Source organism: Microtetraspora niveoalba, from assembly GCF_001570405.1.
Taxonomy (GTDB): Bacteria; Actinomycetota; Actinomycetes; order Streptosporangiales; family Streptosporangiaceae; genus Microtetraspora; species Microtetraspora niveoalba.
Map to the genome: position 1 here is coordinate 1 of NZ_BBYM01000010.1, position 50,848 is coordinate 50,848.

Here is a 50,848-nt window from a genome sequence, read left to right on the forward strand (position 1 = left end):
CTCAAAACCAGATCTGGGTGGAGATTGTCGCGCTGGCCTGTGAACTCCTCGCCTGGACGCAGATGCTCGCCCTACACGGCACTTCCGCTCGCCGGTATGAGCCCAAACGCCTGAGGCTGCGCCTGTTCGCCGTTGCCGCCCGGCTGGTCCGTGGTGGTCGGCGCCTGCGCCTGCGCATCGCCGCGTCCTGGCCCTGGGCCAGCCAACTGGTCGCAGCCATTACCCGGCTCCAGGCACTCCCGGCCCCGACCTGACCAGCACAAAGCCACCCCGACGATCAGGGAAGGACACCTTGAGGGCCCGTGGAACCCCGCTCACCCGGCGCGATAGCCGGGCCGCCAGGTTGACCACGGCCCCGATTTCAAACTCCAGCCGAACCGCTCAGCCAGCCACCGGATAGACGTGAAAGATCGAGGCTAAGCCAAGTGGACCGGACCACGAGGCCGCCGGGCCCGAGGACCGGAAGCCACGCGGCAGACGCCTTATCTCTCGCCAATACCGGCCACTTTCAATCTCCAGCCCTTGCGTGTACGGTAGTTCGCTCCATTGACGATCCCGAATGAAACGAAAGAGTGTCACATCCGGGCTGCGGAATACATCTCTAGCATCTTTCCGCAGGATCGGCCGTTCTCAGAGAACCAAAGATATGGTGAATAGCGTTTTCTTCATCATCATCTGAAACTTTGTCGGCCACGCGCGGCTGCACCTTCGGCGCTTGTGTCCGATGCATCTCCGCCTGAACAAGCGCTTTCGCAGCCCCGTATCCAGGAAAGACCAGTTCCGGGTCCTGATGCGCCTCTGCGTACTCAATTATTTCTCTCGCATACGCGAGGTCCCAACCTACTGGATCCCCAGTCTCGACGATACGCGGTGAGCGACGCGGCCGCTTCTGGTCCAAGATGATCTGAACCGCGCTGGAGTGTTTTGGTGATCATCCGCGTGCGTATTTGAGACGGTGGTTCCGGTATCGGTTCGAGGGAGAGGACCATCGTGGCGATCACGGCGACAAGTGACGGTTTCAAGCTGTGGTACGAGGCGACGGGCGACGGGCCGGCAATCATCTTCCCGTCGAGGATGCGCATCGAGCACTCCGCTGTCGGTGCCGCGCTGACGGCGAGCGGATACCGGGTGGTCCGCTACAAGCCCCGACAGGTCGTCGGCCTGATGGAAGCCGAAGACGAATCCGGTGACCCGTGGAAGCCGACGAACTGGACCCGGTTCCCCACGGAAGTCGAGATCGCCGACCTGCACGCCGTGGCGGACGCGGCGGGTGTGGGCGACTTCGTGCTGGCCGGCTACTCGGGCATGGCCGCCTTGGCTGGCTTTCTCGTCGTCGCCACCGACCGGGCGGCCGGCCTCATGATCGGCGGGTTCCCCCTGCTGACGGGCAATGACTACTGGCTCGGCTGTGTCGAAGGTGCCCGCACGGCCTTCCTGCAGACCGGGCTACGGGATAAAGCGGACGAGCTTCATATGAGTGTCCTGCTCTACCGGGAGTGGGCCACCCGTGACGACACCGCGGCCTTGGCGGCTCTGAAAGGTCCGAAGATCGTCTGGTACGGCACCGTCGATGGCGAACCGGAATGCCGGATGTACGACTACGTCGGGGGAAGCGCCATCGCCCGCCGCATCATTGGCCACTCCGAGGCATTGCGTCAGGCCGGGTTCGAGGTGATCGAGTTCGAGGGCTTGGACCACATCGCTGGTCTGGCCACGGCGGATGTGATCGCCCCGAGGTTGTCCGCCGCCCTGGCCGCGGCGGGCTGGTAGACGCCTGGCTGACCCGATCTCGGGGCTTGCTCACAAGTACGACATGGTCGATGGCTCGCGGGCTGAAAGCCGGCCGTGGCGGCCGATCACGCCCGGCTCGAAGGACTCGCGGCTCGTGGTGGACGACAATGAGCAAGGGCACGTCCCGTTCTCCGTGGTGGAGCTGGACGGCGGCACGCTGGTCGGCACCGCGACGCTGTGGGGCATCGACACCCACCACCGGTCCGCGCACATCGGGCTGGGGCTGCTGCCGTCCGCCCGCGGCAAGGGCTACGGCACCGACGTGGTCGCGGTGCTGTGCCACGATCCTGGCCGCACAGCGGCGAGAACGCGCCCGCGTCCGGAGTGAGAAAGGCATCCGCTGGGGCGGCCGGCCCCTGTCATCCGCAGCCTGACGACCGCCCAACCCGGTGATCGTTTCCGGTCACAGCACTGGTAACTGATCACGTGTTGCGACGCCCCCTCGAATGCGCCTCGGGACAGCGGGGCGTTCTTCGCGTTTCAGGACCGGATCATGCAGTTGAACTCGGCGGCCCACCACACGAGAACCCGGACCAGGCCGCGTCCTCCCACAGAAGCAAACCTAAGTCCGGAGAAGTCCTTCGGCAGCTACGTCGGGCCTTGTGGCCCGAACCTGCCGTATGCCGGTGGCACTCCTATCACGGGCATGTCGAGTTGCTTTGGGCCTGGATGTGCGCGATTGCCTCATCACCCACCTTGACGTAGAGAGCTGATTTGCCTCTCCGGTCGTATGTGCGAGTGAAGCTTGGAGCCCAAAGCCTGTTGAAGTACACCTTGTAGCACCATCCGGCATCGACCCGGAAGGTGTCCCAGTCCTCCTTGCGCGGCGTGTTGTCGCCCGGGGACAGGTAGCGACTCGTCTGCGCTACGTTGTCGACTTTGCAACTGGGATAGGTCTCCGTCGAGTCGCCGGTGCTGTCGTTGTCCCGGCACCAGTTGCGGTACGCGTACACGCTGTGGGCGCTGTCGTTGACCGTTGTCGAGCACCCCACTAACGAACAGTCCGCACCCGCAGACGCGGGAGGGCTATTAACGAGAAGCGCGCTGACACTGATCACCGTAAGCGCCGCCGCTCGGACTAGCGCCTTAGGCGTGGCGAGATTCCTTCTCCAGACGAGGCGATTGGCCTTTTTCGATTTCACCATTTTGCCCTTCTGTGGCCTGCTGAAAATCTCTCAATACGGAGATTTTGCCAAAGGCCGGTATATTGTCCGTATATTTGCTACGATTCCGCCGCCGCGCCCGTTGCGAGAACCGCATCCACTACGCGAAGGACACCGGTCTGGCCAACCTGCCGCTGCACGACCTCACTCAAAACCAGATCTGGGTGGACATTGTCGCTATGGCTGCGAGTTACTGGCGTGGATGCAGATGCTCGCCCTGCACGGCACTTCCGCTCGCCGCTAGTGGCCTGTCACGCAACCTTGGCCGGGTAACTGGTCCAGCTTCTGATCGGTGAGCTGGCGGCGAAGTTCGTCTTGGGCTGGGCTCGGGCGTTGCGCCAGCGGACGTAGGCACCGATCGCCGCGTTCTGCTCGTCATGGCTGCGGTGGTCGGTGCCGTTCAGCGCGTAATAGCGCAGCGCGGCGAACTCCGACTCGATCCAGTTCAACCAGGAACCGTAGGTCGGCAGGAACACCAGCTCAACATCATTGTCAGCAGCCCAGGCGCGGACCTGGGGATGTTTGTGCGGCGAGTAGTTGTCGGCGATCACATACAGCTTCTCGCCGGGCCAGCGCACGCGGAGCGTCTTAAGGAAGGACAGGTATTCGCGCCAGCGCTTGCGCTTGCGCTTGCGGATCCGGTACTACAGCCTGCCGGTGGCCAAATCGAGCGCGCGGCGATCATGTGCATGACGCCGTTGTAGCGGTTGTAGGTGGCCAGCAGCCGGGCCGGCGACCCCGCCGGGCGCCACCGCTTGCCCTTGCGAGGCATCAGGTTCAACGGCCCGAACTCATCAAGACAGATCACCCGCCCATCGGCGGGCGGGTGATCGTAGAGGTCCAGGACACGCTGCATCTTGGCGATGAAGTGCGGGTCGGTGGAGGACTTCCATGTCGTGGTGGTCTGCCAGGTGACCCCGCCTTTGCGGAGGATCCGCCGCAGGTGCTCACGGCTGATCGCCGCCACCACCCCGCGGGTGATGAGGTGCTCGGCCAGGGTGCGCAGACTCCAGGTGGAGTGTCCGGTGATACCCCATTCGGCGGGGACCGTCTTGGCGATCAGGCAGATGTGCTCACGCACCTGGCTACTGATCGTCGCTGGACGGCCCCCGTTCCATTTTGGGTCCAGAGCGTCGAGCCCCTTCTCGTTGAAGGCGTGGATGACATCGCGCACGTAGTCGTCGCTGACCTGCATCAACGAGGTGATGTCCGGGACGCTTTGGCCCTGGCCGGACATCATCACCACGATCGCCCGTCGCAGCTTGACCGGGTCCTTCGCGCTCCGTGTGATCCGTTGTAGCTTGCGGCCTTCCTCCATGGTTAACGGCCGGACGAACACTTCCGGTCAGCGAGCCATGACCACCTCCAAACACTGGGAAGCAGCCAGCCTGGCGGGTTCACCGCTGGAGATCAATTACCCGTCCAAGATTCGGTGACGGGCCACTAGGAGCCCAAACGCCTGCGGCTGCGCCTGTTCGCCGTCGCCGGACGACTGATTCGTGGTGGCCGACGCCTCCGCCTACGCATCGCCACACGATGGACCATGGGCGGCACAGATCATCACCGCTCTGGCGCGACTGCACACCCCGGCCCGCGCCGACCTGACCAGTACCAAACCGTCCCTACGCCCAGGAAAGGAACCCGCGGGCCCGTGGAACCCGCTCACCCGGCGCGACGGCCGGGCCGCCAGGTTGACCACAGCCCTGCTCCTCAGGGGCGATACCCACCACAGCAGCGCCGAGATCACCGACGGCCGGACAGACGACGCTCTTGCCCCCTGATCATCTCTACGCCCAAGGCCCCGCTCACCGCGGAGCCCCTTCCTTCGTACGCATGACCTGGGCGGAAGCACTCAAGATCATGCCGTGAATATGACGTGGACAGCGGCCGGGGGCTGCTCACGATGGCATCCGGCTCCACACGGCAGAAACGATCAACGGCGCCTGTCCAGAGCAAATCTGCTGGTCAGACGCCGTTTTCGGAGGTGGGAGCGGAGAGCGTGGGATTCGAACCCACGAGGAGCGTCAAGCCCCTAGCGGTTTTCAAGACCGCCGCCATCGTCCACTAGGCGAGCTCTCCTGGCCGGTGCCGGACGCGGGGTCGCGCAAAGGCACCGGAACATCACCATAGTCTCTCACCGCGCTCCGGGTGCCCGTGACAAAAGACGATCTTTAGGCATCACGTCAGATCTGGTCGGGGATCTCCGAGAACCTGCGTTCCGCTGCGGCCTGCGGGCCCGCGAAGCCGTCGCCGACGGCGGCGGCGAGCCGCAGGTACGCCTCGCGGGTCGGCTCCAGCAGCCGGTCCAGGTCGATCTCCGCGCCCTCCTCCAGGTGCGGGTCGTACGGCACGCGGATGACGGAGCGGCAGCGGGCCGCGAAGTGGGACTCCAGCCGGTCGAGGTCGACGGCCGACTTCGAGCGCGGCCGTACGCTGCACAGCACCACGGTGGCGGCTCGGACGAGCTCCGCGTGGTCGTGCGCCTCCAGCCAGTCGAGGGTGGCCGAGGCCGCCCTGGCGCCGTCCACCGAGGGAGAGCTGACCAGCACGAGCTGGTCGGCCAGGCCGAGGACTCCCGACATGGCCGAGTGGAGCAGGCCGGTGCCGCAGTCGGTGATGCAGATCGAGTAGAAGTTCTCCAGCACCTGCGCCACCGCCTGGTAGTCGCCCGCGCTGAACGCCTCCGAGACCGACGGGTCCCGATCGGACGCCAGGATCTCCAGGCGCGACGGCGCCTGTGAGGTGAAGGCCCGGATGTCGACGTACCGCTTGATCTGCGCCCGCTCGTTGAGGAGGTCGCGCACGGTCGCGGAGGTCTCCAGCTCGACCTTGTCCGAGAGCGTCCCGCGGTCGGGGTTGGCGTCCACCGCGATCACCCGGTCGCCGCGGATCTGGGCGAGCGTCGCCCCGAGACCGACGGTCGTGGTCGTCTTGCCCACGCCTCCCTTGAGGCTGAGCACGGCCACCCGGTGATGTCCGGTGGCGACGGGGGTGCGGGCGCGGGCGAGCAGTTCGCGCCGCCGCCGCTCGTCCGGAGCCTCTCCGGGCTTGATCCAGCCGCCGGACGCCTTGTACACGAACCGGCGCCATCCCCGCGACGGAGCGTTCCTGCGGCCCTTGAGCAGGCTGCCCGGGTCGAGGCTGTCCGCGCTCGGCCTGCCCGCCGCCTTCGCCCCCCTCGTACGCCCGGGAGCGTCGAACGACGTGACCTGCGCCGTCTGCCTGCGCCGAGGCTGGTACGGCTCCTCCGGTGTCCGGGCCTCCGGGGAGACGTCCGCCGGGCGGGGCTCGTCTCGTTGTGCGGTGTCGGCGGAGGGCGGCGGGGCCGCGGTCGGCGTGGCCGCCGAGGACGGCTCTTGCGGCGGCCCGCCGAGCGGCTGGGCGCCGGCCTCCTCCCGGTGGGAACCGACGAAGCTCTGTCCGGGCGCCAGGTCCTCGCGTAGGGAGCCCGCGAACGGCCCGGACGGCGTGTCAGCGGTGGGCTCCTCGCGCGTATAGGCGGTGAACGACGCGGTGGAGGCGAGATCCTCGCGCAGCGAACCGCCGAACGGCTGATCCCCCTGCTCCTTGGGCGACGTCTCGTCGGGGAACGTGCCGGCGAAACGCTCGGTCGCCGCGCCGATCAGGCCGCCGGAGAAGAGGGGCCCGCCGTCGGAGCTCAGGGGGTCCGATGGGCCGGGGAACCCCGCGCTGGGAAAGCCCGATCCGAGCCCCGGCGCCGGAGCGTCCGTGGACGAGGAGCCGCCGGTCCCAGAGCCGGACGTCGCGGCGGCGGAAGCGCCGGAGCCGGAGGCGCGGTCGTCGGAAGACCGGGAACCGGAGGATCCGTCCGTCTCGACGGGGACCGCCGGCTCCAGCCACCCGCGAAGGGTCTCCTCCGTCTTGGGCGCCTCCGGCCACGTCTGGGTCGGGCCGCCGAGGGGGTGGTCCTCCTCGGTTCGGAGGTCGTCCAGCCGGTGCTCTCCGGTGGAGAACCGGACCGGCTGCGTGTGGTGCTCCTTGTACGCGGTGGCCTCGCCGAGGACGCCGACGTTGAAGGAGTCGGTGTCGACGGGGGAGTCCTGGAACAGCGGACCTCGCCCGAGGCCGGGGGGCGGCGTGCCCGGAAAGCCGTGTGACACGGGCCCCTCGGCGTCCGGCTCAGCGGTCGAGGAGGGCGAGGGGGTCGAGGAGGGCGAAGAGGGCGAAGAGGGAGAGGCGGAGGAAGACGAGGCGACGGCCACGGTCGCGCCGTACGCGGGATCGGCCGCGGTGCGCAGCAGCGCCTGGGCGGCGGGCTCGGTCGGCACCGAACGCCACGGGTCCTGAGGGTACGGCGAAGGCACCTCGGGCTCAGTCGCGGGAGAGCCGGCCGGGGCGCCCGCCGAAGAGGGGGCCAGGGAGGCCGAGGTCACCGCGCTGACCGCGATGTCCACCTCGTCGGGCATCTCCTTGATCGCGTCTAGCCAGGCGAGCTGATCCTCGAGAGAGTGGGGATCCTCACGATCGTGTCTTGCCACCGTGTTCCCCCTCGGGATGGGCTAAAGGGGCAGCAAACACATTGCAGATTAGCGCCCTCTTATGCAGCGAATGCGGGCAACCGCCGAGTTCGGGGCCCCGCTAGTTTGGTCCCATGCGCGCGATCGTAATTAGGGAACCGGGCGGGCCCGAGGTTTTGGACTGGCAGGAAGTGCCCGATCCGGAGCCGTCGCGGGGCGAGGTGCTCATCGACGTGGCCGCTTCCGCGGTCAACCGGGCGGACGTCCTGCAGCGCCAGGGATTCTACCCGCCGCCGAAAGGCGCGTCGGAGATCCCGGGCCTGGAGTGCGCCGGCACGGTGGTCGCGGTCGGCGCGGACGTCGAGGGCTTCCGGCCGGGCGACCAGGTCTGCGCGCTGCTGGCCGGCGGCGGGTACGCCGAGCGCGTGGCGGTCCCCTGGCAGCAGGTCATGCCCCTCCCCGAGGGGGTTTCGGCGGTGGAGGCCGCGGGGTTGCCCGAGGTCGTCTGCACCGTCTGGTCGAACGTGTTCATGACCGCCCGCCTGCGCAGGGGCGAGACCCTGCTGGTCCACGGCGGCACGAGCGGCATCGGCACGATGGCCGTACAGCTCGCCAAGGCGTTCGGCTCCCGTGTGATCGCGACAGCCGGATCGGCGGAGAAGGTACGGCGGTGCCTGGAGCTCGGCGCCGACGAGGCGCTGAACTACCACGAGGAGGACTTCTCGTCCAAGAAGGCCGACGTGATCCTCGACATCATCGGCGCCGCGTACCTGAAGAAGAACGTGGACGCCCTGGCGGTCGGCGGCCGCCTCGTGGTGATCGGGATGCAGGGCGGCCGGGTCGGCGAGCTGGACCTCGGGAAGCTGCTCGCCAAGCGCGCGTCGGTCTCGGCGGCGGGGCTGCGCGCCCGGCCGGTGGACGAGAAGGGCGCGATCTGCGCGGGAGTCGTGCGTGATGTGTGGCCTCTGATCGGCGCGGGCGCGATCCGGCCGGTGGTCCACGCGAAGGTGCCGATGCGGGACGCGGCCGAGGCGCACCGCCTGCTGGACTCGGGGGAGCACATCGGCAAAATCCTCCTGGTCCGGTGAGTTAGGTTTGAACGCATGAGTACCGACCGAGCCCGACGCGAACGAGGAGTGATGAGCGGCCGATGAACGCAGATGAGAGCACGCCGCAGATCGTGGTCGTGGGGCCCGACGGCTTGTCCGTTTCCGGGGAGAACGGCGAGCGCGAGGAGCGCTCGGTGGCCGACCTCGTGGAGCAGCCGGCGAAGGTCATGCGCATCGGCAGCATGATCCGTCAGCTCCTTGAAGAGGTGCGCGCCGCTCCCCTGGACGAGGCGAGCCGCAAGCGCCTCAAGGAGATCCACGAGAGCTCCATCAAGGAGCTGGAGGACGGTCTCGCGCCCGAGCTCGTGGAAGAGCTCGAACGGTTGTCGCTGCCCTTCACGGACGACAACGGCGCGCCGCCGTCGGACGCGGAGCTCCGGGTGGCGCACGCGCAGCTCGTCGGATGGCTTGAGGGGCTTTTCCACGGCATCCAGACCACGTTGTTCGCCCAGCAGATGGCGGCCCGCGCGCAGCTTGAGCAGATGCGCCGCGCCCTGCCGGGCGGCATGTCCCAGGGGCAGGACGACCAGCAGCACCACCGCGCGTCCGGGCCCTACCTGTAGCCCGCGGGCCGCGGCGGGTGCTCACCCGCCGCGGTAAAGGTCTTCCAGAACGCGGGCGACCCCGTCGTCGTCGTTGGCCGCCGTCACATGATCGACGGCGGCCAGCACTGTGGGGTGGGCGTTGGCCACCGCGTAGGACGTCCCGGCCCAGGCGAGCATGGGCAGGTCGTTCGGCATGTCGCCGAACGCCACGACCTCCTCCGCCTCGATGCCGAGCTCGGCGGCCAGCACGGAGAGGGCGGACGCCTTGGTGACGCCGTGCGCGCTCATCTCGATCAGCGCCCGGCCGCTGGAGTGCGTCGGGGTCACCAGGTCGCCCACGAGCGAGACGGACAGCCGGTAGAGCTCGTCCGGGTCCATCGTCGGGTGCCGGGCGAGCAGTTTGGCGCACGGCCGCGAGCTGAGCCGGTGCGTGGCCACCCGCAGCGCGGTCCGCGGGTCGTCGCCGTCCACGGCGAAGTCGGACTCGTGCGCGTAGCCGCCCTCGTACTCGACGGCGAAGACCAGCTCCGGCAGGTGCTCGCGCAGGCGGCGGACGGACTCGCCGACGACGTCGGGCTCGATCATCCGCGCCTCGACGATCCGCTCGGTGTGCAGGTCGTAGACGAGCGCGCCGTTCGCGCAGATCGACAACCCTCGATGCCGTACGGCTCCCGCCACGCTGTGCATCCAGCGGGGCGGCCGTCCGGTGACGAAGACCAGCGTGCCGCCGGACTCCTCCACGAGGGCGAAAGCGGCGGCCGTACGGGCGGAGACGGTCCCGTCGGCCCGCAGTGCGGTGCCGTCCAGATCCGTGGCGACGAGGCGGGGGCTGCTGCTCATAACAGCCTCCAGTTTGCCCGCTGTTGCACCCGCGCCCGTCCTCGGGGAGGAAGCCGGGGGAAATCTTCCCCCGGACGTGGAACACCCACCGGCGACATAGTGTTAGATGTGATGGCGTTGTATTAGCTGTTCCCGTAGCGAAAGCCAGCTTGACTGTATGAGCCACCCGGGGAGCTGTGCGACACACCGGGGTTCACGAGGTGTGAGCCCCAAGATTCACTTCCTTAGGGAGAGCATTAATGGCTCAGGGAACCGTCAAGTGGTTCAACGCTGAGAAGGGCTTCGGCTTCATCGCACCGGACGGTGGGGAGCCGGACGTCTTCGTCCACTTCTCCGCCATCTCTGGCAGCGGCTACCGCAACCTCGAGGACGGCCAGCGGGTCGAGTTCGAGGTGACCTCTGGTCCGAAGGGTCCGCAGGCGTCCAACGTCCGTGCGCTCTGATCTCTGACACCGTCGAAGGCGGGGTCCGCGTCCTGCGGATCCCGCCTTCGCGTTTTCCGCGCCCGGCAGGCGATACCGATTGGACAAAAGGGGCTTGCCGGGAGCAAGCGCTCTTGTGATCGTGGGAGGGCACCGGCGAATCGGCACTCCCCAGCAGAGAGCGATCATGCGCAGAGTCCTCGCGGCCGCCACGTGCCTCATGGCGGCGTTCCTCGCGTCCCCCGCACCCGCCCATGCCACGGCCGGGTCCGCCCCCGCCCAGGCCGCCTCCAGCGCCGTCCAGAGGCGGCTGCCCAAGGTGAAGGTCACCTATCCCTCGGCGATCAGGAGGGGCAAGCCCGGCCGCATCACGTACAAGGTCAGCCACCCCGACCAGTTCACCGACGAGGCGCTCGTCCTGCAGACCGACCTGCCGCGCGGCATCGTGTCGAAGGTCCGGTTCGTGACCAAGCCGAAGGGCGCCAAATGTGGCGCCCAGAAACGCAACTCCGTCGGCAACTACGCCGTGTACTGCGTGATCCGGTCGCTCAAGCACACCCGGCTGACCATGTCGTTCAACGTGTGGATCAAGCCGAGCTACCGCGGGAAGTTCCGTTCGGGCCACTACTGGCGGGCCGTGACGCTCGACTACAAGGGCAGCACCCGCGACTACCTCGACGAGATCACCAGGAAGGACCTCATCGGCAAGACCTGGATCAAGGTGCGTTAGATCCGTGGTCCCAGGTCACGGCGCAGATACTCCGCGGTGTGCGACCGGCCGTCGGCGGCGAGGCCGGCGGGCGTGCCTTCGAAGACCACCCGGCCGCCGTTCCGGCCCGCCCCGGGCCCGAGGTCGATCACCCAGTCGGCGTGCCTGATCACATCGAGGTCGTGCTCGACCACGATCACCGTGTTTCCGCCGTCGACGAGCCGGTCCAGCAGTGCGAGCAGCATGTCGACGTCGGCCATGTGCAGCCCGGTGGTCGGTTCGTCGAAGACGTACACCTGACCGGTGTCCCGCAACTCCCGGGCGAGTTTGAGCCGCTGCCGCTCACCGCCCGACAGGGTGGCGAGCGGCCGGCCGAGGGTGAGGTAGCCGAGCCCCACCTCGCGGAGGGTGGCCAGGCCGCGCGACACCGACGCGTCCTCGAAGAAGCCGAACGCCTCGTCGGCCGTCATGGCCAGCACCTCGACGATGTCGCGGCCGCCGAGCGTGTACCCCAGGACCTCCGGGCGGTAGCGGCGGCCCTCGCACGCCTCGCAGACGGTCGTGACCGGATCCATGAAGGCGAGGTCGGTCTCGATGAGGCCGCGCCCCTGGCAGGCCGGGCAGCCCCCGATGGAGTTGAAGCTGAAGAGCCCGGCCTCGACGCGGTTGGCCGCGGCGAACAGCGCTCGTACGGTGTCCATCACGTCGACGTAGGTCGCGGGGGTGGATCGGCTGGAGCCCCCGACGGCCGACTGGTCGATGACGATCGCGGACGGATGTTGCGCGGTGAAGACCCGGGACATCAGGGTGCTCTTCCCCGAGCCCGCGACGCCGGTGACGGCGGTGAGGACGCCGGTGGGGACGGCGACCGTCAGGTCACGCAGGTTGTGCAGCGTCGCGGCGCGTACGGTGAGGGCTCCGGTGGGGGTGCGTGGCACGGCCTTCACCGCCGGCCTCCTCCGCAGCGTACGGGCGGTCACGGTGTCGGCGTCGCGCAGCGCCGCGAGCGGTCCCTCGAAGACGACCTGGCCGCCGTCCGCCCCGGCGCCCGGCCCCATGTCGATCACGTGGTCGGCGAGGGCGATGATGTCGCGGTCGTGCTCGACCACCAGGACGGTGTTGCCCTTGTCGCGCAGCGCCAGCAGCAGGTCGCCCAGCCGGTGGACGTCCCGCGGGTGCAGGCCGACGCTGGGCTCGTCGAAGATGTAGGTCATGCCGGTGAGGCTGGAGCCGAGGTGGCGGACCGTCTTGAGCCGCTGTCCCTCGCCGCCCGACAGCGTGGAGGTCTCCCGGTCCAGGCTGAGATAGCCCAGCCCGACGGCCTCGATGCGGCGCAGCCCGGCCAGCGCCGCCGCCGCGACCGGCGCGGCCACCGGGTCGTCGAGGCGCTCCAACACGGCGATCAGGTCGCCGATCTCCATCGCGGAGAGGTCGGCGATGGAACGGCCGTCGATGCGGGAGGCGAGCGCGGCCGGGTTGAGCCGGGCGCCGCGGCAGGCCGGGCATGTCCCGGCGCTGGTCATCTCGCGCAACGCCTCGCCGATGCGTCCCTTGCCCGCCCCGGGCTCGCGTTTGAGGTGGAGCCGCTCGATACGCCTGACGACTCCCTCGTACTCGTTCTGGTAGACGCCGCGCCGGCTCGCGCGCTGGACCCTGAAGCCGCCGCCGTGCAGCAGCAGTTCCCGTTCGGACTCCGTGTAGTCGCGTAGCGGCTTGTCCGGGTCGAACAGGCCGGATTCGGCGTAGAGCTGCCAGGTGGCGGTCCCGACGGCGAACGAGGGGAAGCGGATCGCGCCCTCCCTGAGGGACCGTTCCTCGTCGAGCAACCGGCTCATGTCCAGCCGGACGATCCGCCCCAGTCCATCGCATTCGGGACACATGCCCTGCGGGTCGTTGAACGAGTACGCCGTGGAGGGGCCGGCGCTCGGGGTCCCGTGCCGGGAGAACAGCACCCGCAGTATGGGGTGGATCTCGGTCATCGTGCCCACGGTGGAGCGGGAGTTGCCGGTGGGCGGCCGTTGGTCGACGACGACGGCGGCCGAAAGATTGTCGATGACTTCGGCCTGCGGCCGTTCGTGCCCGGGCAAGCGGTTGCGGACGAACGCCGGGAACGTCTCGTTCAGTTGGCGCTGCGCCTCCACGGCGATCGTCGCGAACACCATCGAGGACTTGCCGGACCCGGACACGCCGGTGAACACGGTCAGCCGCTCTTTGGGGATCCGCAGCGAGACGTCCTTGAGGTTGTTCTCGCGCGCCCCGGTCACGACGATGTCCTGCCGGTCGCCGGCCGGCGTCTCCGAAATTTTAGCTAATACCATTAGCCAAAGCTATCACTCATACTAAAATTCTCGGCATGGAGCTCAGGGAAGAGACGGCGGCCGGCGCGGGCGGCACACGGCGCGCTCGACGGCACGCCGAGACGAAGGCGGAGATCCTCCGGATCGCCGTGGAGCTGATGGAGGCCGAGGGGGCGGGCGGCCTCAGCATCTCCGCCATCGCCCGGCACATGGGGATCCAGCCGCCGTCCCTGTACAAGTACTTCCCGTCCCGCCACGCGATCTACGACGCGCTGTTCATGAACGGCCAGGCCGCGTTCCTCTCCGCGATCCGCGACGGGGCCGCGGGCCGGGAGCCCGGGCTGTCCGCGCTGGCCGCGGGCGTCACCGGCGGGCTGCGCTGGGCCGTCGAACATCCCGCGCTCGCCCAGCTCCTGTTCTGGCGTCCGGTCCCCGGATTCGTGCCGTCGCCGGACGCCTATGCGGTCGCCCTGGAGGCCGTCGCGCAGATCGGCGAGCTGGTGGCGGGCGCCGTACGCGCCGGGGCGCTGCACCCGGACGCCGACACCGACACCGGGCGCGAGGTCCTGGGGATCCTGCTGGCCGGGATCGCCACCCAGCAACTGGCCAACGATCCGGACTCCTCGTTCTCCGAGGGACAGTTCAGCCGGCACACCGCCGCGATCCTGCGCGCGTTCGAGCTGAGCTACCCGCCCCGCCGCGAAGGATGACCGAGTCGTCCCCACTCCGGGACCGCTTCGTGACAACCCCGCCCGCGTGGCGCGCATCCGATCACGTGTGACGACGCGAAGCACCGGCCGCGCGCTCGCGTGGCTCGGCCATCCGGCCACCGTGGTGGCCACGGCCGTGCTCCTCCTCAACGATCACGTGTTCAAGGACCTGTGGCCCGGCCCGGTAACCGGAAAGCTCAGCGACGTCGCCGGGCTGGTCGTGGCGCCGCCGCTGGTCGCGCTGCTCGTCCGCTGCCCGGCCCCGGCGGCGATCGTGCTCACCGGCACGCTCTTCACCCTGGTGAAGGTCACCGCCGCCGGCGCGGAGGCCGCGTCGTGGTTGTGGTCGCTCCTCGTCCCGTCGCGGGTCGTGGCCGACCCGACCGACCTGATCGCGCTTCCCGCCCTCGGTCTCGCCTGGCTCTGTCAGCGGCGGGCGGCCTGGCGCCCTCCTGTACGGCTCCCGCGCGCCGTCCTCGTCGTCCCCCTGGCCGTGTTCGCGGTGACCGCGACCTCAGCGGCTCCCGGGCCGCCGTCGGCCGTCTCGGTGGAGATCCGGGGCGCGGCGATCGTCGTCCGCGCCTACGCGGCCCAGAACAGCGCGTCGACCGACGGCGGCGCGACCTGGCACCGCTGGAACGGAGCCACCGCGAACGCGCCCCAGAACGGCGCCTGCGCGCCCGGGGAGCGGTCGCACTGCTACCGGATCGTGCCGGGCCGGCTGGAGGTCGAGGAGACCGTCGACGGCGGGAGGACGTGGTCCACCTCCTGGGCCGTCTCCCCCGGCCGGCGGCACTGGCTGGAGCGGGGATACCGGGAGGCCGCCTCGGAGTCGCTGGAGAGCGGCCCGGCGGCGTCCCGCGCGCTCGCCGTACAGGCCGCGCCGGACGGCTCGGCCGCGCACGTCGTGGTCGTCGCCAACGGCCCGGACGGCGTGGCCGTACGCGACGCGTCCGGGCACTGGCGGCGGCTGGGCTTCGCCTCGGACGGGGGCCTCTCGGCGCGGGCGGCGACGCCCCTGACCGACCCCGGGGCGCTGGTCGGCGGCGAGCAGTGGACGGCGATCCTGGTCGCGGTCGCCGTCCTGCTCGTCGGACTCGCCCGGGACGGCTTCCGGGATCGAGCCCCCGTGCTCTTCCCGCTCATGGGCCTGCTCCTGTGGGTCGGGCTGCTCGCCTTCGCCGCCGGCCCGCTCCTGGGGCTCTTCGGCATGGCGGTCCGGTTCGCGGGCATCCCGCTGGCCCTGGCCGGCGTCGTGGGGACGCTGGCCGTGTGGGGCGTCCACCAGGAGCACACGGAACGGATGGGAGGGCGGAGCCTCCTCGTGGCCCTGCTCACCTACGCCGGGATCTTCCTGCCGTTCCTGGGCTGGACCACCGGCCGGCCCGACGAGTACGGCACGGCCGTCGTGCTGGCGGTGATCCTCGGCACCCTGCCGGTCGCCTTGGTGATCGCGAGGATGGTGTTCCGGAACCACGCCGGAAAAGGGAAGGCCCCGCCGGATGGCGGGGCCTTCCGAGGAAGCCGGACGGCTACTTGACCGGCTCCAGGACGTCGAGCCCGACGAACGGGCGCAGCGCCTTGGGAACCACGACCGAGCCGTCCGCCTGCTGGTGGGTCTCCAGGATCGCGACGATCCAGCGGGTGGTCGCCAGCGTGCCGTTCAGGGTCGCGACGTGCTGCGGCCGGCCGTCCTGGTCGCGGTACCGCACACGCAGCCGCCGCGCCTGGAAGTCGGTGCAGTTCGACGTCGAGGTGACCTCGCGGTAACGGCCCTGGCTCGGGATCCACGCCTCGCAGTCGAACTTCCGCGCGGCCGACATGCCGAGGTCGCCGGCCGCCGTGTCGATCACGCGGTAGGGCAGCTCGACCTTGGCCAGCATCTCCTGCTCCCAGGCGAGCAGGCGCCGGTGCTCCTCGCGCGCCTCCTCCGGCCGGCAGTAGGAGAACATCTCGACCTTGTCGAACTGGTGGACGCGGATGATGCCCCGGGTGTCCTTGCCGTACGAGCCGGCCTCGCGGCGGAAGCACGACGACCAGCCCGCGTACCGGAGGGGCAGCGAGCCGGAGTCGAGGATCTCGTCGCCGTGGTACGCGGCCAGCGGCACCTCGGAGGTGCCGACCAGGTAGAGGTCGTCCTCGGGCAGGCGGTAGATCTCCTTGTCGTGGGCGACGTGGAAGCCGGTGCCCTGCATCGACTCGGGCCTGACCAGCACCGGAGTGATCATCGGGGTGAAACCGGACTCGATCGCCTGCTGCATCGCCATGTTGAGCAGGCCGAGCTGCAGCCGCGCGCCCACGCCCTTCAGGAAGAAGAACCGGGCACCGGAGACCTTGGCTCCGCGCTCCATGTCGATGGCGCCGAGCATCTCGCCCAGCTCCAGATGGTCGCGCGGGGTGAAGTCGAACGAGGGCTTCTCGCCGATCTCCTCCAGCACGACGTAGTCGTCCTCGCCGCCGACCGGGGCGTCCTCGTCCACGAGGTTGGGCACGCCCTCGATCACCGCGTCGAGCTCGGCGGCCGCCTGCTCGGCGTCGGCCTCGGCGGCCTTCACCTGCGCGGCGAGGTCCTTGGCGCGGTCGAGCAGCGCCTGGCGCTCGTCCCCGGAGGCCTTGGACACCGACTTGCCGATGGACTTCTGCTCCGCGCGAAGCGACTCGAAGGTCGAAAGCGCACTTCGACGGCGCTCGTCAAGGGAGAGCAGCGTGTCGACGACCGAGTCGTCCTCACCGCGGGCGCGCTGCGACGCCCGGAGCCGGTCCGGGTCCTCACGAAGGGTACGCAGGTCAATCACGAAACAAAGGCTACCGAGGTACGGCTACCGCGCGCGCCCCGATTGTCCGGCTCGGCGCGGCGCGTGACCGGGTGACCGCCCGGCCGGGACGGGGTCAGACCAGGCCGGATCGGATCCGGCCGAGCCAGCCGGCCGCCTCGCCGAAGTCGGAGTCGGCCGTGCCCGGCCTGATCTGTGTGACGACCTGGTCGGCGCGCGGATAGCTGCCGAGGAAGCGCAGGTCGCCGCAGATCCGGTGCAGCCCGGAGAGCGCCTCGCCCACCCGGGCGTCGGCGACGTGCCCCTCGCAGTCGAAGTGGAAGAAATAGCTGCCGATGCCCCGGCCGGTCGGACGGGACTCGATCCGGCTCAGGTTCACGCCGCGCACGGCGAACTCGTTCAGCATCTCCAGCAGGGCTCCGGCGTGGTCCTCTTTGAGGAAGGCCACCATGGAGGTGCGGTCGGCGCCCGTCGGCTCCGGCACGTTGCCGGGCGGCGCCACCCGCACGAACCTGGTCACCGTGTCGTTGCGGTCGCCGATGTTGGACGCCGCCTCTTCCAGGCCGTACACCTCGCCGGCGATGGCCGGGCTGATCGCCGCGTCGTACGGAGACTCGGGGTTGGCCACCTCCTGGGCGGCGGCGGCGGTCGAGGAGGACAGGATGACGACCGCCCCGGGCAGCTCGCGCTCGATGAAGCCCCGGCACTGGGTTTGGGCGGCGGGATGCGTCGTGATCCGCTTGATCTGGCCGAGCTCGGTGCCCGGCCGGACGAGCAGCGAGAACTCGACCGGCAGCAGGTACTCGGCGACGATCAGGAGCGGCTCGCCCCACGCGAACTCGTCCAGCGTCTGGATGATGCCGCCTTCGAGCGAGTTCTCCAGGGGGACCACTCCGCCGTCGGCCTGCCCGGACCGGACCGCGTCCAGGGCGGCGCCGACGTTCGCACAGGGAAGACGCTCGGCGTCGGGCGCCAGTGCGCGCACGGCGGCCTCGGTGAAGGTGCCCTCCGGCCCCAGGTACGCGAGCTTTGACATAGCACAAGGTTAGCGACCCGTCACACCTGCCCACACCGGGATTCCCGCAATGCCGACAATCCGGGCAGGCAGAGCCGGTGGGATCACCCCCCGGACGCCCTGCCCTCCGCGGCCACGCCGTCCGTCGCGGCCGCCGCGCCGGCGAGGGAACGCCGCCGGGGGAGCCAGGAGCCGAGCAGCCACACCAGGACGAGCGCCCCCAGACCGAACCCGTTCTGGACGATCTTTCCCAGGACCGGGCTCAGCACGGGGATCTCCAACGCCTTCAGGGAGACCCCCCACCAGGGCACGGGGACCACGTAGTAGAGCCAGACGCCTCCGGCGACCAGCAGCCGGACCCGGTCGGTCCCCGTCCCCACGAGCGCCGCCAGCACGACGACCACCCAGGCCAGGTGGTGGATCCACGCGACGGGGGAGAGCAGCACCGCCATCAGCCCGGTCAGCGCCACCGCCGTCATCGGATCCCCGTCGAGGTACGCGCCGCGGGCCCGGCGGAAGCCGTACCAGCCCACGGCGGCGACGGCGACCAGCCACAGCGCGGAGGTCACGGAGTCGGGCAGGTAGAGCCTGATCAGCATGCCGCGGATGGACTGGTTCGTGGTGGCCGCGTTCGCCCCCAGACGACCGGGATCGAGCAGTGCCGAGAACCAGAAGTCCTCGGCGTCCGAGGGAATGACCAGGAACGGCAGGACGGTGAGCAGCGCCGCGGTGAACACCGCCATGAAGAACGCGCGCGCCTGCCTCTCATCGCGTATGTACGGCTTTCGCCACGAAAATCCGGTTATCACGAGATAAATCAGGAACACGCCGGGGGTGAGTTTCACCGCGGTGGCCAGCCCGATCAGCAGGCCGCGCGGCCACCACGGGCGGCGCACCACGCAGTCGAGCAGGCACACCGCCACCAGGAAGAGATCGACCTGGCCGAACCGCACCTGGTCCCTGATCGGCATGAGGTACAGGCACGCCACCACCGCGACCGCGAACACCAGCGGCACCACCGCGCGTGCTCCCCGGAAGGGCCGAGCAGGCCCCTCGCCCCCATGCGCAGGCCGCGCGCTCGCCGCATCCAGATCCGCCCGGGCCCCCTCCACGCCCTGGACACCCACGATCGAGGCGCGGAAGCCGTACCAGACCGTCACGGCGAGGGTCGCCACGATGGCGGCGGTCCACACCCACTGCGCGACCGGCCACGAGAGGGCGGCGAGCGGCACCGCCAGGATCGCCGCGATCGGCGGATAGGTGAACGGCAACAGTTGGGGAGCCGGCGTGATGGCGTCATAGAGCGGGACGCCGAGCAGGAGGCTCTGTCCGCCGGTGCGATAGACGTCCAGATCGACGAGCCGCTGGTCGGCGGGGTTCGTCAGCCAGTACACGACAAGCGGGATCGCGGCTCCGACGACGATCACCGCGGCCACCGGCCAGGCCCATACAGCCCGTTTCGGGATGATCGTCTCGCCTGTCCTCATGTCCAGGCAGGCTACCGTGGACTTTCGCCACGGTTCGCGAAGCCGGATCCGGAGCCCGGTGACGGAGCCTGGTGACAGAGCCTGGTGACGGAGCCTGGTGACAGAGCCGGTGACAGAGCTTGGCGACGGAGCCCGGTGACGGGCTCGGTGGCGGGGGCCGAGGTCGGGGCGTCCCGGCCACGGCCGGCCAAGGGCGCGACATCCGGGCCAGGCCGGAAGCCGGGGCGCGAGGCGTCCCGACCTCGACGGGCGGGGCACATGTGTCCCGGCCACAGCGGGGGCGGGCACGGCACGCCCGCCCACACTGCGGGCAGGACGCGACACGGCCGGTCCACGACAGGCCGGACGACCGAGGAACCGGGCGACAGCGAGACCGGGCCACGACGGGGCCCAGGGAGTGAGGAGAGCACGTGAGGCCATTCGGGATCGTCCTGTCCCGGTCACGACCGCACGCGCTCCCTCCCTACGCGCTTTCCGCGGCATCGCACGCCTCCGGCTCGAAGGCGTGGCCCCGGGGCCTCGTGGCCGCTCTGGTCGCACTCTCGCTGGGCCTGCTGCTCCTCGCGCTGCCCGCCCCCGCCCAGGCCGAAGAGGCCCGGCGGACGACGCCGTCCGGGCGGGTGGTCGTCATCGGGGTGCCCGGGTTGTTGTGGAACGACCTCGACCGGGAGCGGACGCCCAACCTGTGGCGGCTGGCCGGCGAGGGCGCCTCCGCGTCGCTGTCCACCCGTGTCATCCCACCCAGCGGCCGCAACGTGACCTGTCCCGTCAGCGGCTGGCTGACCGTGTCGGCGGGCCAGCGGGCCGGTACGGCCGGGAACGACTGCGCGCCCATGCCGGTCCCGCGGACGGCCTCGGACGGCTCGGCCACGATTCCCGGCTGGGACGCGTTCACCGCCTACCAGCGGGCCCAGTCGTACGGCGGGCAGATCGGCCTGCTCGGCCGGACGATCGTGGCCGCGGGCGGGAAGGTCGCCGCGATCGGTCCGGGGGCGGCGTTGGGGGCCGCCGACACATCCGGAAAAGTCGAGAAGTATGCCGCCACGCCCGGTGAGTTGCCCGACCTGACCCCGTACACCGCCGTGTTCGCCGAGGCGGGCGAGATCGCCAAGGCCGCCCTCGCGCTGCGTACGGCGGAGCATCCGGGCGGATCACCGTCGGACGTGACCGGCCAGGCCCGCGACGACGCGGTGGCGGCGGCCGATCGGACCGTCGGCGACGTCCTCGGACGTGTCCCCGAAGGCTCCACGGTCCTCGTCGCCGGGCTCGCCGACTCGGGCATCGGCTCGCTCGACGCGCACCTGCACGTCGCCATCGCCGCCGAAGCCCCGGCGACAGCGCGCACCACCCACGCCGACACCGCCGCCACACCCGCGACCGACCCCACAGGAACCCCCGGCACAACCGGAAGCGGCACGCCGACGACCGACCCCACAGGAATTCCTGGCACGACCGGAAACGGCCCGGCGACGGCGGCCGAGCCCACGGCGTCCGGCACGGCCGGAAGCGGCCCGGCGGAGGCCGGGACGGGCACGTACGGGCGGGGCTATCTGACGGCGACCTCGACCCGGCAGGACGGCCTGGTCACGATCACCGACCTGACCGCGACCGTCCTGCGCTCGGTCGGTCTCGACGCGCCGCAGGGCGTGGTCGGCCGGGGCTGGCAGCGGGCCGGCGACGCCCCGGAGGACACAGCCGAGATCGTCGCGGAGCTGGCCGACGCCGACCTGGCCTCCCAGGTGCTCAGAGACGTCAGGCAGCCGTTCTTCATCGCGCTCGTCGCCATCCAGGTGCTGTTCTACGGCCTCGCCGCCTTCGTGATCAGGAGACGGCGGCGGATGCTCACCGCCACCCAGGTCGTGGCCGTGGTCAGCGGGGCGATCCCGGTCTCGACGTTCCTGGCGCAGCTCGTGCCGTGGTGGCACATGGCGCACCCCATGCCCGCGCTGATCGCGACCATCCTCGGGTTCGCCGGGGCGATCGCGGCGCTCGCGTTCGCCGGGCCGTGGCGTCGGCACGTGGCCGGGCCGCTGACGGTGGTCGCCGCGGTCAGCTCGCTCGCGCTCCTCGCCGACGTCATGACCGGCTCGACGCTCCAGGTGAACGCGGTAACCGGCTACGAGCCGGTGACCGGCGGCCGCTTCTACGGCTTCGGCAACATGCCCTTCGCAATCTTCGCGACCGGAACGATCCTGGCGCTCGCCGGGCTCGCCCACGTCGTCAGGCCGCGGATCGTCCTGCTCGCGTACGGCCTGCTGGCGATCGTCGCGGACGGCTGGCCGAGCTGGGGGGCCGACTTCGGCGGTGTGCCCGCGTTCGTCGTCGGGTTCGCCGTCTTCGCGCTCATGCTGTACGGCCGGCGGGTGTCGGTCGCCAGGCTCGCCGTCGTCGGCCTGGTGGGGGCTGTGCTGATCGCGGCCATCGCGGTCGCCGACTGGCTGCGTCCGGCGGACCGGCGGACGCATCTCGGGGCGTTCGTCCAGCAGGTCGCCGACGGCGAGGGCCCCGAGGTCGTGGGCCGCAAGCTGGGGGCGATGCTGAACACGCTCGGGAACGCGGAGCTGACGCTGCTGTCGGTCGCCGCGATCGCGTTCCTGTTCCTGGTGCTCGCGCGCCCGTCGCGCTGGGGCGCCCCGGCGCTCACCCTGGCCTACGGCAGCGCGCCCGCGTTGCGGGCCGGGCTGGTCGGCGCGCTGACCACCGCCATGACCGGGTTCCTGATCAACGACTCCGGGATCGCCATCCCGGCCATGGCGCTCACCGTGGCCGTGCCGCTCACGCTCGCCGCGTCCGTGCGTGCGCTCCAGCTCGCGCCGCCCACCACACCAGGGCGGCCGTCAGCGCCAGCAGCAGCCACGGCACCACCTGCGCCCTGACCACCGTGACCAGCCAGCCCAGATCGGGCGGCTGGTCGAGCTGCCTGGCCGGCAGGTAGGCCAACGACAGCGCCGCGAGGCGCGCCACCACGAACCAGTCCAGCGCCGACGCCGGGACCATCGCCAGCAGCGCGAGCGCGAGGCCGTCGTACCACGGCAGCACGTACGGCGTGGCGAACAGCCAGGCCACGACGACGGCCAGCGCCACCATGGGAGCCTCCGCCGCCCCCGGAGCCGCGCCGGGAGCCCAGCCGGGGACCGAGCCTCGGACCGAGCCTCGGACCGAGTCTGGGACCGAGCCGGGGACCACACCACGAGCTGCTCCCGGAGCCGCGCCGGGAGCCCAGCCGGGATCCGAGTCGCCCGGAGTGCTCCCCGGCGCGCCGAAGGCCATGCCGGCACGGAAGCGGGCGCCCGCGCGAAGCAGCAGCCAGGCGAGCACGACCATGAGGATCAACGACCCGGCCTGGATCCACGACCGGTACGCTCCCGCCCCGAACACCCCCTGGAGCGCCTTCTGCACCAGCTTCCAGGGGGTGGCGATGGACACCGACTTGCTCGCGTTCAACACCTGGTCGAGCGCGTGCGGCCCGGCCAGCCAGTACGCCGCCGCCACCGTCAGCGTGGCCGCGCCCGCGATGACCAGCAGCCGCCGCGGGTCCCGTCTGTATCGCCAGGCGGGCCCGAGCGCGACCAGGCCGACGGTGACCTTCACCGCGATGCCGAGCCCGAGGAGCACCCCCGACTCGACCACCAGCGCGGCGACCACGAACGCCACCGCCAGCGTGTCCACGTGCATGCCCGCGGCGAGCTGGTAGACGACGAGCGGGTTCACCGCCCACAGCAGCGCGGCGCGGCGCTGCCGTACGGGGTCGCCGCGGGTGATCCGGTGCAGCAGCAGCGCGGTGGCGACGAACGCGGCCGCGTTGACCAGTGCCAGCACGAAGACCGTCAGCCGCACCGAGTCGCCGCCGATCCAGCTCGCGAGGGCCTGCACGCCCGTCGCCACCGGGCCGTAGACGCTCGGCGTGTTCCGCCACTCCTCCACCGCCCCGGCCACCGGGTCGTGCGGCACCGCCGAGGGCACGGTGACGTACGGATCGAGACCGAGGACGGCGATCCGCCCGTAGGCGGCGTAGTTCAGATGGTCGGCCGACCCGACCGGTGGCAGGAACGCCAGCACGCCCGCCGCGAGGCACCCGGCCGCGACCATCATGCGCGTCCGGCGGGGATCGGGGGCGGCGAGGCGCCGCAGGCCGCGCAGCCCGGCGACCAGTCCGATCGCGCCGCCCACGACGGCGACGGCCGCGAGCGCCACGACGAGATGCCCGTCGGGCCGCAGGTCAAGGGAGTACGGCGGCTGCGGGCCCGGCCCGCGGAGGAGCGGGACCATCGCGGAGGGGCCGAGCGCGGCGACGACGATCGTCACGAGGATCGACCCGGCGACGAAGGCAGGCCCGACCAGCGTGGCGGACCACCGCGCGCTCTCCCGACTCACCCCCGAATTTCATCACAGCCGCAGACCGCTCCCGTAGAGGTCGGCTCGCGGCTGTGGACGAACGGAGGACGGCCGGTCAGTTCCGGATGGTCCGGAGGATGACGTCCGTGCTCTTCATGACGGCGGGTTCCCTCGCGGCGAGGGCCCAGCCGACGTCCCTGAGCTGCCTGGCCCGGTGGAGCTGGGACCTCCAGTCGTCGCCGGTCGCCCGGTGCGCCATCTCGACCTCGACCTCCAGGACCCGGAACCCCTGGCGGATCAGGTCGATGGTCAGGCCGGTCTCCACGCCGAACCCCCGGGCGAGCGGCAGCGCCGCCTCGAACGCGGCCCGGGTGAGGCAACGCTGGCCGTTGAGCGGCTGGGCCGCCTCGAAACCGGTGGCCCGCCTGATGCCGTCGCGGGCCAGCCGTACCACGATGCCGTGGCCGCCGAGCTTCACCCTGGTGGCGAAGACGGCGATCGTCATGTCGGCCGTCCCCGAGCGGACGGGCGCGATGAGGGGAGCGGCCTGCTGCGCGGTCTCACCCAGGTCGGCGTCCAGGAACAACAGGTTCCGGGGCGTCTCCTCGTCGAGGAGCCGGACGGCCTCGGCCCCGCTCTCCATGGCGGCGGCCTTGCCGGCGTTCCGGCTGTGCCGTACGACACGGGCGCCGGCGGCCTTGGCCACCCGGCCGGTCTCGTCGCTCGAGCCGTCGTCGACGACCACGACGAGATCCACACCGGGAAGCCGCTTCGCCGCGGCCACCGTGGCGCCGATCCGGTCGGCCTCGTCCTTGGCCGGGATGACGACCGCGGTGTCCGCAGGCCGCTCCACCTGGTCACTCATAGAAATTCGGCCACCTCCGCGGGGACGCTCTCATGGACGATGAAGACCGAGTCCAGGCCGGTGACCTGGAGGATCTTCCGTACGGCGGGGCGGGGCGAGGCCACCTCGAGGATGCCGCCACGCTCGCGCAGCCGCTTGAGCGCGGAGAGCAACACGTTCATGCCGGTGGAGTCGCAGAACTCCACTCCTGACATGTCGATCACCACGCGCTCCGGCCCTGTTTCCAGCAGGCGGGTGAATTCGGCCTGCAAACGAGGCGCGGTATATAGGTCGATTTCGCCGACAATGGCCATTACGGCCTGGCCAGCATGGGTTTGCGTCGCGACTTTGAGCTCCACAGCGCGCACACTAGCGCCGTACCGGCCTGGGGTCACGTTCCCCCAGGCTAGCCGAAGAGTCGTCCGCGCTTTGTCCCCGATTCCGCCCTCACGCAAACGCGCGGTGCGCGAAGCTTGACGCGAAGCGACACCCGGCTTGGGGCGGAGGGACGAGCGTGTCAGGCCCAGCAGGCATGGAACCCCCCGAGGATCCGCAGCGGCGACGGCTGCGCGAGCGGCTGGAGGCCATCCAGGTCCGTACGGAGAAGGCGACCTCGTGGCGGGACGGCACCGGGCACCTCCAGGCGCTGATCAACCGTGAGGGGTACGTCCCGGTCACGGCGCGGCTGGCCGGCGAGGACCTCGAGTTCCTCGCGACCGCGCGCGAGGAGCTGCTGAGCCTCTCCGAGCTGGGCATCCGGCTGCTCGACCTCCACCAGCCGCGTGACGCGGGCGGCATCACCAGCGACACGGCGAACCCGATCCTGCGCTGCCGCAGTTGCATGTGGCGCTGGCCCTGCCCGACGTTCCGCGCGATGTACGACGCGTTCGTCTGACCGGCACGGCCCCCGGCTCGTCGCGCGGTACGCCGCACCGCGGGGGATCAGCCGGTGGGCTCGTACCGGTAGCCCACTCCCCACACGGTGACGATGCGCCGCGGCTCGGCCGGGTCCGACTCGATCTTCTCCCTGAGCCTGCGCACGTGGACGGTGACGGTCGACGAGTCGCCGAAGGACCAGCCCCACACCTGGTCGAGCAGGGCGCTCCTGCTGAACACCTGGCGGGGGTTGCGCAGCAGGTGGGCGAGCAGGTCGAACTCCCGCGCGGTAAGACCGACCTCCCGGCCGGCGAGCCGCACCTCGTGGCTGCCGACGTCGAGGACGAGGTCGCCGTCGGCCAGCACCCCGGCACCCGTCGTCGCCGCCGCCCCTCCCGTACGGCGCAGCACCGCCTGGACGCGGAGCGCCAGCTCGCGCGGGCTGAACGGCTTGGTCACGTAGTCGTCGGCCCCGGTCTCCAGGCCCACCACGCGGTCGATCCCGGCCCCGAGAGTGGTGAGCATGATGACCGGGACGGGGGCGCCTTCACGGAGGCGGCCGCAGAGCCGCAGGACGTCCGCGCCGGAGCGGGCGAGGTCGAGCACCAGCAGGTCGGGCGGATCGGCGAGCGCCCGCGTCAGCGCCTCGGCGCCGTCGTCCGCGCACTCCACCAGGTGGCCGTCGCGTTCCAGGAAACGGGCCACGACCTCGGCCACCGTCGGGTCGTCCTCGACGACCAGGATGCGGGCGGTTCTTCCGATCACGCGCCCATTCTCACGGTCGCCGACCCCGGCGTCAGTTGTGATTCACGTGAAACGTCCGGATCTTCGCGGCGGCGGGCGACAGCGCGTACCTTGTGCCTATGGCCCGTACCGTACTGACCGTCCTGGGGATCATCCTCGCCCTCTGGCTGGTCTTCGCGTTCATCATCCCGGCGCTGTTCGCCACGCTGAAGTTCCTGCTCGTACTCGCGATCATCGCCTTCCTCGTGGTGGCGGCGGTCACGCTCGTAGGAAAGATGTCCCGCTGACTCATCCCCGCAGGGCGTGAATTTCGGGCTTTCGCACCTGACCGTTTCGGACAGGCTGCGGCAGCACGAGGATCGCCCACACGGTGGTCATCTCGCCCTCGTGGCGCACGCCCCACCGTTCCGCGAGGTACTCGACGATGCCGAGGCCGCGGCCGCCCAGCGACGAGAGCGTGGGGCGGCCCGCGCGCGGTTCGGTGGTGGCCCCTCCGTCGCTCACGGCGACTTCGAGCCGGCCTTCCGAGCACGTCCAGGCGAGCCTGAGCTGCCCTGACGGCAGCGGGTGAGCGTGGCGCAACGCGTTGCTCAGCAGCTCGCTCACGACCAGGACCGCGTCGTCCACGGTCGCGCCGCTGAAGAGCCCCGAAGCGAGCAGATCCGAGCTGAGACGCCGACGCGCTGCGGCGACACTCGCCAGCGCGTACGGCAACATCACGACGCTCGACGGACTCACCTTCCCCCTCCCCCGAGGAGACAACACACCCCAGTAGGACCGAAATGCCCCATTCGGGGGCCCAAGAAACCGCGTCATGATTACGGCTTGCACACATCAGATCATGTCGTGCTCACCACCGGACACGGCGGCCGCCCCGTTGAGGACGAAGCGCATCCGGGTGCCGCCCTCCGGGCGGGAGTGGGCGGTCAGGTCGCCGCCCTGGGCGCGGGCCAGGTTGCGCGCGATGTAGAGCCCGAGCCCCACCCCGCCGAACCTGCGCCGGTTGCCGCTGTCGGCCTGCACGAACCGCTCGAAGACCCGCTCCCGGTCGGCCGGCGGGATGCCGACGCCCTCGTCGTCGATCACCAGGACGACCCGGCCGCCCTCCGCCCACGCCTCGACCCGGATCAGGCCGCCGTCCGGGGAGTACTTGAACGCGTTCTCCAGGAGCTGCCCGAGGAGGATGTCGGTGGCCAGGGTGTCGCCCCGGACCTCGGGCAGGTCGTCCGGCATGCGCACCTCGATCCGGTGCCGCTCGGACAGCACCGGCAGGCCGAGGGTGGCCGCGCGCACCCGCTCGGCCAGGTCGAACGTCTCGATCCTGATCCGCAGCTCGTCGGCCCCGGTGCGCGCGCCGAGCAGCAGGTGGTCCACGAGCCGGCCCAGCATCCTCGCCCGCTCGGCGATGGTGTGTACGGCGGAGCGGCGCTCGGCGTCGGACAGGTCGTCCCAGCGGGCGTCCAGCGTGCTGGCGAAGCCGTGCACGATGGTGATCGGCGTGCGCAGCTCGTGGCTGGTGGTCGCGAGGAACAGGTCCTTGGCCTCCTCCAGCTCCTTGGCCCTGGTCACGTCGCGGAAGTCGGCCACGACCTCGCCCGTCTCCGGGATCGCCGCGCACAGCACGTCCAGCCAGCGGCCCGAGTCGAGCTGGATGGTGAGCTTCTCGCCCGGGTCGGGCAGGGGGAACGGCGGCGGCCCGCCGATCACCCGCTCCGCCGGGAACCCGGTCAACTCGGACGCCGCGGGATTCCACTGGGTCACCCGGCCGGCCTCGTCGAGCACGCCGATGCCGTCCGCGCTCGCGTCGAAGACGGCCCGCTCGTGCGCGCGCTGCCGTACCGCCTCCTGGTAGGCGACGGCGTTGCCGACGGCGATGCCCGCGTGGCCGGCGAGCAGTTCGAGCAGTTCGAGCTCGACGTGCCCCGCCTTGCCCTTGGCGAACAGCGCGTACAGCGCGCCGTACGGGCGGCCGCCGACGGCGGCGATGCCGACCGCGACGGTGTGCAGGCCGGGAAGCCGGGCCCAGACGAGGTCCTGGAGGCCGTCGGGGCTGGTCTCGAGCAGCACGGTCTTGCCGGTGCGCAGCAGCTTGCCGACCAGGCTGGTGTGCAGGTCGGCGGTGGCGCCGCGCAGCTCGGGCGGGATGTGGTGACCGCTCACGAGCCGCAGCCGCTCGCCCTCGATCAGCACGAAACCGCCCGCGTCCGCGCCCGTCAGCTCGGTGAGGCTGCCCGCGATGCGGTCGAGCACGACCGGCAGGTCGAGCGCGGCGTTGATGTCGGCGACCACGTCGGTCAGCCGCCGGACCAGCCGGGCCCGGCGCGCCGCCCGCGCCGCCTCGTCGTCCTCGGCGAGGTGGTAGACGCTGACGTATCCGAGCAGGGTCCCGGTGTCGGTCCGCAGCGCGTTGGTGTCGACGCGGACCTCCAGGAGGCGGCCGTCCCGGTGGAAGCGCCGGGTCCGCAGCGACACCTGGCCGCCGGTGCGCACACGTTCCATCACGGCGTTGTGCTCGGCCATCAGCTCGGCCGGGACGATCGGGGCCCGCCTGCCCATGAGCTGCTCCGCCGTCCACCCGAACAGCCGCTCGGCCGCGGGATTCCATCCGAGGACGGAGAGATCACGGTCAAGGGCCACGATGGCGTCGGGGGAGCTCGCGACGGCGGCGCGGGCTATGCCGTCCTCGTAGTCGCTCCTGTCGTCACCCACTCCCCCATGGTGCCCCCTTTCCCTCTCTGATCTTGAGGTTTTGCATCCGATACGCTTCGCGTACGCACTGAGAGGAAGTGGGGCGCATGTCCACAGCCGACCTCGAAGCCCTGCTGCGCGTGACCGCGCGGGGTTACGTGGGGGAGTCCCCGCCCGAGGTCGCCTTCGGCACCGTGGACAGCCCGGTCGGCCGCCTCGCGCTCGCGGTCACCGCGCGGGGCGTGCTGGCGTGCAGCTACGAGGACGAGCACGCCGTCTTCGCCCGCATCCACCGGGACGTCAGCTCGTTCATCGGCCCCGATCCGCGCCGCCTCGATCCGGTGCGCCGGGAGCTCGACGCGTACTTCGGGGGGCGGTTGCGGACCTTCTCCTCGCCGGTCGACCTCCAGCTCGTCTCCGCGTTCGCGCGGACGGTCGTGCAGATGATGGCGGCCGTGCCGTACGGACAGGTCACGACTCATCAGGACATCGCGGACCGGATCGGGCGGCCGCAGGCGCTCCGGGCCGTCGCCAACGCGCTGGTCGCCAACCCCGTGTGCCTGCTCGTCCCCTGCCACCGTGCCGTCGAGGCTCCCGACGTCCTCGGCGGGTACGCCGGAGGCCCCGCGGCGAAGGAGGAACTGCTCCGCCTGGAGGGCGTTCTCGCCTGACCTGGAAATGTGTTTGCGAGTCGCAGGGATTTGTCCCGCTTTGTCATGGAAATTGTGACGGACAGGCGGGACCAAGGATGTCCTCGACGCGGGACGGCACAAGCCGTTCCGGTTTTTCATGGCACCCGGTAAATGGTCGAAACCACCGCCTGAATCACGTCACCGGAAGACCGGAAGGTGTACGGCATGGCGAATGTGGACACCGCGCGGAACACGCGCCAGGCGGAGAAGTCGGTTACCTCCACCACCGAGCAGGCGGGCGCCGCGAAAGTGCCCGCCGCGACCGGGGCGACCGGCGAGTTCCGCCCCCTGGAATGGGAGATGAGGCTGCGGGACACGCTGGAGATCGGCGGCCTGTGGACCCGCGACGCGAAGGCTCCCAGCTACGAGGAACTCCGGCCGTACGGGCCACGGGAGACCTCCGGATTCCCCGTATACAAGGACCTGGAACAGCGGCTGCTGAACGCCGCGGAACACCCCGACCCGGAAATCGCGCACGTCATGGCGACGTGCTCGGCCTACGCCTATTCGGAACCGGAAACGGTCTCGATGATCATGGCGAGAATGGGCCTCGAGGACAACCAGGTCCGGATGATCCAGGCGTCCGTCGACGCCATGATGATCCGCTCGACCGCTTTTCTCATACAGAGCAAGAGCGGAAAGGTCGGCATTCTCTGTTACCGGGGCGCCGAACCGCTCGAATTCGTCCACCGGCTCGCCGGGACGGACCGCGAGCCCGAACGCATCGCGTACCGGGCCTGCCACCCGTCCGCCACCGTCCACGCGGGCTTCTACCGCAACGTACGGGCGACCAGGTACGAGGTCATGAACGCCCTGCGGCACGCCTCCGACCGCCACTCGGTGCGCACCTCGTTGCCGAACGGCTCGCCCGGCCTCGACCTGGGGCGCGTCGACGGACGGCTCGAAGCGCTCTACATCACCGGGCACGGCCACGGCGGCGCGATGGCCGCGCTCATGGGTGTGATGATCCGGCGGGAGCGGAAGTACCGCGAGGTGTTCGGCGACCGGCTGAGGGCCGTCTACACGTTCGGCCAGCCCATGATCGGCGACCACCGGTTCGCCGAGGCGTGCGACCGCGACGAGTTCCTCCGCGAACACGTCATCCGCTACGTCTACGACCGGGACGTCGTCCCGCACCTCCCGCCCGCGGCCTCGGGGCCCTTCCGGCACTTCGGCCGGGAGTACCGCTATGAGATCCCGCACCTGCGCAACCTCGTCGCGGGCGTGCTCCGCCGTCCCGAGGCGCACCTGCCGGGACGCGCGGGCATCTGGCGGATCGTCGAGCACCGGTCCGGGCAGTTGCCACACCTGCTGGGGGTGCCGATCTCCGCGCCGGAGTTCGTGGCCCGCGTGATCCCGGTGGCCCGGTCGCTTCCCGCGGTGCACTCGATCGACGACCACCTGCCGCACCGCTACATCTCGGCGCTCACCCCGCCCGGGGTGCAGAACGAGTTCGGCGACTGATCGGTCGCGGGCCGGGGTTCCGGGCGGCGCACATCCGCCGCCCGGAGCCCCGGCCGGCTCTCAGCGGCCGTGCCGTACGGACCGGGTGGCCGCCACTCGGGCGACGAGGCCGGACGCGAGCATCGTCAGAGCGGACACCAGGAACGCGGCCAGCGCCGCGTTCATCCACGGCTGGTGGACGAACCCGATCGTGTCGCGGACCCGCGCCCAGACGTCGTCCCACCAGCCGACCGTCGGGGTGACCGTGACGACCCAGTACGCGGCGAAGCCGAGGACCCACGGCGGCAGGGTCGACCAGCGCAGCGGCGCGTCCTGCGCCGTGTTCCACCGGGCCGCGCCGCCGAGAAGGAAGTAGTCCACCGCGAGAACGGCGAACATCGGGACGAACACCGCGCCGATCACGCTGAGGAACGCCCCGTAGGAGTTCACGTCGGCGAAGAGGGCGATGGCGATGGTCAGCACGCCGATCACCACCGAGATGACCCGCCGGTCCACCCGGGGAGCGAAGTTCTGGATCGAGATCGACGTCGAATAGACGTTGGCGAACGACTGGTCCACCTCGCGCAGAACCAGGATGCCGAAGAACAGGGCGCCGAGCGGCGCCGCGACGAACGGCTCCCAGACCTTGTCGGCGTCGTTCCCCACCAGGGCGAGGGCTGCGATGCCGAGCGCCAGGCAGGCCACCTGGGCGACCGTGTAGCCGCCGACGATGCCGGCGAAGGCGCCGCCGCTCGATCGCGAGTGCCGGGCGTAGTCCGCGGCGAGCGGCACCCACGAGACCGACAACGCGATCACGTAGTCGACCGCGGGCGCGAACGAGTCCCACGATCCCGCGCCCAGCGAGGGTCCCCTGCTGAACAGGGCGACCGACAGCCACACCATCGAGATGATCACCCCGACCGTGACGTGCCGCCTGAGCAGCCGCAGCGCGCCGAGGGGGCGGATCGTCAGCGCGATGGTCAGCAGCCCGGCCGCGACCACCCAGACCTCGTACGGCACGGCGTCACCGAAGATCGCCTGGGCGCCGGTGGCCACCACCCAGAGCTCGAACGCCCCCCAGCCGAGCAACTGGACGATGTTGAGCACGGTCGGCGCGTACGACAGCCGCACCCCGAACAAGCCTCTGAGCAGCACCATCGCGGGCCGGCCGGTACGTGCTCCGGGGATGGCGGCGAGCCCGACCATGGCGGTGCCGATCAGGCTGCCGACGACCGCCGCGACGATCGCGCCGGTGAAGGTCAGCGGCTTGCCGCCCAGCGGGTCGAGGAGGAACAGCGCCCCGGAGAACCCGAGGAGGCTGACGCCGAGGTTGGCCCAGAACGCTCCCTGATCGAGCACCCCGAGGGTCTTCGGAGCCTCCTCGTCGAGGGTGAGGGGGGCTTCAACATCATCGAAGACGGCAGACGCCATCGCACGCTCCCTACGCCGGCATTATCCGGACAGGTTCATGCGGTCGGCGGCACGCCTCGTGGAGGAGCCGCCCTCTCAGCCCGGTCACGCCCGAGCTCCCGCGGTATCGAGTTATCGCCCCGGATTATGACATTGCCTCCGGAAATGTCCAACCACCGCCCCCGACCCCGCCGAGCCCCATCGATCGTTACGGCGGCCAAGCCATCCCGCGAGGGGCGCGGCGGTGTCCGGACTGAGGAACGCCCGCAGCGACGAAGGAGCGAGGAGCGTGACGAAGCCGAACCCGAAAACACGAACGAGCGGGCTGAGGGACGTGAGGGGCGCGGCGGTGAAGTAACCGACGAGCGAGCGGGGAGCGAGGAACGAGCGACTCCGAGCGAGGAGGGCACGAGCCGACTTCAGGCGCCCCGAACCGCCGAGCGGAGCGAGGCAACCAAGCGCAGCCCCGAGTGACGAGGGAAGACATCGCCTGAGGGCGCCCGAGCCCGCCGAGCCCCATCGATGATTACGGCGCCCTGCCATCACGCGAGGGGCGCGGCGGTGTCTGGACTGAGGAACGAGCGGGCGAGGAACGAGTCCCGAGTGACGAGGGAAGACATCGCCTGAGGGCGCCCGAGCCCGCCGAGCGGAGCGAGGCCATAAACGCATCTCAGGCCACGAACGGCGTTCCTCCGCCCTCGCTCACCATGGGCAGCCCGGCGGCGGCCCACGACTGCATGCCGCCGCCCACGTTGATCGCCTCGCGTCCGACGTGGTTGAGCCAGGCGGCGGCGTGGGCCGAACGGCCGCCCACCCGGCAGATCACATAGATAGGGCGGTCCGGCGGCAGCTCGCCGACCCGCCCCTGCAACTCGCCAAGGGGGATGTGGCACGCGTCCGGCGCGTGCCCGGCGCGCCATTCGTCCGGCTCGCGAACGTCGAGCAGGTACGCCTCGTCGGGCAGGGACTTCACGTCGATCTCAGGGAATGTCATACCGTCCATTTTCCCAGCGCCGGCTCATGAGAGGGCACGCTGGGGCGATCGGGAGCTCCCAGCGAAATCCGGGACGCCGCCCACGGCCGTACGGAGTCAGAAGAACGACGGGATCCCGGCGCCGACGCCGGCCCGGGCACGGCGGCCGAAGGTGCGCCACACCCACACCTGTGCGGCGACCATGATGGGCACGCAGGGCAGGATCACCAGCGTGAGCACGCCCAGCGTGCCGGCGGGCGCCGCGTGGTCGAGCAGCCACGGGGCCGCGACGGCCAGCGGCACCGCCACCGGGACGGCCGCCAGCGCGGCCGAGCCGAGCAGCGCCCGGCCGGTACGGCCCGGCCCTCCAAGCCGCCACGCCGCGAACCGCCGGCCGTGGAGGGCGAAAACGCCGACGACCACCGCCGCGTAGCCGACTCCGAGCGGCGTGAGCACCGGGCCGCCCTGGGCGAGGGCGGCCAGGGCGAGCCCCCAGGTAAGGGCGAGGCCGTACGAGCCGAGGCAGAGCGCGGCGTCCCAGAACGCGCGCCAGGCTCCGCCGTCGAGCCTGCGCCGGAACCACAGCCCGGCGTCGCGGAGCACCCACGACACCAGCAGCCCCACGACCAGGGGATAGAGGGAGAACAACACCTCGCCCTCCAGGTGGGGGAACGCGCCGAACAGCACGCCCGCCACCGCGACCAGCCACACCTCCCCGGCCAGGACGAACGGCGCCATGCCCGCCACGAGACGGTCCCGTTCCTCCCTGGTACGGCCGAGCATGGGAAGCAGCATCCCGATCCCGATGTCGAAGCCTTCCAGGGCGAAATAGCCGATCAGCAGCAGGGCGAACACGCCGAGCCAGAGGATGTCCATCGTCGTCTCCTAAAGAGGCGGCACCGTGTGGGAGGGGCTGGGGTCGGCGGGCCCTTCGCGGTCAGGGCCTCCGAGCTGTGGGGCCGGGTTGTCAGAGGGTCAGCGCGGGAGCGGGCGCGGCCGGGTCGGGACGCCCGGGGACGCCGAGGGTCACCGCGGCCGGGCCGCGCCGTACCGTGCGGGCGATGAGCAGATAGTCCACGACGGCGAGCAGGCCGAGCACCCCGGTGAAGGCGACGAAGGAGCCGGTGACCATCCCCGGAGTGAGCCCCGGCGACATGGCGTCCTCCACGGTCAACTTGCCGTACACGAGCCAGGGCTGGCGGCCGATCTCGCGGACCAGCCAGCCGAGGATCGCCGCGACGAACGGAAGCGGGGTCATGAGCATCAGCAGCGGGTGGGTCCAGCTCCAGCGGACCAGCAGGTCGCGGAAGAGCAGCGGCGTCAGGACGAACATCACGCCGAACAGGGCGAGCTCGCCGATGAGGATCATGAAGCCCAGCGACGCGCCGACGGCCGGGCCGCCGTTGAACTTGCCCGGCTGGACCAGCCCGACCGTGCCGAACTGGGCGAAACCGAAGGCGACCGTGACCAGGGTGCCGATCAGCGCCGTGACGACCCCCATCCGCAGCGAGCGGACGAAGAACTCCCGCTCGGAAGTGCCGCGGAACAGGTGGTAGGCGCTGGCGCCGATGATGACGGAGCTGCCGGTGAACAGCCCCGCGCCGAGCACGTGGGGCAGCGCGAACACCAGCGACGGGTTGGTGAGCAGGGCGCCGAAATCGGTCAGGACGAGGTGGTCACCGCGCAGCTCGGCCGCCGCCGGGTTCTGCAGGAACGAGTTCGCGACCATGATCCAGAAGGCGGACGCGTAGGCCGTGAGCGCGACCAGCCAGATGCAGGCCAGATGGAGCCAGCGGGGCAGCCGGCCCCAGCCGAAGATCCACAGGCCGAGGAAGGTCGACTCCAGGAAGAAGGCCGCCATCGTCTCGATCGCCAGCGGCGCGCCGAAGACGTCACCCGCGAAGCGGGACAGCCCGCTCCAGCTCAGCCCGAACTGGAACTCCATCACCAGTCCGGTGAAGACGCCCAGCGCGTAGTTGATCACATAGATCTGTCCCCAGAAGCGGGCCATCCGCTCGAATACCGGCTTCCCGGTGATGACGTGACGCGTCTGGATGATCGCGACAAGGGGGGCCAGGCCCAGGGTGAGCACGACGAACAGGAAGTGCAGACTTCCCGTCACCGCGAACTGCGTCCGCGCCAGATCGAGCACGTCCATGTCCCCAACCTTCCTTGTTGTGTCTCTCTACATATAGAGAGCCTACATGTAGGATGGCAAGAAAGAGACAGGGATTAGGGTGAGGCCGTGAACACCAACGCGCTCCATGGGCACATGGACGCCCTGTTGCTCTCCGTGCTGGAGCACGAGCCCCTGCACGGCTACGCGATCATCGAAGCGCTCCAGGAACGCAGCGGCGGAGCGCTCGCCGTCCCGACCGGCACCGTCTATCCCGCGCTCCGGCGGCTGGAGCGGGCCGGATACCTCGCCGGCGAGTGGGCGACCGTCGGCGGGCGCAAGCGCCGCACGTACCGGCTCACCGACACGGGCCGTACGGCTCTCGCCGGCGAGCGCTCCGCCTGGCGCGAGTTCACCGCCGCGATCGGCAGCGTGCTGGAGCCACGCGCCCGGTGAACGGCCGTGCCCCGTGCTCGCGCGCTGATGCCACTGGTGACCCCCGACCAGGCAGCCGTACGCCTCTCACCCGCGCAGACCACGACACCGGGTCCCCCGCCGGAGGGACCGGCGCTCACACCGATCAGGCGGCCGAGCGCGGGGTGAAGATCAGGCAGCGCGTCGCGCTGTACAGCTGCCACAACATGAACACGCCGGTGACCAGCGTCGCCGCGGCACCGGGCGGATACGACGAGAAGCCGTCGAGTGCGGCGGCAGTGGTCAGCATCGACGACAAGACGCCGATCAGCGGCAACTCCACCCAGACGAGCACACCGAGTGCCCGGGTGACCAGCCACGGCCGGGCGAGCCTGCGTCGTCCCGGTCCGAAGGCGATCAGCGCCGCCGCGCCGCACAGGCCGACGGCGATCTGGGAGTAGTCGACCACCCGGGAGACCGGATGGAACCAGCCCGGCCAGTGCGCCATCATCCGCGCGGGATCCTGCGGGAAGATCCGCCAGATCATGCTCCACACCAGCGCGATGAAGGGGACGCCGATGAACAGCAGCAGCGCCGTCCTGCGCCCCTGCCCGACCGCGAGCTCCTCCTGGTAGGCGGGGGCGATCGCGGCGATCGGACCGAACTCCTCGACCGCCAGCCGCTCGGCGTCCTGCCGGGGCAGGCCGTCCGCCTCCAGCGCCTCGGTGGCGTCCACGAGGCCGTCGCGCGCCTCGGCGATCAGGTCGCGCTTGGCACGTAACGGGCCGCGCAGGGTGCGGCCGAGCCCGGTCACGTAGTCGTCGATGACACTCGTGCTCGCCATACCGTCCCCAGTCGGTGCTTCCCACGCCCGCCATGACCGGTGCGGGACTCCTCCATCCTGACGCAGAACGGCACCCCCAGGAATCAGGGAGAACCCTGACCCGTCCCTCGGCTTCCCCACGCCGCGGCGGCATCCGCCCACGTCCCGGCCCGTACGCCGGGCGGAGACGGACATCGTCGGGCGCCTCGCCTCACGGCCACATTGCCGGGCTCCCCGGGGGTGCTATTTCAGCAGTTTGGACAGGCGGCGGTCGGCGAGCGGCTTGCCACCGGTCTGGCAGGTCGGGCAGTACTGCAGGGAGGAGTCGGCGAACGACACCTCCCTGATCGTGTCGCCGCAGACCTCGCACTTCTCACCGGTGCGGCCGTGGACACGCAGGCCCGACTTCTTCTCCGCCTTCAGATCCTTGGCGGCCAGCCCCCTGGCCCTGCCGACGGCGTCGCGCAGCGTGGTGACGATCGCGTCGTGCAGCTCGGCGACCTGCTCCTCCGTCAACGTTCCCGCGATCTTGAACGGGGACATGCGGGCCGCGTGCAGCACCTCGTCGGAGTACGCGTTGCCGATGCCGGCGATCACCTTCTGGTCGCGGAGCAGCCCCTTGATCTGGCTGCGGCTGCCTTCCACGATCCCCCGGAGCACGTCGGGCGTGAAGTCGGCGGCCAGCGGATCGGGCCCCAGGCTCGCGATCCCGGGCACGTCTCCCGGATCGCGCACGACGTAGACCGCGAGCCGCTTCTGCGTGCCCGCCTCGGTGAGCTCGAAGCCGGGGGCGAGGCCGTCGCCGTCGGGCGCGAGCCGTACCCGGACGGCGAGAGGGCCCTTGCCCGGGCGGACCGGCTTGGCGCCGGAGAGATCGTCCCTCCAGCGCAGCCAGCCGCCGCGGGCGAGATGTGTGACGAAGTGCGAGCCGTCGCAGTCGAGGTCGAGGAACTTGCCGTGTCTGGCCACGCCCGTCACGGTCAGCCCTCCGAGCGCGGTGACGGGCGGATCCACGGTCTTCAGCGCCTGGAAGGCGACCACATCCACTGCCGCGATCACGCGGCCGACTGCGCGCTCGCGCAAGAACTCGGCGAGCGCCTCCACCTCGGGAAGCTCCGGCATGGCCTCACACTACCCGCGGCCCGTCGACGTCACCGGACGTCTGTCCACAGGCTGTGGACGAATGTCACGGCACGTCCCAGAAGGCCAGCTCGTGCCGCATCCCTTCAAGGAAGAACTCCTCGGCGCGGTCCGGCCGGACATCGTCGATCATCTGGGCGATGCGGTCGGAGAGCGCGGCGAAGGCCGGATCGGCGTACGTGTCCACCCACGCCTTGTAGCGCGGCTCGGCGGGCGGGTTCTCCGCCAGGATCCGTCCGAGCGAGGAGTACCCCCACATGCAGGGATAGAGCGCGGCGAGCCCGTTGCCGTAGTCGGCGGCCGACTCCAGCAGGAACGTCGTGTACGCGACGCAGGCCGGCCCCTTCTCCGCGCCGCCCAGGTCCGCCCCGAAATCGGCGGACAGCGACCGGTGCAGGTCCAGCTCCTCGTGCCACGTGGAGTACGCCAGATCGACCAGCGTCCCGAGGTGCGCGTCGGGGGCCTGCCACGCCAGCCGGGAGAAGACCCGGACGTAGTCGAGGAGGTACAGGTAGTCCTGCTCCAGCCACGAGCGGAAGACCTCCTCGGGGAGATCACCCCTGGCGATGCCGCGCACCGTGGGGTGCGCGAGCTGGGCCTCCAGCAGCGGCCGACCGATGACGTGCAGTTCCTGAGAAATCCCCATAAGTGGTCATTGTGGCCGACCACGGCACAGGTCCGGGATTTCGAGAGGCCTCCAGCGGCCCTGGAGGCCCCCAGTCCGTTTCGAGACGACCCCACCGGCACAGGGCCGGGGGCAGACGCGCTACTTCGTGATGGTGTCCTTCGGCACGGCCTTGTCCTGGGCCAGGGCCTCGAAGAGGCGGTTGGCCTTCGCGGAGTCCCACTTCACGACCGACTGGCCGTTGATCATGGGGAACCCGCTGGTCGGAACGGTCGTGGCGATCGGGCTGTCCTTCATCGCGAGACCGACCGACAGCAGGTCGAACAGGCCGGTCCCGGGATCGACCGCCACCGACTCCGCGGCGCTCAGCCCGAGCGGGACCGACGTGAACGGGTTGAGCAGGGTGCCGGGGCTCGCGGCCTTCTGCACCACGGCCGAGAAGAACTGGCGCTGCCGCTGGGTGCGCTCGAAGTCGGGGATCGCGCCGGTCGCCCGGGTGCGGACGTAGCCCAGGGCGGTGCCGCCGTCCATGTCCTGGCAGCCCTTCTTCAGGTTGATGCCGGCCTTGTGGTCCTTGATGTTCTGCTTCACGCAGATGTTGACCCCGCCGATCGCGTCCACGATGCCGACGAAGCCGCCGAACCCGATCTCCATGTAGTGGTCGATCCTGATACCGGTGACCCGCTCGACCGTCTTGGCCAGCAGCTCCGGGCCTCCGAAGGCGTACGCGGCGTTCAGCTTGTCGCTGCCGTGCCCCTCGATGGGGACGTAGGAGTCGCGGGGGAGGCTGACCAGGGTGGGGCGCCCGTCTCCGTCGGGGATGTGCAGCAGCATCATGGTGTCGGTGCGCTTGCCGACCGCCTTGCCGGTCGCCAGCTTCTTGCGCTGGGCCGCCGTCAGGCCCTCGCGGCTGTCGGAGCCGACCAGCAGCCAGTCCTGGCCGGGGGTGGCCTCGGGCCGTCCGGAGTAGTCGGACAGCGACTCCACCGGCTGCAGCTTAGAACCGATCCAGAAATATCCGGCTATGGCGGCGACGATGAGGACCACGAGCAGGCCCGCGACGACCTTGACGATCGTCCGGCCGATCCGCCTCGGCTTCCGCGGGGGCAGGCGGTCCTCGACGGTGCCGTCGGCCCGCATGGGGCGGACGGGGCTCGTGCCCGAGCGCGGCTTGCCGTACACCCGGCCGCGCGATCCCGAAGAAGATCCCGAAGAGGACCCCGAAGGCGAGGCCGAAGAAGGCGCCGACGAAGACGCCTGGCGCGACTCCTGGGCCCCGGACCATCCCCGGCCGGGCGCGGCCCCCGAGCCCGCGAGCGGGGGCACCGGATGGTGGCCGGGCGGTACGCCGGGAGCGGGAGGCCGGGCGGATCCTGGCTTGCGGATGGCTCTGGTCGGGTCGTCGTCCTCGGCCACGTCTTCTCCCCCTGCCGCTCAGCGTTTCTGCCGGAATCCACGCCGTAAACCCATGAGAGCGCGGGCGCGACACCAAGGTTTCCCCTGGAACGTACCCAGAAGCGCCCTAAGACCTCAATAAAGGCATTGCTGGAAACACTTCGGCACATTCAGCCGTTACGGTGGTAGACCCCTACGTGAAAGGACGGTCGTGTCCGCTTCGGACTCGTGGAGTACCTGCCCGTGCTCAGGCACGGGATCTTACCGCCCCCGGGCAGGCGCCCGATGAGCATCGCCCTCGGCCTCCTGGCCGTACTGGTCCTGACCCTCGCGACCGGATTCTTCGTCGCGCAGGAGTTCGCGTTCGTCGCGGCGGACCGGGCGGTCCTCCGCGAGCAGAAGGACGACGCGGCCGCTCAGCGCGCCCTTGAGGTGACCGGTCGCCTCTCGTTCATGCTCTCCGGGGCACAACTCGGAATCACCGTCACCACCCTGCTGGTCGGCTTCATCGCCGAGCCGGCCATCTCCGACGTCATCCGCGGCCCTCTGGAGGGCGCGGGCGTCCCCGCCGCCGTGGTGCCCGGCCTCTCCGTGGCGCTGGGCATCGCCGTCGCCACGGTCGTCCAGATGATCCTCGGCGAGCTGGCGCCCAAGAACCTCGGCATCGCCCGCCCGGAACCCGTCGCGAAGTTCCTGGCCCGGCCGACCCTCGTGTACCTGAAGGTCGCCGGCCCGCTGATCCATCTGTTCGACTCGGCCGCCACCCGGCTCGTACGGCTCGTCGGCATCGAGCCGGTGGAGGAGCTGGAGCACGGCGCCACCCCCGAGGAGCTGTCCCGCATCGTGGCCGAGTCCGCCGCCGCCGGCGAGCTGCCCCCGCGGCTGGCCGAGCTGCTCGAACGCGCGCTCTCCTTCGGCGACCGCACGGCCGAGGACGTGATGGTCCCCCGGCCGCGCGTGATCTCGCTCCGGGCCGGCCGCCGGGTCCGCGACCTGCTCGACTCCGTACGCGACCACGGCCACTCGCGCTATCCGGTGCTCGGCGCCGACGGCGACGACGTCATCGGCGTCGCCGGTCTGCGCGAGCTGCTCAAGGCCGGGCCGTACGACGACGAGCCGGTGTCGTCGATCATGCGCGCGCCCGTGTTCGTGCCCGCCACGCTCCCGCTCCCCGCGGTGCTCCAGCGGATGCGCGCCGCCGACGACACGTTCGTCTGCGTCATCGACGAGTACGGCGGCCTCGCCGGCATCGTCACCGTCGAGGATCTCGCCGAGGAGCTGGTCGGCGAGCTGGTGGACGAGAACGACCCCGAACCCCTCGGCGTGGTCCCCCGGGAGGACGGCTCCTGGGACGTGCCCGCGACGCTCAGGCTCGACGAGGTCGAGCGCGCCACGGGCGTCCGGCTGCCCGAGAGCGAGGACTACGAGACCGTGGCCGGCCTGGTCCTCGCGTCCCTCGGCCGGATGACCGAGCCGGGCGACGAGATCACCGTCCCGGTCGAGCAGGACGCCGACCCGTTCTCCGAGTCGGACGAGAAGCTCGCCGTCGTCACCGTGCTGTCCCTGCAACGCCGCGTCCCCGGCTGGGTGCGGCTCTCGCTCCGCGACGAGACCCCGGCCGAGGCCAAGGAGGAGCCCGCGGAGGAGCAGGCGGACCACCGCCACCACGGCGACTACGCCCCCGGCCTGTTCTCCGCCCTGTTCCAGGGCGAGCGGCCCGCCTTCCAGAGGGAGCGGTCGGCGTGAACGAGATAGCCGCCATCCTTCTCGGCGTCGTGCTGCTCGCGGCCAACGGCTTCTTCGTCGCCGCCGAGTTCGCGGTGGTGTCGGCCAAGCGGCACCGTCTGGAGGAGGCCGCCGCGTCCGGCGGCCGCTTCACCAAGATCACCGCGCGTGCGGCCGTCCGTGGCGCGCGCGAGCTCTCGATCATGCTGGCGGGCGCGCAGCTCGGCATCACCCTGTGCTCGCTCGGGCTCGGCATGGTGGCCGAGCCCGCCATCGAGCACCTGCTGGAACCGATCCTCGTGCTGCTGCCCGAGTCCGCCAGGACGCCCGTCGCGTACGTGATCGCCCTCGCGCTGGTGACCTTCCTGCACATGGTCGTGGGGGAGATGGCGCCCAAGTCCTGGGCCCTCACCCACCCGGAGAAGGCGGCCATGGGCCTGGCGCTGCCGTTCCGCAGCTTCGCGTGGCTCGTCCGGCCCGTCCTCGCGGCGTTGAACGGCATGACCAACGGGCTGCTCCGGCTGTTCAAGGTCCACCCCAAGGACGAGCTGGCCACCACCCGCACACCGCACCAGCTCGCCCTGCTCGTCGCCGAGTCCGGCCGGATGGGCATGCTCGACCGGGACGAGCACAACCTGCTCACCCGCGCGCTGCGCGTCCACCTGCAGCCGGTCGAGCGGCTCATGGTGCCGATCGAGCACGCCGCCACCGTCCCCGCGGGCGCGGACGACCAGGTCGTACGGGACACCGCGGCGGCGACCGGCGACCTGCGGATGCTCGTCGTCTCGCCGGAGTCCGTCGTGGGCGTGCTGCACGTGCGCGACACGCTCATGCAGCCGGGACGGCGTCCCGAGGAGCTGGCGACGCCCGTTCCCCGGCTCGCCGCCGGCACGAGCATCTCGGACGCGGTGGCCGTGCTGCAGGAGGCCCACGCGCAGCTCGGCCTGGTCACCGACGAGAGCGGCATCATCGTCGGGATGGTGAGCCTGCCGGCCCTCATCGGCCAGCTACTGGCCTCCTGACGGCGTCGCCGCGGCGGCGGCCACGGCGAGCGCCCCCGCCACGGCGAACGCGGCCGCGAACCCGGATCCGGAGATGAACAGTCCCATCACCCCCGGGGTCGCGGCCGCGACGAGATTCTGTGCGGTGTTCTGGGCACCGAGCGCGCGACCCGCCCAGGTCGCGCCCGCGAGCTCTGAGACGGCCGTGAAGGCCAGTCCGTTGCCGCTCATCGAGATCACCAGGGCGGCCAGCAGAAGGGGCGCGCTGAGGCCGTTTCCGGCCTGTACGGCCACCGCCAGGAGGATCATCACCGCCCCGTTGACCAGAGCCAGCATGCGCATCGGCCCCACGCGGCTCCCGGCGAGGTCGGACCAGCGGCCGCAGAGCAGCCGCCCCGCGGCTCCGGCGAACTGGGCCACCGCCACGACCCTCGCGGCCGTCCCGAGGTCCCAGTGCCGCGCCGACACCAGGTAGGTGACCGCGAACCCCGCCGTCACGAACTGGGGGACGACGAGCAGCATGCTCGCGCCGTGCACCCGCCACAGGGCCGGCAGCGCGTACGGGGAGGCGGCGCGGGCTCCGGGCGTCGCGGGCGGACGAGGCGGGTCCACCACCAGCAGGCCGACGGCAATCGCCGTGACCAGGCAGATCGCGGCCATGACGAGAAGAGCCGCGGTGACGTGCGCCACGGCCGGAGTGACGAGCCCCGCCACCGCGACGCCGAGCGGCTGCGCGGTCTGCCGCCAGCCCATCGCGACGCCGCGCCGCTCCTTGGGGAACCAGCCGAGGACGACCCGGCCGCTGGCCGCGTTCGCCGACGCCCCCGACGCCCCGGCGAGCGCGAGCAGCGCCGCGAGGACGCCCGGGTGGGCCGCGAACGCGGCGGCGGCGAGGGAGCCGGCCGCCAGGACGAGACCGGCGGTCATCGCCAGCCGCTCGCCGTACCGGTCGGCGACCCAGCCCCAGGCGATCAGGGTGAACAACATGCCCGCGCTCGGCGCGCCGACGAGCAGCCCCGCCTGAGCGAGCGACAGCCCCTTCTCCGCCTGGAAGGCCGGCAGGAGGAACGGCAGGCCGTACATGAACACGCAGCCCGCGCCCTGTGCGGCCACGCCGAGACCCAGCATGATCCAGCGATTCGGCGTCCTCATGGCGGCAGCATAGACATCATCTCACAAAACAAGACAATTACGACCATATAATGAGACGGATATCCATCAGGCCACCCCGTGGGCCCATCGCCCGCCGCCGAAGGCGGCGAGATCGCCGAAGGCCTCCCCTTCGCCCGTGGATCCGCGACTTCTTCGACGGCTCGGTCCGCACCCCGATGGCGTCGGTCGCCACCCCGAGCCGTCCCGGCGGCGTCCCAGCGGCGTTTCGGCGGCCTCTCAGGGCCGGATCGGCGCGGCCGGAAACCACCGGGGATCCGGATCGCGCGGACCGCCGATGGCGGGCCATGGCGGAGAGAGAGGAGTGTCACCGACGTCCCGACATCGAGGATTCGCCGCACGGGGACCGTGCGGGTCCCGGAAAAACGAAAGCCCCGCAGCTCATCGCTGTGGGGCCGAAAATCGTCATTATGAAGCACCGATTTCCTCGGTGCTCTTTGTGGGCAAGGGGGGAGTTGAACCCCCACGTCCTTTCGGACACACGGACCTGAACCGTGCGCGTCTGCCATTCCGCCACTTGCCCCTTACGGGTGCCCCCATCGCTGGGTGCCTGGAAAGGTTAGCACGTATCCGCCGCTACTACCGAACCCGGATACGATCCCTGTAGACGATGGAGGAAGGGAGGTACCCGGTGGGAGTCCTTCAGCGCTTCGAGCGCAGGCTCGAAGGCTTGGTTGAGGGGGCCTTTGCACGGGCGTTCAAGTCTGACCTTCAGCCGGTCGAGGTAGCCAGCGCCGTCCAGCGAGAGATGGACGAGCGGGCCGCGATCGTCGCCCAGGGTCGCACGCTCGTACCGAACGACTTCGTGGTGGAGTTGTCCACGACCGACAGCGAGCGGCTGGAGGTGTACGCGGACAGCATCGGCCACGAGCTGGCCAACCTCGCCAGGGAGTACGCGAAGGAGCAGGGGTACTCGTTCGTGGGACCCGTCCGGGTGCGTTTCGAGACCGCCGACGACCTCGCGGTCGGGCTGTTCAGAATCCGTTCGGGAGTGATCCGCGGCGCGACGGTCGAGCAGGACGAGATCCGGCAGCCGGTGAGCGACCTGCCCCCGGCGCGCTCGGGGATGTTCGGCGGCCGCCCCAGGCTGCTTGTTTCCACCCAGGACGACCCGCAGGGCCAGCGGTCCTACGAGCTGACCACCCCGGTGACGCTGCTCGGCCGCGGCACCGATTGTGATCTTCGACTGGTCGATCCCGGCGTATCACGGCATCATGCCGAACTACGTGTTGAAGGGCAGCAGGTCGTCCTCGTCGATCTGGGGTCCACGAACGGCACCTTCGTCAACGGGCAGCCGATCCGCAGGATCGAGATGCAGGACGGGACGAGGGTGACACTGGGGCGGACGACCCTGGTGTTCCGGCGAGATTAGAGGTAGACAGACGGTCCATGTCCGAGCTCACGCTGCTGCTGATCCGGCTCGCCTTCCTGGCGTTGCTGTGGTTCTTTGTGATTGCCGCGGTCGGCGTGATCCGGACAGACTTGTTCGGTCCGCGTACGGCTCCCGCGCCGGCACGGAAACCAGCCAAGGCCCCGAAACCAGTGTCCAAACCCAAGAGGGGGGAACCACGTCAGATGGTCGTCACGGGTGGCCCCCTTCAAGGGACCGTCATCAACCTCACCGAGACGCCGATCACCATCGGCCGGGCGACTGACGCCACGCTGGTGCTGACCGACGACTACGCTTCGAGTCGGCACGCACGGCTCTTCCCACAGGACGGCCAGTGGATCGTGGAAGATCTCGGCTCGACCAACGGCACGTACCTCGACCGTTCCAAAGTGACCCGCCCGACCCCGGTGCCTCTCGGAGTTCCGATCCGCATCGGCAAAACCGTCATCGAATTGCGCAAATGACAATCGCACTCCGCTACGCCGCCCGCTCGGACGTCGGCCTCCTCCGCGAAGGGAACGAGGACTCGGCGTACGCGAGCGGCCGCCTGCTGGCCGTCGCCGACGGCATGGGCGGGCACGCACACGGCGAGGTGGCCAGCTCGGTCGCCATCGCCGCACTGTCGTCCCTCGATCACGCCAGGGACGCCTTCGGGGGTGACCTGCTCAGCGACATCGAGGCGGCGGTCCGGGAGGCGAACCATCAGCTCCACGCGATGGTCGCCCGGGACCCGAGCCTCAAGGGCATGGGCACCACACTGACCGCGATGCTCTGGAACGGCCCCAGGTTCGCCCTGATCCACGTGGGCGACTCCCGCGCGTACCTGTTGCGCAACGAGGAGCTGTACCAGATCACGCACGACCACACGCTCGTGCAGTCGCTGGTGGACGACGGCCGCATCACGCTGGAAGAGGCGGCCAACCATCCGCAACGCTCGATCCTGCTGCGCGCGCTCGACGGCAGCGGCGAGGTCGACCCCGACCTGCAGGACCGGGAGGCCCAGGTGGGCGACCGGTACCTGCTGTGCTCGGACGGCCTGTCCGCGGTGGTCAGCGCCGAGACCCTGCACCACACCCTCAGCACCGTCGACGATCCCGAGGACGTCGTCCGGCAGCTCATCGACCTGGCCAACAGGGGCGGCGGGCCGGACAACATCACCTGCGTGGTCGCCGACGTGATCGAGGTGGACGACCTCCAGCCGCCGACGTACGCGGCGGCGGTGGTGGGGGCGGCGGGTTCGGGACGGCTGCGGTCGGGTCCACCTGACGCGCCGCCGGGCCGGATGTCCACGGCGACCGCGCCCCAACCGGTCATCGTGGACGAGGAACTCGACGACCATCCCGCGCCGGAGGCCCAGGCCTCCGGCCGCCGGGCCAAGAAACGTCGGGTCTGGCCCTTTCGGGTCACCTCATTCGTAGTTGTCGCCGCCGTGCTCGGGCTCGGCGGCTATTTCGGCTATGAGTGGACTCAGGACCAGTACTACGTCGGCGCCGACGGAGACCAGATCGTGGTCTTCCGCGGCGTCGACGCGGAACTGGGCCCGGTCTCCTTCAAGAAGGTCGCCTACACCGACGACGTTCCGGTCTCCTCGCTCAGTGCGGCCCAGCAGGACCAGATACGCAGCGGCATCCCGGTCGACGATCTCCAGTCCGGGATAAAGACCATAAAGAATTTCAGCGGCGAGACCGCGCCGGAGGCGACCACGTCCCCGTCACCGTCCCCGGGATCCGGTAAGTGAGTTCAGCGGAAGCCACCCCCGTCCCCATGACCGCCAAGCGGCGAGGGGCGCAGCTCGCCATGCTCGCCTTCGCCGTGCTCATCGTCATGGGCGCGTACGCCAGCGTGGGGCTCGGCATCGACGGCCAGATCCCCGCCGGCATGCTGACCTACGGCCTCGGCCTGGGCGCGCTGATGCTCGCGGCCTACCTCGTGCTCGCGAAATGGGCGCCGTGGGCCGACCCCCTGCTTCTCCCGCTGGTGACCCTGGTCAACGGCATCGGCCTGGTGATGATCTACCGGATCGAGCAGACCGGCCAGGACGGCGCCTCCGCCACCACCCAGCTCATGTGGACGGCGCTCGGCGTCGTGATGTTCTCCGCGACATTGATCGTGTTGAAGGACCATCGCGCCTTGCAGCGCCTCACGTACACCGCGGGCTTCGCCGGCCTCGCGTTGCTGCTGCTCCCGCTGCTGCCGTTCATCGGCAGGGAGATCAACGGCGCCCGCATCTGGGTGGGAGTCGGCCGCTTCTCCATCCAGCCGTCGGAGTTCGCCAAGATCCTGCTGGTCGTCTTCTTCGCCGGCTACCTGGTCGCCAAGCGGGACGTGCTCGCCCTCGCCGGGCGCCGCCTGCTCTTCATCGACCTGCCGCGCGCCCGCGACCTCGGCCCGGTGCTCATCACGTGGGCCGTCAGCCTTGGCGTCCTCGTCATGCAGAAGGACCTCGGCAGCTCGCTGCTGCTGTTCGGCGCGTTCATCGCGATGTTGTACGTCGCGACGCAGCGCACCTCCTGGGTGCTCATCGGCATCCTGCTCTTCGTCGGTGGCGCGGTGCTGGCCGGGCAGGTCTTCTCCCACGTCGAGGCCCGCTTCGACGGCTGGCTCAACGCCAGCTCACCGGAGATGTACGACCGCGAGTTCGGCAGCACCTACCAGCTCATGCAGGGCCTGTTCGCGATCGGCTCCGGCGGCATCCTGGGCACCGGCCTCGGCCAGGGACATCCGAGACAGATCCCGCTGTCGTTCTCCGACTTCATCTTCAGCGCGACCGGCGAGGAGCTCGGCCTCACCGGCCTGATGGCCATCCTCATGGTCTACGCGCTGATCGTCGAACGGGGTCTGCGCACGTCGCTCGCGGCCCGCGACCCGTTCTCCAAGCTCCTCGCGGGCGGCCTGTCGTTCATCCTGGCCTGGCAGGTGTTCATCATCGTCGGCGGCGTCACCCGGCTGATCCCGCTGACCGGCCTGGTCACGCCGTTCATGTCGGCGGGCGGCTCGGCGCTGCTCGCTAACTGGATGCTTATCGCGCTGCTGGTACGCATGTCAGACGCGGCGCGCAAGCCGCCTCCCCAGGCGATCCAGGACGAAGGACTCACGCAGGTGATGCAGCGATGAACAGCCCACTCAAGCGGGTCGCCCTCGCCTGCCTCCTGATGTTCGGCCTGCTCATGGCCAACGTGACCTACCTCGGCGCGGTGCAGGCGGACGGCCTGCGCTCGGACTCCCGCAACGTGCGCTCCTTCTACGCCAGGTACTCGGTGGACCGCGGGTGGATCACCTCCGACAACGGCAAGGTCGTCCTGGCCAAGAGCGTGGACACGGGCGACACCGACTTCCGGTTCAAGCGGGAGTACCCCGAGGGCAAGGCGTTCACGCACGTCGTCGGCTACTTCGCACCGGAGAGCGCGTCGGGCATCGAGGGGGCCGAGGGCCGCTACCTCGACGGCAGCCACCCCGACCTGGTGGTGCGCCGGGCGATCGACCTGATCAGCGGCAAGCCGCACAAGGGTGCCAACGTCGATCTGACGCTGAACGCCAAGGCGCAGAAGATCGCGTACAAGGACCTGGCGAACACCGGGAAGCGCGGCGCGGTCGTCGCCATCGACCCGAAGACGGGCGCGATCCTCACCATGGTGTCGGTGCCGTCGTACGACCCGAACCCGCTCGCGGCGGCCAACAAGAAGACGGTCAACGACGCGTACAACAAGCTCGACGCGGACAAGACGAACAAGCCGCTGCTCAACCGCGCGATCGGCCTCACCTACGCGCCCGGCTCGACCTTCAAGACGATCACGTCGGCGGCCTTCCTGATGGACGACGAGTCGCGTGACGTGAACACGATGGTGAACGCGCCGGACGCGCTGCCGCTGCCCGACACGAACATCTCGCTGCCGAACTACCACGGCGAGTCGTGCGGCGGCCGGGCAACGCTGCTGGCGGCGTACACGATCTCCTGCAACACCCCGTTCGCCGACGTCGCGATGGAGATGGGGTACGACAAGCTGAAGGAGCAGGCCGAGAAGTTCGGCATCGGCAGCTCGCTCAACATCCCGCTGGACGTCGCGAAGAGCGACATCGGCCCGGACGAGGGCAAGGCCGCCCTCGCCATGACCGCCATCGGCCAGCGCAGCAACCAGATGACCCCGCTGCAGATGGCGATGGTCGCGGCCGGCATCGCGAACCGGGGCACGGTCATGAAGCCGTACCTGATCAACAAGATCACCGGTCCGGACGGCGGCGAGATCGACACCACCGACCCCGACGAGCTGAGCGAGGCGGTGACCCCCGAGGTCGCGGCCGAGCTCACCACGATGATGATCAACGTGGTGCGGAACGGCACCGGAAGGGCCGCCGGCCTGCCGAACGTCACGGTCGCCGGCAAGACCGGCACCGCGGAGACCGCTCCCGGCAAGCCGTCGCACGCGTGGTTCATCTCGTTCGCCCCCGCCGAGGACCCCAAGGTCGCGGTCGCGGTCTTCGTCGAGTCCGGCAGCGCGGGCAACGACGCCACCGGCGGCGCCATCGCCGCCCCGATCGCGCACGACGTCATGCAGGCGGTGCTCGGTCAGTGACATCGGGCAACCCCGTTCTCGGCGGCCGTTACCGGCTGACGTCCCGCATCGCGGCGGGCGGCATGGGCGAGGTGTGGCAGGCCACGGACCAGCTCCTCGGCCGCGAGGTCGCGGTGAAACTGCTGCGGCAGCACATGGCGGCCGACCCCGCCTTCCGCGAACGGTTCCGGAACGAGGCGCGCATCACCGCCGGCCTCACCGACCCGGGGATCGCCCAGGTCTTCGACTACGGCGAGAGCGACGGGGTCGCCTACCTCATCATGGAGCTGGTGTCGGGCGAGCCGCTGTCCGGAATCCTGCGCCGCCACGGCACGCTCAGCCCGGAGATCACGCTCGACGTCGTCGGCCAGGTGGCCAAGGCTCTGCACACCGCGCACCGGGCGGGGATCATCCACCGCGACATCAAGCCGGGCAACCTGCTCGTCACCGAGGTCGGGACCGTCAAAGTGACCGACTTCGGCATCGCGCGGGCTCTTGAGGCCGCGCCCGTGACCCAGAGCGGCATCGTGCTCGGCACCGCCCAGTACGTCAGCCCCGAGCAGGCGTCCGGCGAGCGGCTCACCCCCGCGACGGACGTCTACAGCCTCGGCGTCGTCGCGTACGAGTGCCTGGCGGGGCGGCCGCCCTTCGACGGCGAGACCCAGGTCGCGATCGCCCTGCACCACCTGTACGACGCGCCTCCGCCGCTGCCCGCGTCGGTGCCGCCGCGTGTCCGCGAGCTGGTGCTGGCCATGCTGGCGAAGGACCCGGACGCGCGACCGGCCGGTTCACGCGAGGTGGCCGAGCGGGCCGTCGCGCTGCGCGAGTCGCTGGCCGGTGCGCACACCGTGATGCTCGGCACGCTGACCGACCCGTCGTGGTTCGCGGTGGGCGGCACGGGCCGGGCTCCCGGCGGCGGTCCGGGGCGCGGCCCGGCGACTCCGCCGATGGGCGCGTCGCCGTCCCAGCCGTCGTATCCCCGGCCGTCCGCTCCCCGCTCGTCCCCGGCCGCCCGGCCGGGTCCGCCCGCCCGTCCCACCGGGCCGGGCCGTACGGGCCACCCGGCTCCGACGGTGGACGCGCCCCGGCGCGCCGCGGCCTCGGGCGGGCGCCGCGGCCGGCGGGTCACCACCGTGGTGGTCGCCACGGCGGGG

General features: G+C 70.6%; 46 protein-coding genes, 2 tRNA genes, 2 pseudogenes and 1 riboswitch. Of the genes and pseudogenes, 24 read left to right on the forward strand and 26 right to left on the reverse strand.

Annotated features, from left to right (window positions below; all coding sequences use genetic code 11):
• The 3 genes and pseudogenes from AWQ70_RS10195 to AWQ70_RS10205 form a co-directional block, all read left to right on the forward strand.
• Positions 1–254, forward strand: a 254-nt coding sequence (locus AWQ70_RS10195) for a transposase (protein ID WP_174552377.1), incomplete at its 5' end; no start/stop codon positions are given.
• 736 nt (positions 255–990) lie between these two features.
• On the forward strand, positions 991–1,770 hold the full coding sequence (locus AWQ70_RS10200) for an alpha/beta fold hydrolase (RefSeq protein WP_067173452.1): 780 nt from the start codon (positions 991–993) through the stop codon (positions 1,768–1,770).
• A 43-nt stretch (positions 1,771–1,813) separates the two neighbouring features.
• A pseudogene (locus AWQ70_RS10205) lies at positions 1,814–2,062 on the forward strand (GNAT family N-acetyltransferase); the annotation flags it as partial.
• A gap of 367 nt (positions 2,063–2,429) precedes the next feature.
• Here AWQ70_RS10205 and AWQ70_RS40455 read toward each other — a convergent pair.
• Positions 2,430–2,936: a hypothetical protein gene (locus AWQ70_RS40455; protein ID WP_218004484.1), complete on the reverse strand. Its 507-nt coding sequence runs from the start codon at positions 2,934–2,936 to the stop codon at positions 2,430–2,432.
• Between the two features lie 77 nt (positions 2,937–3,013).
• On the opposite strand from AWQ70_RS40455, the pseudogene AWQ70_RS37495 reads away from it, so the two are divergent.
• Positions 3,014–3,195 (forward strand): annotated as a pseudogene (locus AWQ70_RS37495) (transposase); the annotation flags it as partial.
• A gap of 10 nt (positions 3,196–3,205) precedes the next feature.
• On the opposite strand, the gene AWQ70_RS40460 reads toward AWQ70_RS37495, so the two are convergent.
• From AWQ70_RS40460 to AWQ70_RS37500, 4 genes are all read right to left on the reverse strand, one after another.
• Positions 3,206–3,505 (reverse strand): transposase, encoded by a 300-nt coding sequence (locus AWQ70_RS40460; protein WP_245646889.1) that lies wholly within the window; start codon positions 3,503–3,505, stop codon positions 3,206–3,208.
• Positions 3,502–4,293, reverse strand: coding sequence for an IS630 family transposase (locus AWQ70_RS10215; protein ID WP_067173455.1), 792 nt, complete (start codon positions 4,291–4,293; stop codon positions 3,502–3,504). The genes AWQ70_RS40460 and AWQ70_RS10215 overlap by 4 nt, the downstream gene beginning before the upstream one ends.
• A gap of 652 nt (positions 4,294–4,945) precedes the next feature.
• A tRNA-Ser gene (locus AWQ70_RS10220) sits at positions 4,946–5,033 on the reverse strand.
• A 104-nt stretch (positions 5,034–5,137) separates the two neighbouring features.
• Entirely contained in the window at positions 5,138–7,453 is a 2,316-nt protein-coding gene (locus AWQ70_RS37500; protein WP_245646890.1) for a MinD/ParA family ATP-binding protein, read from the reverse strand.
• Between the two features lie 113 nt (positions 7,454–7,566).
• On the opposite strand from AWQ70_RS37500, the gene AWQ70_RS10230 reads away from it, so the two are divergent.
• Both AWQ70_RS10230 and AWQ70_RS10235 read left to right on the forward strand, forming a co-directional pair.
• The gene (locus AWQ70_RS10230) at positions 7,567–8,520 is read left to right on the forward strand and encodes an NAD(P)H-quinone oxidoreductase (protein WP_067173457.1); all 954 of its coding nucleotides are present in this window, start codon (positions 7,567–7,569) and stop codon (positions 8,518–8,520) included.
• Positions 8,521–8,582: 62 nt separating this feature from the next.
• A complete protein-coding gene (locus AWQ70_RS10235; protein WP_067173460.1) occupies positions 8,583–9,104 on the forward strand; it encodes a bacterial proteasome activator family protein in 522 nt (173 codons plus the stop codon).
• Positions 9,105–9,125: 21 nt separating this feature from the next.
• On the opposite strand, the gene AWQ70_RS10240 is transcribed toward AWQ70_RS10235, so the two are convergent.
• Entirely contained in the window at positions 9,126–9,926 is an 801-nt protein-coding gene (locus AWQ70_RS10240; protein ID WP_067173463.1) for an HAD family hydrolase, read from the reverse strand.
• A 239-nt stretch (positions 9,927–10,165) separates the two neighbouring features.
• On the opposite strand from AWQ70_RS10240, the gene AWQ70_RS10245 reads away from it, so the two are divergent.
• Positions 10,166–10,369: a cold-shock protein gene (locus AWQ70_RS10245; RefSeq protein ID WP_061255882.1), complete on the forward strand. Its 204-nt coding sequence runs from the start codon at positions 10,166–10,168 to the stop codon at positions 10,367–10,369.
• Positions 10,370–10,535: 166 nt separating this feature from the next.
• A complete protein-coding gene (locus tag AWQ70_RS10250) occupies positions 10,536–11,078 on the forward strand; it encodes a hypothetical protein (protein WP_157529984.1) in 543 nt (180 codons plus the stop codon).
• Here the strand turns inward: AWQ70_RS10250 and AWQ70_RS10255 are convergent.
• The gene (locus tag AWQ70_RS10255) at positions 11,075–13,375 is read right to left on the reverse strand and encodes an ATP-binding cassette domain-containing protein (protein ID WP_067173471.1); all 2,301 of its coding nucleotides are present in this window, start codon (positions 13,373–13,375) and stop codon (positions 11,075–11,077) included. The genes AWQ70_RS10250 and AWQ70_RS10255 overlap by 4 nt on opposite strands.
• Before the next feature lie 35 nt (positions 13,376–13,410).
• On the opposite strand from AWQ70_RS10255, the gene AWQ70_RS10260 reads away from it, so the two are divergent.
• Both AWQ70_RS10260 and AWQ70_RS10265 read left to right on the forward strand, forming a co-directional pair.
• Positions 13,411–14,064, forward strand: a complete 654-nt coding sequence (locus AWQ70_RS10260) for a TetR/AcrR family transcriptional regulator (RefSeq protein WP_084516774.1) — start codon at positions 13,411–13,413, stop codon at positions 14,062–14,064.
• 67 nt (positions 14,065–14,131) lie between these two features.
• Positions 14,132–15,604, forward strand: coding sequence for a hypothetical protein (locus AWQ70_RS10265; protein ID WP_067173473.1), 1,473 nt, complete (start codon positions 14,132–14,134; stop codon positions 15,602–15,604).
• Here the strand turns inward: AWQ70_RS10265 and serS are convergent.
• The 3 genes from serS to AWQ70_RS10280 all read right to left on the reverse strand — a co-directional run bounded on the left by serS (position 15,597) and on the right by AWQ70_RS10280 (position 19,340).
• Positions 15,597–16,859: a serine--tRNA ligase gene (gene serS / locus AWQ70_RS10270; RefSeq protein WP_067173476.1), complete on the reverse strand. Its 1,263-nt coding sequence runs from the start codon at positions 16,857–16,859 to the stop codon at positions 15,597–15,599. The two genes, AWQ70_RS10265 and serS, sit on opposite strands and share 8 nt — an antisense overlap.
• Positions 16,860–16,953: 94 nt before the next feature.
• Positions 16,954–17,874 carry a prephenate dehydratase gene (gene pheA, locus AWQ70_RS10275; RefSeq protein WP_067173479.1) on the reverse strand — a complete coding sequence of 307 codons (921 nt, stop codon included), beginning with the start codon at positions 17,872–17,874 and terminating at the stop codon, positions 16,954–16,956.
• A gap of 83 nt (positions 17,875–17,957) precedes the next feature.
• The gene (locus AWQ70_RS10280) at positions 17,958–19,340 is read right to left on the reverse strand and encodes a glycosyltransferase 87 family protein (protein ID WP_067173482.1); all 1,383 of its coding nucleotides are present in this window, start codon (positions 19,338–19,340) and stop codon (positions 17,958–17,960) included.
• A gap of 410 nt (positions 19,341–19,750) precedes the next feature.
• Here AWQ70_RS10280 and AWQ70_RS10285 point away from each other — a divergent pair, with 410 nt between their 5' ends.
• Complete coding sequence (locus AWQ70_RS10285; RefSeq protein WP_157529985.1) at positions 19,751–22,216, forward strand: hypothetical protein; 2,466 nt, start codon at positions 19,751–19,753, stop codon at positions 22,214–22,216.
• Here AWQ70_RS10285 and mptB read toward each other — a convergent pair.
• The 3 genes from mptB to AWQ70_RS10300 form a co-directional block, all read right to left on the reverse strand.
• Positions 22,116–23,714, reverse strand: a complete 1,599-nt coding sequence (gene mptB, locus AWQ70_RS38720; protein ID WP_245646891.1) for a polyprenol phosphomannose-dependent alpha 1,6 mannosyltransferase MptB — start codon at positions 23,712–23,714, stop codon at positions 22,116–22,118. The genes AWQ70_RS10285 and mptB overlap by 101 nt on opposite strands.
• Positions 23,715–23,790: 76 nt before the next feature.
• Positions 23,791–24,540: a glycosyltransferase family 2 protein gene (locus tag AWQ70_RS10295; RefSeq protein ID WP_067173491.1), complete on the reverse strand. Its 750-nt coding sequence runs from the start codon at positions 24,538–24,540 to the stop codon at positions 23,791–23,793.
• Entirely contained in the window at positions 24,537–24,878 is a 342-nt protein-coding gene (locus tag AWQ70_RS10300) for an STAS domain-containing protein (protein WP_084516820.1), read from the reverse strand. Before AWQ70_RS10300 ends, AWQ70_RS10295 begins: the two co-directional genes overlap by 4 nt.
• Before the next feature lie 173 nt (positions 24,879–25,051).
• On the opposite strand from AWQ70_RS10300, the gene AWQ70_RS10305 reads away from it, so the two are divergent.
• On the forward strand, positions 25,052–25,414 hold the full coding sequence (locus tag AWQ70_RS10305) for a hypothetical protein (RefSeq protein ID WP_067173494.1): 363 nt from the start codon (positions 25,052–25,054) through the stop codon (positions 25,412–25,414).
• A gap of 47 nt (positions 25,415–25,461) precedes the next feature.
• On the opposite strand, the gene AWQ70_RS10310 is transcribed toward AWQ70_RS10305, so the two are convergent.
• Complete coding sequence (locus AWQ70_RS10310; RefSeq protein ID WP_245646892.1) at positions 25,462–26,160, reverse strand: response regulator transcription factor; 699 nt, start codon at positions 26,158–26,160, stop codon at positions 25,462–25,464.
• Positions 26,161–26,258: 98 nt separating this feature from the next.
• Between AWQ70_RS10310 and AWQ70_RS39815 the strand changes: the two genes are divergently transcribed.
• A complete protein-coding gene (locus tag AWQ70_RS39815) occupies positions 26,259–26,426 on the forward strand; it encodes a hypothetical protein (RefSeq protein WP_169808647.1) in 168 nt (55 codons plus the stop codon).
• 1 nt (position 26,427) lies between these two features.
• Here AWQ70_RS39815 and AWQ70_RS10315 read toward each other — a convergent pair whose 3' ends face one another.
• Both AWQ70_RS10315 and AWQ70_RS10320 read right to left on the reverse strand, forming a co-directional pair.
• Positions 26,428–26,877: an ATP-binding protein gene (locus tag AWQ70_RS10315; protein WP_306303397.1), complete on the reverse strand. Its 450-nt coding sequence runs from the start codon at positions 26,875–26,877 to the stop codon at positions 26,428–26,430.
• 96 nt (positions 26,878–26,973) lie between these two features.
• Positions 26,974–28,848 (reverse strand): PAS domain S-box protein, encoded by a 1,875-nt coding sequence (locus tag AWQ70_RS10320; RefSeq protein WP_067173499.1) that lies wholly within the window; start codon positions 28,846–28,848, stop codon positions 26,974–26,976.
• An 86-nt stretch (positions 28,849–28,934) separates the two neighbouring features.
• Between AWQ70_RS10320 and AWQ70_RS10325 the strand changes: the two genes are divergently transcribed.
• Both AWQ70_RS10325 and AWQ70_RS10330 read left to right on the forward strand, forming a co-directional pair.
• Positions 28,935–29,498, forward strand: coding sequence for a methylated-DNA--[protein]-cysteine S-methyltransferase (locus AWQ70_RS10325; RefSeq protein ID WP_067173502.1), 564 nt, complete (start codon positions 28,935–28,937; stop codon positions 29,496–29,498).
• Positions 29,499–29,684: 186 nt separating this feature from the next.
• Entirely contained in the window at positions 29,685–30,983 is a 1,299-nt protein-coding gene (locus AWQ70_RS10330; RefSeq protein WP_157529986.1) for a lipase family protein, read from the forward strand.
• A gap of 60 nt (positions 30,984–31,043) precedes the next feature.
• Here the strand turns inward: AWQ70_RS10330 and AWQ70_RS10335 are convergent, their stop codons facing one another.
• From AWQ70_RS10335 to AWQ70_RS10350, 4 genes are all read right to left on the reverse strand, one after another.
• On the reverse strand, positions 31,044–32,393 hold the full coding sequence (locus AWQ70_RS10335) for a purine-cytosine permease family protein (protein WP_067173508.1): 1,350 nt from the start codon (positions 32,391–32,393) through the stop codon (positions 31,044–31,046).
• Positions 32,383–32,505: riboswitch (TPP riboswitch) on the reverse strand. Its footprint overlaps the gene before it by 11 nt.
• Positions 32,506–33,042: 537 nt before the next feature.
• Complete coding sequence (locus tag AWQ70_RS10340) at positions 33,043–33,375, reverse strand: rhodanese-like domain-containing protein (RefSeq protein ID WP_067173511.1); 333 nt, start codon at positions 33,373–33,375, stop codon at positions 33,043–33,045.
• Positions 33,376–33,462: 87 nt separating this feature from the next.
• Positions 33,463–34,221, reverse strand: coding sequence for a cytochrome d ubiquinol oxidase subunit II (locus AWQ70_RS10345; protein WP_067173513.1), 759 nt, complete (start codon positions 34,219–34,221; stop codon positions 33,463–33,465).
• A 91-nt stretch (positions 34,222–34,312) separates the two neighbouring features.
• The gene (locus tag AWQ70_RS10350) at positions 34,313–35,503 is read right to left on the reverse strand and encodes a cytochrome ubiquinol oxidase subunit I (RefSeq protein ID WP_067173516.1); all 1,191 of its coding nucleotides are present in this window, start codon (positions 35,501–35,503) and stop codon (positions 34,313–34,315) included.
• An 87-nt stretch (positions 35,504–35,590) separates the two neighbouring features.
• Between AWQ70_RS10350 and AWQ70_RS10355 the strand changes: the two genes are divergently transcribed.
• Positions 35,591–35,917, forward strand: coding sequence for a helix-turn-helix transcriptional regulator (locus AWQ70_RS10355; protein ID WP_067173518.1), 327 nt, complete (start codon positions 35,591–35,593; stop codon positions 35,915–35,917).
• Positions 35,918–36,041: 124 nt separating this feature from the next.
• On the opposite strand, the gene AWQ70_RS10360 is transcribed toward AWQ70_RS10355, so the two are convergent.
• From AWQ70_RS10360 to AWQ70_RS10375, 4 genes are all read right to left on the reverse strand, one after another.
• A complete protein-coding gene (locus tag AWQ70_RS10360) occupies positions 36,042–36,719 on the reverse strand; it encodes a permease prefix domain 1-containing protein (protein ID WP_067173522.1) in 678 nt (225 codons plus the stop codon).
• A gap of 222 nt (positions 36,720–36,941) precedes the next feature.
• Positions 36,942–37,820 (reverse strand): Fpg/Nei family DNA glycosylase, encoded by an 879-nt coding sequence (locus AWQ70_RS10365; protein WP_067173524.1) that lies wholly within the window; start codon positions 37,818–37,820, stop codon positions 36,942–36,944.
• A 64-nt stretch (positions 37,821–37,884) separates the two neighbouring features.
• Positions 37,885–38,484 carry a TenA family protein gene (locus AWQ70_RS10370; protein ID WP_067173526.1) on the reverse strand — a complete coding sequence of 200 codons (600 nt, stop codon included), beginning with the start codon at positions 38,482–38,484 and terminating at the stop codon, positions 37,885–37,887.
• A gap of 120 nt (positions 38,485–38,604) precedes the next feature.
• Complete coding sequence (locus AWQ70_RS10375; protein WP_245646893.1) at positions 38,605–39,645, reverse strand: LCP family protein; 1,041 nt, start codon at positions 39,643–39,645, stop codon at positions 38,605–38,607.
• Positions 39,646–40,143: 498 nt separating this feature from the next.
• Here AWQ70_RS10375 and AWQ70_RS10380 point away from each other — a divergent pair, with 498 nt between their 5' ends.
• Both AWQ70_RS10380 and AWQ70_RS10385 read left to right on the forward strand, forming a co-directional pair.
• Entirely contained in the window at positions 40,144–41,604 is a 1,461-nt protein-coding gene (locus AWQ70_RS10380) for a hemolysin family protein (RefSeq protein ID WP_084516822.1), read from the forward strand.
• A complete protein-coding gene (locus AWQ70_RS10385; protein WP_067173529.1) occupies positions 41,601–42,605 on the forward strand; it encodes a hemolysin family protein in 1,005 nt (334 codons plus the stop codon). Before AWQ70_RS10380 ends, AWQ70_RS10385 begins: the two co-directional genes overlap by 4 nt.
• Here the strand turns inward: AWQ70_RS10385 and AWQ70_RS10390 are convergent.
• Together AWQ70_RS10390 and AWQ70_RS10395 are read right to left on the reverse strand one after the other, a co-directional pair.
• Positions 42,591–43,736 (reverse strand): MFS transporter, encoded by a 1,146-nt coding sequence (locus AWQ70_RS10390; RefSeq protein WP_067173532.1) that lies wholly within the window; start codon positions 43,734–43,736, stop codon positions 42,591–42,593. The two genes, AWQ70_RS10385 and AWQ70_RS10390, sit on opposite strands and share 15 nt — an antisense overlap.
• A gap of 458 nt (positions 43,737–44,194) precedes the next feature.
• Positions 44,195–44,277 (reverse strand) — tRNA-Leu (locus AWQ70_RS10395).
• Positions 44,278–44,385: 108 nt separating this feature from the next.
• On the opposite strand from AWQ70_RS10395, the gene AWQ70_RS10400 reads away from it, so the two are divergent.
• The 6 genes from AWQ70_RS10400 to AWQ70_RS10425 form a co-directional block, all read left to right on the forward strand.
• On the forward strand, positions 44,386–45,126 hold the full coding sequence (locus AWQ70_RS10400; RefSeq protein WP_067173968.1) for an FHA domain-containing protein: 741 nt from the start codon (positions 44,386–44,388) through the stop codon (positions 45,124–45,126).
• Between the two features lie 17 nt (positions 45,127–45,143).
• On the forward strand, positions 45,144–45,608 hold the full coding sequence (locus AWQ70_RS10405; protein WP_067173535.1) for an FHA domain-containing protein FhaB/FipA: 465 nt from the start codon (positions 45,144–45,146) through the stop codon (positions 45,606–45,608).
• Complete coding sequence (locus AWQ70_RS10410) at positions 45,605–46,882, forward strand: Stp1/IreP family PP2C-type Ser/Thr phosphatase (protein WP_067173538.1); 1,278 nt, start codon at positions 45,605–45,607, stop codon at positions 46,880–46,882. The genes AWQ70_RS10405 and AWQ70_RS10410 overlap by 4 nt, the downstream gene beginning before the upstream one ends.
• Before the next feature lie 26 nt (positions 46,883–46,908).
• The gene (locus AWQ70_RS10415) at positions 46,909–48,258 is read left to right on the forward strand and encodes an FtsW/RodA/SpoVE family cell cycle protein (RefSeq protein ID WP_067173540.1); all 1,350 of its coding nucleotides are present in this window, start codon (positions 46,909–46,911) and stop codon (positions 48,256–48,258) included.
• A complete protein-coding gene (locus AWQ70_RS10420) occupies positions 48,255–49,715 on the forward strand; it encodes a peptidoglycan D,D-transpeptidase FtsI family protein (RefSeq protein WP_067173543.1) in 1,461 nt (486 codons plus the stop codon). Before AWQ70_RS10415 ends, AWQ70_RS10420 begins: the two co-directional genes overlap by 4 nt.
• On the forward strand, positions 49,712–50,848 hold a 1,137-nt coding region (locus AWQ70_RS10425), incomplete at its 3' end, for a serine/threonine-protein kinase (RefSeq protein WP_218004486.1). The genes AWQ70_RS10420 and AWQ70_RS10425, both read left to right, overlap by 4 nt.

What these genes read in the sequence shown, in the direction of transcription:
- AWQ70_RS40455 (WP_218004484.1), bottom strand. Translation starts at nt 2,936, where the DNA reads ATGGTGAAATCGAAAAAGGCCAATCGCCTCGTCTGGAGAAGGAATCTC.
- AWQ70_RS10230 (WP_067173457.1), top strand. Translation starts at nt 7,567, where the DNA reads ATGCGCGCGATCGTAATTAGGGAACCGGGCGGGCCCGAGGTTTTGGAC.
- AWQ70_RS10235 (WP_067173460.1), top strand. Translation starts at nt 8,583, where the DNA reads ATGAACGCAGATGAGAGCACGCCGCAGATCGTGGTCGTGGGGCCCGAC.
- AWQ70_RS10240 (WP_067173463.1), bottom strand. Translation starts at nt 9,926, where the DNA reads ATGAGCAGCAGCCCCCGCCTCGTCGCCACGGATCTGGACGGCACCGCA.
- AWQ70_RS10245 (WP_061255882.1), top strand. Translation starts at nt 10,166, where the DNA reads ATGGCTCAGGGAACCGTCAAGTGGTTCAACGCTGAGAAGGGCTTCGGC.
- AWQ70_RS10250 (WP_157529984.1), top strand. Translation starts at nt 10,536, where the DNA reads ATGCGCAGAGTCCTCGCGGCCGCCACGTGCCTCATGGCGGCGTTCCTC.
- AWQ70_RS10255 (WP_067173471.1), bottom strand. Translation starts at nt 13,375, where the DNA reads ATGGTATTAGCTAAAATTTCGGAGACGCCGGCCGGCGACCGGCAGGAC.
- AWQ70_RS10260 (WP_084516774.1), top strand. Translation starts at nt 13,411, where the DNA reads ATGGAGCTCAGGGAAGAGACGGCGGCCGGCGCGGGCGGCACACGGCGC.
- pheA (WP_067173479.1), bottom strand. Translation starts at nt 17,874, where the DNA reads ATGTCAAAGCTCGCGTACCTGGGGCCGGAGGGCACCTTCACCGAGGCC.
- AWQ70_RS10280 (WP_067173482.1), bottom strand. Translation starts at nt 19,340, where the DNA reads ATGAGGACAGGCGAGACGATCATCCCGAAACGGGCTGTATGGGCCTGG.
- AWQ70_RS10295 (WP_067173491.1), bottom strand. Translation starts at nt 24,540, where the DNA reads ATGAGTGACCAGGTGGAGCGGCCTGCGGACACCGCGGTCGTCATCCCG.
- AWQ70_RS10305 (WP_067173494.1), top strand. Translation starts at nt 25,052, where the DNA reads ATGGAACCCCCCGAGGATCCGCAGCGGCGACGGCTGCGCGAGCGGCTG.
- AWQ70_RS39815 (WP_169808647.1), top strand. Translation starts at nt 26,259, where the DNA reads ATGGCCCGTACCGTACTGACCGTCCTGGGGATCATCCTCGCCCTCTGG.
- AWQ70_RS10325 (WP_067173502.1), top strand. Translation starts at nt 28,935, where the DNA reads ATGTCCACAGCCGACCTCGAAGCCCTGCTGCGCGTGACCGCGCGGGGT.
- AWQ70_RS10330 (WP_157529986.1), top strand. Translation starts at nt 29,685, where the DNA reads ATGGCGAATGTGGACACCGCGCGGAACACGCGCCAGGCGGAGAAGTCG.
- AWQ70_RS10335 (WP_067173508.1), bottom strand. Translation starts at nt 32,393, where the DNA reads ATGGCGTCTGCCGTCTTCGATGATGTTGAAGCCCCCCTCACCCTCGAC.
- AWQ70_RS10340 (WP_067173511.1), bottom strand. Translation starts at nt 33,375, where the DNA reads ATGGACGGTATGACATTCCCTGAGATCGACGTGAAGTCCCTGCCCGAC.
- AWQ70_RS10345 (WP_067173513.1), bottom strand. Translation starts at nt 34,221, where the DNA reads ATGGACATCCTCTGGCTCGGCGTGTTCGCCCTGCTGCTGATCGGCTAT.
- AWQ70_RS10350 (WP_067173516.1), bottom strand. Translation starts at nt 35,503, where the DNA reads ATGGACGTGCTCGATCTGGCGCGGACGCAGTTCGCGGTGACGGGAAGT.
- AWQ70_RS10360 (WP_067173522.1), bottom strand. Translation starts at nt 36,719, where the DNA reads ATGGCGAGCACGAGTGTCATCGACGACTACGTGACCGGGCTCGGCCGC.
- AWQ70_RS10365 (WP_067173524.1), bottom strand. Translation starts at nt 37,820, where the DNA reads ATGCCGGAGCTTCCCGAGGTGGAGGCGCTCGCCGAGTTCTTGCGCGAG.
- AWQ70_RS10370 (WP_067173526.1), bottom strand. Translation starts at nt 38,484, where the DNA reads ATGGGGATTTCTCAGGAACTGCACGTCATCGGTCGGCCGCTGCTGGAG.
- AWQ70_RS10380 (WP_084516822.1), top strand. Translation starts at nt 40,144, where the DNA reads ATGAGCATCGCCCTCGGCCTCCTGGCCGTACTGGTCCTGACCCTCGCG.
- AWQ70_RS10390 (WP_067173532.1), bottom strand. Translation starts at nt 43,736, where the DNA reads ATGAGGACGCCGAATCGCTGGATCATGCTGGGTCTCGGCGTGGCCGCA.
- AWQ70_RS10405 (WP_067173535.1), top strand. Translation starts at nt 45,144, where the DNA reads ATGTCCGAGCTCACGCTGCTGCTGATCCGGCTCGCCTTCCTGGCGTTG.
- AWQ70_RS10410 (WP_067173538.1), top strand. Translation starts at nt 45,605, where the DNA reads ATGACAATCGCACTCCGCTACGCCGCCCGCTCGGACGTCGGCCTCCTC.
- AWQ70_RS10415 (WP_067173540.1), top strand. Translation starts at nt 46,909, where the DNA reads ATGACCGCCAAGCGGCGAGGGGCGCAGCTCGCCATGCTCGCCTTCGCC.
- AWQ70_RS10420 (WP_067173543.1), top strand. Translation starts at nt 48,255, where the DNA reads ATGAACAGCCCACTCAAGCGGGTCGCCCTCGCCTGCCTCCTGATGTTC.